The organism is Cupriavidus numazuensis, from assembly GCF_905397435.1.
GTDB lineage: Bacteria > Pseudomonadota > Gammaproteobacteria > Burkholderiales > Burkholderiaceae > Cupriavidus > Cupriavidus numazuensis.
This window is the reverse complement of the sequence record NZ_CAJPVI010000053.1, coordinates 1-57,243: the sequence shown is the minus strand read 5'-3', so window position 1 is coordinate 57,243 and position 57,243 is coordinate 1. Positions and strand designations below refer to the sequence as shown.

Annotated in this window: 48 protein-coding genes and 5 pseudogenes; 15 read left to right on the top strand and 38 right to left on the bottom strand. The window is 62.1% G+C overall.

Annotation, left to right across the window (positions count from 1 at the left end):
- Window positions 1–109: 109 nt before the first annotated feature.
- The 9 genes from KHO41_RS31915 to KHO41_RS31875 all read right to left on the bottom strand — a co-directional run bounded on the left by KHO41_RS31915 (window position 110) and on the right by KHO41_RS31875 (window position 11,355).
- Window positions 110–1,183, bottom strand: a complete 1,074-nt coding sequence (locus KHO41_RS31915) for a porin (protein ID WP_211957241.1) — start codon at window positions 1,181–1,183, stop codon at window positions 110–112.
- 206 nt (window positions 1,184–1,389) lie between these two features.
- On the bottom strand, window positions 1,390–2,325 hold the full coding sequence (locus KHO41_RS31910; RefSeq protein WP_244874131.1) for a Bug family tripartite tricarboxylate transporter substrate binding protein: 936 nt from the start codon (window positions 2,323–2,325) through the stop codon (window positions 1,390–1,392).
- A 155-nt stretch (window positions 2,326–2,480) separates the two neighbouring features.
- On the bottom strand, window positions 2,481–3,461 hold the full coding sequence (locus tag KHO41_RS31905; protein WP_211957239.1) for a Bug family tripartite tricarboxylate transporter substrate binding protein: 981 nt from the start codon (window positions 3,459–3,461) through the stop codon (window positions 2,481–2,483).
- Window positions 3,462–3,716: 255 nt separating this feature from the next.
- Window positions 3,717–4,520 (bottom strand): SDR family NAD(P)-dependent oxidoreductase, encoded by an 804-nt coding sequence (locus KHO41_RS31900; protein ID WP_211957238.1) that lies wholly within the window; start codon window positions 4,518–4,520, stop codon window positions 3,717–3,719.
- Between the two features lie 56 nt (window positions 4,521–4,576).
- Window positions 4,577–5,377, bottom strand: a complete 801-nt coding sequence (locus KHO41_RS31895; protein ID WP_244874130.1) for an enoyl-CoA hydratase/isomerase family protein — start codon at window positions 5,375–5,377, stop codon at window positions 4,577–4,579.
- Window positions 5,377–6,618 carry an acetyl-CoA acetyltransferase gene (locus KHO41_RS31890; RefSeq protein WP_211957236.1) on the bottom strand — a complete coding sequence of 414 codons (1,242 nt, stop codon included), beginning with the start codon at window positions 6,616–6,618 and terminating at the stop codon, window positions 5,377–5,379. The genes KHO41_RS31895 and KHO41_RS31890 overlap by 1 nt, the downstream gene beginning before the upstream one ends.
- 20 nt (window positions 6,619–6,638) lie before the next feature.
- Window positions 6,639–8,153 (bottom strand): carotenoid oxygenase family protein, encoded by a 1,515-nt coding sequence (locus KHO41_RS31885; RefSeq protein ID WP_244874129.1) that lies wholly within the window; start codon window positions 8,151–8,153, stop codon window positions 6,639–6,641.
- 7 nt (window positions 8,154–8,160) lie between these two features.
- The gene (locus KHO41_RS31880) at window positions 8,161–9,909 is read right to left on the bottom strand and encodes a class I adenylate-forming enzyme family protein (protein WP_211957235.1); all 1,749 of its coding nucleotides are present in this window, start codon (window positions 9,907–9,909) and stop codon (window positions 8,161–8,163) included.
- A 3-nt stretch (window positions 9,910–9,912) separates the two neighbouring features.
- Entirely contained in the window at window positions 9,913–11,355 is a 1,443-nt protein-coding gene (locus KHO41_RS31875; RefSeq protein ID WP_211957234.1) for a carotenoid oxygenase family protein, read from the bottom strand.
- A gap of 117 nt (window positions 11,356–11,472) precedes the next feature.
- Here KHO41_RS31875 and KHO41_RS31870 point away from each other — a divergent pair, with 117 nt between their 5' ends.
- Window positions 11,473–12,261, top strand: coding sequence for an IclR family transcriptional regulator (locus tag KHO41_RS31870; protein ID WP_211957233.1), 789 nt, complete (start codon window positions 11,473–11,475; stop codon window positions 12,259–12,261).
- A 39-nt stretch (window positions 12,262–12,300) separates the two neighbouring features.
- Here KHO41_RS31870 and KHO41_RS31865 read toward each other — a convergent pair whose 3' ends face one another.
- Complete coding sequence (locus tag KHO41_RS31865) at window positions 12,301–13,077, bottom strand: IclR family transcriptional regulator (RefSeq protein WP_211957232.1); 777 nt, start codon at window positions 13,075–13,077, stop codon at window positions 12,301–12,303.
- A 168-nt stretch (window positions 13,078–13,245) separates the two neighbouring features.
- On the opposite strand from KHO41_RS31865, the gene KHO41_RS31860 reads away from it, so the two are divergent.
- From KHO41_RS31860 to KHO41_RS31850, 3 genes are all read left to right on the top strand, one after another.
- A complete protein-coding gene (locus tag KHO41_RS31860) occupies window positions 13,246–13,941 on the top strand; it encodes an alpha/beta fold hydrolase (protein WP_211957231.1) in 696 nt (231 codons plus the stop codon).
- 223 nt (window positions 13,942–14,164) lie between these two features.
- Window positions 14,165–14,575, top strand: coding sequence for an SgcJ/EcaC family oxidoreductase (locus KHO41_RS31855; protein ID WP_211957230.1), 411 nt, complete (start codon window positions 14,165–14,167; stop codon window positions 14,573–14,575).
- A 56-nt stretch (window positions 14,576–14,631) separates the two neighbouring features.
- Window positions 14,632–15,627: an SDR family NAD(P)-dependent oxidoreductase gene (locus KHO41_RS31850; protein WP_211957229.1), complete on the top strand. Its 996-nt coding sequence runs from the start codon at window positions 14,632–14,634 to the stop codon at window positions 15,625–15,627.
- Between the two features lie 45 nt (window positions 15,628–15,672).
- On the opposite strand, the gene KHO41_RS31845 is transcribed toward KHO41_RS31850, so the two are convergent.
- The 4 genes from KHO41_RS31845 to KHO41_RS31830 form a co-directional block, all read right to left on the bottom strand.
- On the bottom strand, window positions 15,673–15,906 hold the full coding sequence (locus KHO41_RS31845; RefSeq protein WP_211957228.1) for a hypothetical protein: 234 nt from the start codon (window positions 15,904–15,906) through the stop codon (window positions 15,673–15,675).
- Window positions 15,907–16,165: 259 nt separating this feature from the next.
- Window positions 16,166–16,480, bottom strand: a complete 315-nt coding sequence (locus tag KHO41_RS31840) for a hypothetical protein (RefSeq protein WP_211957227.1) — start codon at window positions 16,478–16,480, stop codon at window positions 16,166–16,168.
- A gap of 25 nt (window positions 16,481–16,505) precedes the next feature.
- Window positions 16,506–16,742, bottom strand: a complete 237-nt coding sequence (locus KHO41_RS31835) for a hypothetical protein (protein ID WP_211957226.1) — start codon at window positions 16,740–16,742, stop codon at window positions 16,506–16,508.
- A gap of 195 nt (window positions 16,743–16,937) precedes the next feature.
- Entirely contained in the window at window positions 16,938–17,456 is a 519-nt protein-coding gene (locus KHO41_RS31830) for a hypothetical protein (protein ID WP_211957225.1), read from the bottom strand.
- Window positions 17,457–18,338: 882 nt separating this feature from the next.
- Here KHO41_RS31830 and KHO41_RS31825 point away from each other — a divergent pair.
- On the top strand, window positions 18,339–19,196 hold the full coding sequence (locus tag KHO41_RS31825) for a transglutaminase-like domain-containing protein (RefSeq protein ID WP_211957224.1): 858 nt from the start codon (window positions 18,339–18,341) through the stop codon (window positions 19,194–19,196).
- A gap of 324 nt (window positions 19,197–19,520) precedes the next feature.
- A pseudogene (locus tag KHO41_RS31820) lies at window positions 19,521–19,802 on the top strand (winged helix-turn-helix transcriptional regulator); the annotation flags it as partial.
- Between the two features lie 103 nt (window positions 19,803–19,905).
- Here KHO41_RS31820 and KHO41_RS31815 read toward each other — a convergent pair.
- The 4 genes and pseudogenes from KHO41_RS31815 to KHO41_RS31800 all read right to left on the bottom strand — a co-directional run bounded on the left by KHO41_RS31815 (window position 19,906) and on the right by KHO41_RS31800 (window position 21,511).
- On the bottom strand, window positions 19,906–20,745 hold the full coding sequence (locus tag KHO41_RS31815) for a universal stress protein (RefSeq protein ID WP_211957223.1): 840 nt from the start codon (window positions 20,743–20,745) through the stop codon (window positions 19,906–19,908).
- A 143-nt stretch (window positions 20,746–20,888) separates the two neighbouring features.
- Window positions 20,889–21,162: pseudogene (locus KHO41_RS31810) on the bottom strand (IS3 family transposase); the annotation flags it as partial.
- A pseudogene (locus KHO41_RS31805) lies at window positions 21,136–21,360 on the bottom strand (IS5/IS1182 family transposase); the annotation flags it as partial. The pseudogenes KHO41_RS31805 and KHO41_RS31810, both read right to left, overlap by 27 nt.
- A complete protein-coding gene (locus tag KHO41_RS31800; protein WP_211957222.1) occupies window positions 21,332–21,511 on the bottom strand; it encodes a hypothetical protein in 180 nt (59 codons plus the stop codon). The gene KHO41_RS31800 and the pseudogene KHO41_RS31805, both read right to left, overlap by 29 nt.
- Window positions 21,512–21,856: 345 nt before the next feature.
- On the opposite strand from KHO41_RS31800, the gene KHO41_RS31795 reads away from it, so the two are divergent.
- Window positions 21,857–24,637, top strand: coding sequence for a UPF0182 family membrane protein (locus KHO41_RS31795; RefSeq protein WP_211957221.1), 2,781 nt, complete (start codon window positions 21,857–21,859; stop codon window positions 24,635–24,637).
- Window positions 24,638–25,375: 738 nt separating this feature from the next.
- Here the strand turns inward: KHO41_RS31795 and KHO41_RS31790 are convergent.
- From KHO41_RS31790 to KHO41_RS31775, 4 genes and pseudogenes are all read right to left on the bottom strand, one after another.
- Window positions 25,376–25,873, bottom strand: a pseudogene (locus KHO41_RS31790) (TniB family NTP-binding protein); the annotation flags it as partial.
- Between the two features lie 361 nt (window positions 25,874–26,234).
- Window positions 26,235–27,059, bottom strand: a complete 825-nt coding sequence (locus tag KHO41_RS31785) for a YecA family protein (protein ID WP_211957220.1) — start codon at window positions 27,057–27,059, stop codon at window positions 26,235–26,237.
- 270 nt (window positions 27,060–27,329) lie between these two features.
- The gene (locus KHO41_RS31780; protein ID WP_211957219.1) at window positions 27,330–27,653 is read right to left on the bottom strand and encodes a helix-turn-helix domain-containing protein; all 324 of its coding nucleotides are present in this window, start codon (window positions 27,651–27,653) and stop codon (window positions 27,330–27,332) included.
- Window positions 27,654–27,849: 196 nt separating this feature from the next.
- Window positions 27,850–28,089 (bottom strand): hypothetical protein, encoded by a 240-nt coding sequence (locus KHO41_RS31775; RefSeq protein ID WP_211957218.1) that lies wholly within the window; start codon window positions 28,087–28,089, stop codon window positions 27,850–27,852.
- Between the two features lie 466 nt (window positions 28,090–28,555).
- Here KHO41_RS31775 and KHO41_RS31770 point away from each other — a divergent pair, with 466 nt between their 5' ends.
- The 3 genes from KHO41_RS31770 (at window position 28,556) to KHO41_RS31760 (ending at window position 31,891) form a co-directional block, all read left to right on the top strand.
- Window positions 28,556–29,809, top strand: coding sequence for a nitrate- and nitrite sensing domain-containing protein (locus tag KHO41_RS31770; RefSeq protein ID WP_244874127.1), 1,254 nt, complete (start codon window positions 28,556–28,558; stop codon window positions 29,807–29,809).
- 593 nt (window positions 29,810–30,402) lie between these two features.
- A complete protein-coding gene (locus KHO41_RS31765) occupies window positions 30,403–31,086 on the top strand; it encodes a type IV pili methyl-accepting chemotaxis transducer N-terminal domain-containing protein (RefSeq protein WP_211957246.1) in 684 nt (227 codons plus the stop codon).
- A gap of 10 nt (window positions 31,087–31,096) precedes the next feature.
- The gene (locus tag KHO41_RS31760; RefSeq protein WP_211957216.1) at window positions 31,097–31,891 is read left to right on the top strand and encodes a type IV pili methyl-accepting chemotaxis transducer N-terminal domain-containing protein; all 795 of its coding nucleotides are present in this window, start codon (window positions 31,097–31,099) and stop codon (window positions 31,889–31,891) included.
- Between the two features lie 302 nt (window positions 31,892–32,193).
- Here KHO41_RS31760 and KHO41_RS31755 read toward each other — a convergent pair whose 3' ends face one another.
- The 8 genes from KHO41_RS31755 to KHO41_RS31720 all read right to left on the bottom strand — a co-directional run bounded on the left by KHO41_RS31755 (window position 32,194) and on the right by KHO41_RS31720 (window position 43,698).
- The gene (locus KHO41_RS31755) at window positions 32,194–33,060 is read right to left on the bottom strand and encodes an amidohydrolase family protein (protein ID WP_211957215.1); all 867 of its coding nucleotides are present in this window, start codon (window positions 33,058–33,060) and stop codon (window positions 32,194–32,196) included.
- 49 nt (window positions 33,061–33,109) lie between these two features.
- Window positions 33,110–34,897, bottom strand: coding sequence for an acyl-CoA dehydrogenase family protein (locus KHO41_RS31750; protein ID WP_211957214.1), 1,788 nt, complete (start codon window positions 34,895–34,897; stop codon window positions 33,110–33,112).
- A gap of 153 nt (window positions 34,898–35,050) precedes the next feature.
- Entirely contained in the window at window positions 35,051–37,066 is a 2,016-nt protein-coding gene (locus KHO41_RS31745; protein WP_244874126.1) for a feruloyl-CoA synthase, read from the bottom strand.
- Complete coding sequence (locus KHO41_RS31740) at window positions 37,024–38,475, bottom strand: aldehyde dehydrogenase (protein WP_211957213.1); 1,452 nt, start codon at window positions 38,473–38,475, stop codon at window positions 37,024–37,026. Before KHO41_RS31740 ends, KHO41_RS31745 begins: the two co-directional genes overlap by 43 nt.
- A gap of 88 nt (window positions 38,476–38,563) precedes the next feature.
- Entirely contained in the window at window positions 38,564–39,397 is an 834-nt protein-coding gene (locus KHO41_RS31735; protein WP_211957212.1) for a p-hydroxycinnamoyl CoA hydratase/lyase, read from the bottom strand.
- A gap of 135 nt (window positions 39,398–39,532) precedes the next feature.
- Window positions 39,533–40,648, bottom strand: a complete 1,116-nt coding sequence (locus KHO41_RS31730) for a porin (protein ID WP_211957211.1) — start codon at window positions 40,646–40,648, stop codon at window positions 39,533–39,535.
- A 46-nt stretch (window positions 40,649–40,694) separates the two neighbouring features.
- Complete coding sequence (gene mhpT / locus KHO41_RS31725; RefSeq protein ID WP_211957210.1) at window positions 40,695–41,909, bottom strand: 3-(3-hydroxy-phenyl)propionate transporter MhpT; 1,215 nt, start codon at window positions 41,907–41,909, stop codon at window positions 40,695–40,697.
- A gap of 25 nt (window positions 41,910–41,934) precedes the next feature.
- Window positions 41,935–43,698, bottom strand: coding sequence for a tannase/feruloyl esterase family alpha/beta hydrolase (locus KHO41_RS31720; protein ID WP_211957209.1), 1,764 nt, complete (start codon window positions 43,696–43,698; stop codon window positions 41,935–41,937).
- 231 nt (window positions 43,699–43,929) lie between these two features.
- On the opposite strand from KHO41_RS31720, the gene KHO41_RS31715 reads away from it, so the two are divergent.
- Window positions 43,930–44,415: a MarR family winged helix-turn-helix transcriptional regulator gene (locus KHO41_RS31715; protein ID WP_211957208.1), complete on the top strand. Its 486-nt coding sequence runs from the start codon at window positions 43,930–43,932 to the stop codon at window positions 44,413–44,415.
- Between the two features lie 247 nt (window positions 44,416–44,662).
- Window positions 44,663–45,025, top strand: a complete 363-nt coding sequence (locus KHO41_RS31710; protein ID WP_211957207.1) for a DUF3307 domain-containing protein — start codon at window positions 44,663–44,665, stop codon at window positions 45,023–45,025.
- Window positions 45,026–45,179: 154 nt separating this feature from the next.
- Here KHO41_RS31710 and KHO41_RS41805 read toward each other — a convergent pair whose 3' ends face one another.
- From KHO41_RS41805 to KHO41_RS31685, 6 genes and pseudogenes are all read right to left on the bottom strand, one after another.
- Complete coding sequence (locus tag KHO41_RS41805; protein WP_342344488.1) at window positions 45,180–45,770, bottom strand: class I adenylate-forming enzyme family protein; 591 nt, start codon at window positions 45,768–45,770, stop codon at window positions 45,180–45,182.
- A pseudogene (locus KHO41_RS42005) lies at window positions 45,694–46,694 on the bottom strand (class I adenylate-forming enzyme family protein). The gene KHO41_RS41805 and the pseudogene KHO41_RS42005 overlap by 77 nt, the downstream one beginning before the upstream one ends.
- A gap of 212 nt (window positions 46,695–46,906) precedes the next feature.
- On the bottom strand, window positions 46,907–47,416 hold the full coding sequence (locus tag KHO41_RS31700) for an acetone carboxylase subunit gamma (RefSeq protein WP_211957206.1): 510 nt from the start codon (window positions 47,414–47,416) through the stop codon (window positions 46,907–46,909).
- Between the two features lie 23 nt (window positions 47,417–47,439).
- Window positions 47,440–49,764 carry a hydantoinase B/oxoprolinase family protein gene (locus tag KHO41_RS31695; RefSeq protein WP_211957205.1) on the bottom strand — a complete coding sequence of 775 codons (2,325 nt, stop codon included), beginning with the start codon at window positions 49,762–49,764 and terminating at the stop codon, window positions 47,440–47,442.
- 11 nt (window positions 49,765–49,775) lie between these two features.
- The gene (locus KHO41_RS31690; protein WP_211957204.1) at window positions 49,776–51,920 is read right to left on the bottom strand and encodes a hydantoinase/oxoprolinase family protein; all 2,145 of its coding nucleotides are present in this window, start codon (window positions 51,918–51,920) and stop codon (window positions 49,776–49,778) included.
- 401 nt (window positions 51,921–52,321) lie between these two features.
- Window positions 52,322–52,771 carry a lecithin retinol acyltransferase family protein gene (locus KHO41_RS31685; protein ID WP_211957244.1) on the bottom strand — a complete coding sequence of 150 codons (450 nt, stop codon included), beginning with the start codon at window positions 52,769–52,771 and terminating at the stop codon, window positions 52,322–52,324.
- A gap of 342 nt (window positions 52,772–53,113) precedes the next feature.
- On the opposite strand from KHO41_RS31685, the gene KHO41_RS31680 reads away from it, so the two are divergent.
- Window positions 53,114–55,102: a sigma-54-dependent Fis family transcriptional regulator gene (locus tag KHO41_RS31680; protein ID WP_211957203.1), complete on the top strand. Its 1,989-nt coding sequence runs from the start codon at window positions 53,114–53,116 to the stop codon at window positions 55,100–55,102.
- Between the two features lie 454 nt (window positions 55,103–55,556).
- Here KHO41_RS31680 and KHO41_RS31675 read toward each other — a convergent pair whose 3' ends face one another.
- Together KHO41_RS31675 and KHO41_RS31670 are read right to left on the bottom strand one after the other, a co-directional pair.
- A complete protein-coding gene (locus KHO41_RS31675; protein ID WP_211957202.1) occupies window positions 55,557–55,919 on the bottom strand; it encodes a type II toxin-antitoxin system PemK/MazF family toxin in 363 nt (120 codons plus the stop codon).
- Window positions 55,919–56,173: an AbrB/MazE/SpoVT family DNA-binding domain-containing protein gene (locus tag KHO41_RS31670; protein WP_211957201.1), complete on the bottom strand. Its 255-nt coding sequence runs from the start codon at window positions 56,171–56,173 to the stop codon at window positions 55,919–55,921. The genes KHO41_RS31675 and KHO41_RS31670 overlap by 1 nt, the downstream gene beginning before the upstream one ends.
- A 189-nt stretch (window positions 56,174–56,362) precedes the next feature.
- On the opposite strand from KHO41_RS31670, the gene KHO41_RS31665 reads away from it, so the two are divergent.
- Entirely contained in the window at window positions 56,363–56,521 is a 159-nt protein-coding gene (locus KHO41_RS31665; protein ID WP_211957200.1) for a hypothetical protein, read from the top strand.
- Between the two features lie 354 nt (window positions 56,522–56,875).
- Entirely contained in the window at window positions 56,876–57,169 is a 294-nt protein-coding gene (locus KHO41_RS31660; protein WP_244874124.1) for a DUF3307 domain-containing protein, read from the top strand.
- The last annotated feature ends 74 nt before the right edge of the window (window positions 57,170–57,243 follow it).

Genomic DNA, 57,243 nt, shown 5'->3' with positions numbered 1-57,243 from the left:
TACCTGCGATCGAGCCGCCATAGATTTGAAGGCATACGACCACTCGTGGGCCATATGCCTCCACACAAGAACTACACATCTTGCGTGCCGAGACCGGCGCCCTAATCACTCAGAACTTGTGCCGAATCCCCAGCGCAACCCCGGTTTGGTTAGTTTTCCCCGGTGCGAGCGTCTGCAGCGAAGCGAAGTTGAGAGCAGAGTTTTCTGCGTAGGCGGCCGCGCCATAGACCTCGGTGCGCTTGGATAACGAATAGATTCCCTGCAACACGTACTGTTGCGCATTGGCCGGTTTGGCGACGCCTGCCTTCGACTTGATGTCGTCGTAGTAGTAGGCGAGTGTCAGCTGGAATGCCGGGGCGATCTCGTAGCCAATGCCTGCCCAATACATATTGTCGCGCGATGAAGTAACGCCGTTTGCAGCGACATCCTTGCCCCAACGGTAGCCGGCCGAGAGCCGGATCGGTCCTTGCGCATAGGTGCCGGCCAGTGCTGCTTTGCGCGACTTGGCGATGCCGGCGGCGGTGTCGGGGCCATTGCCCTGGTCATAGATCGCCGATACCGCAAACGGACCTGACCCGTAGCTGACGCCGCCGCCCCAGGCTGCGCTGCCCTGGACCGAGCCGGGCTGTTCGCCGAAAGCGTAGTGAGCCTGCGCCGTCAGTGCGCCAAGTGCGAGGCGGTACTTGACGGCGTTATCAACGCGCAAGGGTCCAAGCAGCACCGAGAACGGTTCGTAGGTACCCGAGTAGTAGAGCGGTGTAAAGTTGGCCAGGATGTCAAAAAGTGTCGTGTATTGCCTGCCAAACGTTAGCCGTCCATAGCGCGATTCCATGCCGACAAAGGATTGCCGGTTAAACAATCGCGAGGTATCGCCCATCGTACCGGTGTCGATATTGAAGCCGCTCTCCAGCACGAACAGGGCCTTCATGCCGCCACCCAGATCTTCCACGCCGCGCAAGCCCCAACGCGGGCCGGACAAGCCGGCAGAGGTGAGCTTGACCGCCGACTTGGCGCTGTTATCTCCCGCAGTTGCGGAACGATTGTTGCTGCTGTACTCCAGATAGGTGTCAGCCACACCGTAGATCGTCACACTGGATTGTGCGAATACGGCCTGCGCCGACATTCCCGTTGCACTCACCGCCATAACCGATGCCAGAACCCGAACCCGTCCAAACTTGTTCAAAACACGCCTCCTTATCGATGTGATGCACAACCTGCGGAAATCCTCATCCCGCAGCGGCAGATTGTTTTTCCTGCAGTCCTGCTCATCAGAAGAATGCTTCTGAAGAGCAATTTATTTAGAGATATGAGATAACGCGCCGCCCCTCCTTACGCAGTATTGGCCCCCCTCCCGTATCGAGGTAACTAAAGAGGCCGCCCTACGAAGGCTCAGTCCAGCCGAATGCCGGCCGCCTTGATCAAGGCGGACCAGCGTGCCTGATCGGCGCGGACGTCGGCGGCGAATTCCGGCTGCGGTTTACCTCCGGGCTCGTAGCCCAGATCGGCAAATTTCTTGACGACGTCGGGATTGCGCGTCACCGCCGAAATCTCGGTCTGCAAGCGCTTGATGACCTCCGGGGGCGTTCCCGCAGGTGCGAAGAAGGCGCCCCAGCCGAGCGCTTCGAATCCGGGTAAGCCAAGTTCCGACAGCGTGGGAACTTCGGGCGTCAGGCGGCTTCGTTTGGCACCGGACGAGGCAATGATGCGCACCTTCCCGGATGCGACATAGGGACGCACCGACGGATAGTCGGTCCACATCGCGGCGACCTCCCCGTTCGCCAGCGCTTGCACGGCGGCACTGCCCCCTTTGTAGGGGACATGGAGCATGCCGGCACTTAGCGCCTGATTCAGTGCGTGGCCGTACAAGTGTGACGACGAGGCGTTGCCGAACGACGAGTATTCCCACTTCTTGGTGGTGGCTTTCGCCTCGTTAGTGAACCCTGCGAAATCGGTAGCCTTGACGCGGCTGGTGCTGACAGCCAGCCACAGCGGTGCGCTGACCAAGGTGGTCACGGGAACGAAATCGCGCAGCGGGTCATACGGAATCTTCGGCATCGCGCTGGCTGTCTGTAGCAGGATCGGAATCGTGAACAGGAGCGTATAGCCGTCAGGCTGGGCCTTGGCGACATAATCGCTGCCGATCACGCCGCTGGCACCGGGCCGGTTATCGACCACGATGGCTTGCTTCATACCGGTCTGCAGCGCCGCACCGGCGATACGTGCGACCACATCGGTACCGCCGCCGGCGGGGAACGGCAACACGACCCGCACTGGCTTATCGGGATACGATTGGGCCGCAACCGGGCCGCACAGCAGAACCAGCATCGCCATCAGGGCACGCCGGCGGGGGAATGCAATCCACGTCATTGGATCACCTCGACAAATTCGGAAGCAAAAAAGGGGGCCCTGCGCGTACGCGCAGTGGCAAATGTCACAGCATTGTTGCGACTGACCGGCCCCATCAGGCCGGCAGCGGCAGATCAGTCCGGTTGAATCCCGGCCTTGCCAATCAGCTCGGCCCAGCGCACCTTTTCGGCACCGATTCCCTTGGCAAACGATTCCTGGGACTGGCCGCCGGGCATGTAGCCAAGGCCGCCGAGGCGTGCTACGACATCGGGCTGATGGAGAACCTTCACTGTCGCCGCGTGCAGCTTGCGGACGATCTCTGGCGGCGTCTTGCTGGGGACGAACAGGCCGGCCCAGGTCGGCAGATCGAAGCCCGGATAGCCTTGCTCAGCCAGCGTCGGCACCTCGGGCGTCAACGGCGACCGCTTGCCGCCAGTGACCCCTAGGAGACGGATCTTGCCCGATGCCAGTTGCGGCTTCAGCGTGACGATATCCAGGATCGTGAGTGACACCTCGCCCGCGACCAGCGCCACGCTCGCGGGGGCAGAGCCTTTGTAGGGCACGTGGATCATGTCCAGCCCGGCCACAGCGTTGAACTGCGAGCCCAGCAGATGTGCCGAGGAGCCGTTGCCGAGCGAGGCGAAGCTATGCTTGCCCGGATGCGCCTTGACGTCCGCCACGAACTCTTTGACGGTGCGCGCCGAGGTCCTCGATGTACTGACCGCCACCCATAGCGGCGAAGTGACCACGTCAATGACCGGCGTCAAGTCTGCGATCGCGTCATAGGGCAGCTTCTTGAACAGCGATGGCGTCTGCACCAGCAGCGGCACCGTCAGCAGGATCGTATTGCCATCCGGCGCGGACTTGGCCACCACGTCGGTGGCAATCGTAGCGCTGCCTCCTGGCCGGTTCTCGACAATGATGGTCTGGCCCAGTTCGACGGAAAGCTTCTCCGCCAGCAGGCGCCCCAGCACATCGCCACCGCCGCCGGGCGCGAAGGGGACGACGATCCGCGTCACCGGCTTTGACTGGGCCCACACGGGGTTGCCGAGCGACGCGAGGCACGCGACTTGGGCAGCGAACGCGAGGAACGATCGGCGGGTTTTCGTGGACATGCTCTTGTCTCCTGTAGACGGCTGTCATGGCCGCCTTTCTTATGGTCTGGAATGGTGGGCCTGCAGCGCCAGCTTCCCTTCATTGCAGAATTAGAGCGCACAACGCAGGCGGTGGAAAATAGCTTCGAAAGAACAGCTCACATCGTGGGATTTTCCTCGTCGGCGTAGCAAGCAGCGGACCTCAAGGGCCTTCCGCGCCATCCCGCTGTGCTCGCGTTAGAATCGTGGCTTCGGCACGGGCCGGCAGATCGGCATTCATAGCGGACTCACCAGATGTCCGCCATCCACCGCCAGCGTCGTCCCGGTCATTGCCGCGCCAGCATCCGATGCCAGCAGCAGAAGCGGCCCGTCCAGGTCAGTCAGCTGGCAGAAGCGCCGACTGGGAATACGCAGTCGCAACTTCTCGCCGGCCTCGCTGCGCAGGAAATCTTCATTCATCTCGGTTTTCACGTAGCCAGGTAGTAGCGCATTGACCCGGATCCGGTGCCGCGCCAGTTCGAGCGCCAATGCCTTGGTCGCCTGGATTACGCCAGCCTTCGAGATGGCATACGGTGCAACGCCTGCCGTCACCCTGGCGCCAAGAATCGAGGCGATATTGACAATGCTGCCGCCGCCGGCGTTCGCCATGCGCCGGCCGGCTTCGCAGGCGACCAGCCAGGACCCTTTCAGATTGGTGTCAATCACCCCATTGAAGTCTGCCTTGGTCTGCTCTAGCGCCGGCCTCGTCTGCGCGACCCCGGCATTGTTGACAACCACCTGCGGCGTACCCCACGGTATCGCGTCGAAGCATGCCTGGATGCTTTTCGCGTCGGTCACATCAAGCGCGAATGCGCACGCAGTTCCGCCCGCTTGGGAGATCGCTTCGACGATCGGCTGCAGCTTGTCCACGCGACGCGCGGCGAGCGCGACACGCGCGCCGGCCTCCGCCAGCACAGAGGCAAAGTGCTTGCCGAGTCCGCTCGATGCGCCGGTGACGAGCACCACGCGCCCATCTAGCCGAAAGCGCTGCGATGGCGCGACGGCCGCACTACTGTGTGTGTCCTGCAATTCATTGTCCATGTTTTCGCCAGACTCTTTGAGCGAGCGGAGCCGCAGTCCGCTCGCTCCGATTGGTGTCATCCAAAGTGTGCCTGCCTCTTCTGCAGCATCGCAGTCACACCCTCAGCGAAGTCCGCGCTAGCTGCGCATAGCGCGAAGCTTTCGGCCTCGGCGCGTAGGTGGGCCATCAAATCGCGCTCGCTGGCATCGATCAGCAAGCGTCGCGTCAGCGCCAGGGCCAGCGGCGGGCCGGCCGCCAGGCGACGCGCGATCGCCTCGGCCTCCGCCATAAGCTCCGCCGGCGCCACCACGCGGTTGATCAGGCCGGCAGCGAATGCGTCTGGCGCGGAAAGCGGCTCGCACAACAGCGCAAGTTCCAGCGCTCGGCGCAGCCCCACGGCGCGCGGCAGGCGCCACGTCGTGCCGCACTCGGGACTCGCACCGACCAGCGCGGCGGCGACATTGAAACGCGTATCCTGCGCGGCGACGATCAGATCCGCGGCCAGCATCACGCCAATGGCCCCGCCCGCTACCGCGCCGTGCACGGCGGCCACCTTCGGGAATTCGAGACGCTCCAGCACGGCAAGCGCGCTGTGCATCTCGTCGACGATCTCGGCGGCGCTGTCAATCGCCGAGGTCATCGCCTGCAGATCGCCGCCGGACAGGAAAGCCCGGCCTTCACCGCTCAGGATCAGTGCGCGCACATCGGTGGCGACAGCGAGGTCTTCGCAGGCTACGCGGAAGGCCCGTGCCATCGCAAGGTCGACGGCGTTGCGCGCCCCCGGCCGGTTGAAGCGAATATGCGCCAAGCTTCCTTCCCGCCATGCCAGCACCGGCATGGCGTCGGTCGTATCGGCACGCAGATCAGCAAGCGGCATCACGCTTTCCCCTCCCGCTCGACCACAAAGCTGGCCACGGTGGCGCACGATCCGCCGATATTCAGCGTCTGGAGCCGTTTGGCGCCTTCGATTTGCGACTCACCCGCCGCGCCGGTCACTTGGCGCGCGGCATCCCACAACATGCGCGCGCCGGTGGCGCCCACCGGGTGCCCACATCCAATCAGGCCGCCGCTCATATTGACCGGGCACCGTCCGCCCGGTTCGATGCTGCCGTCTTCCACGGCTTGCCAGCTCTGCCCCGGCGGCGTAAGGCCGAGGTGGTCCAGCGCCACATACTCGGTGGTGGTGAAGCAATCATGGGTCTCTACCCCGTCGATCGCCTCAATACCCGTCACATTGGCCCGTCGCCAGGCATCCTCGATGGCGTGGCGCAGGTGCGGGAATACATAGGCCTGGTCACGGCTGCGCTCCAACTTGTCCTGCAAGCGCAGGCCCGCGGTGCGATGCCCCCAGCCGGCGATGCGCGGCAGCTGCTCGATCGACGTGCCGCGTCGGCGCGCATACTCCTGCGCGAAGCGCGGCGAGGCCAGCACGATGCCGCAGCCGCCGTCGGTCACCTGGCCGCAGTCCTGGCGGCGCGTGCCCGGCTCAATCAGCGGGTTGGCTTCGTCGTTGTCCGTGAAGCTGTCCGCATTGAACTGCCAGTTGCGGGTCTGCGCCAACGGATTGCGACGGGCATTGCTGTAGTTGATCTCGGCGATCCGGTTCAGGTATTTGCGATCCAGGCCGAAACGGCGCTCATATTCCTGCGCGATGCGCCCGAATGCCGCAGGCCACATGAAGGTGCAGTCGATATCTTCCCGGCCTTGCCACGCGGCGGAGTTCTGATTCTTCGAGGCCTCGTGGCCCGACATGTTCTTGAACTCCTCGACGCCCAGCACCAGCACGCAGTCATAGCGTCCGGCTTCGAGCTCCGCCATCGCCGTCAGCACTGCCAGCGACGACGACGCGCAGGCTCCCTCATGGCGCATGGCAGGTACGCCCCACAGTTCTGGCACGACTTGCGCCACCATCGCACCGAGGTGCGCCTGCTGACGTTGCAGCTCCCCGAACGCATTGCCGACGTGGATGCTCTCGATCTGCGCGACATCGAGCGCGCAGGCGTCGAGGGTGCCGAGCGTGGTTTCGCGGATGATGTCGGAGATGTCCTGTCCGTGGCGGGACCAGGCCTTGGCGAAGTCGGTTTGATAGCCGCCGAGGATGTATGCGGATTGGCTCATGTCAATGGCTCAGTTGGGGTTCACAGCAAGCCAGCCCAATCGGACTGGATGTCCTTCGCGTCGGCCCAGCACGCATGCGTGCCGCTGCTGATGCGATGTGGTAGGAAAATGCGTGCGACCGGGCCGGCAGTGAGATCACGGGCGTCCAGCACCACGCATTCGGAACGGTCGGTGTTCATGTCGGTGACAAAGGTAATCACATAGCCATCGTCCTCGCCCTGCGCGTCATGACACGGCGCCATCGGCGACTCGCTGCCAAAGCGGCCTTCGCCAAACAGGTACTGTTGCGATTCGCCGCTGGTATGGTCATAGCGGAGGATGCCGTCAAACAGGAAGGACCCGGGGTGCGCAATCATGTTGTACGAGTAGCGGTACGGCTTGCCCCAGTACTCCATGTTGACCATGCCGAACTCGAGATGACGCTCTTCCAGGCGGCGTTCTCGCGTAGCGCCTGTGCACAGGTTGAAGCGCCATTCATAGAGCGTTGGGCCATACCGGTCCGGGCCCATGGTGTTGCCGGTGTTGTCGTAGCCGGCCTTCGGCATTGGCGTCTTCTGGTGATAGCCGTGCAGCACCACCTCGTCGCCGTCTTCCCAAGCATTGAGCCAATGCAGCACGTAGGTCGGCCTTGCCTCGAACCATCGGATCTGCGCCGATGCGGCCCCGCGGCGCGGTACGATGGCAAAGCGCGACGGCTTGTCAGGGTAGTAGCTGAGCTTGTGCTTCCCTTCCGGAAGCAGATTCTCGTCCCAATGCAGCGGAAAGTCATTCAGGATGGCGAAATGTTCCGTGAACGCCATGTCGTGCGGAAGCCGTGGGCCCGGCAGCGGCACCGGCACGTAGTGCACCAGCCGGTTTTGCCGGTCGACTTCGCCGTAATGCATGTAAGGAGCGTCCTTGCTGTAGTTGAAGAAGAGCAGATCGCCGGTGCGCGGATCGACTTTGGCATGGGCGGAGAGGCCGCAGTCGCGCAGCACTTCGCCCCCCCAGGCATCGACCCCCTCGAATTCCAGTGTGCGTGCATCCAGCCGGTATGGTTCGCCGCATTGATAAAACATCGCGAGGGCTTTGCCCGCATGGACAATGACGTCGGTCGCGGCACTGTCGCGCAGCCCGCCGCGCGCGCCCCAGCCCGGCAGCTCCGACAAGCTCGGCTTGTCGATCAGGCCGGCATACAGCGCCCGCCCGGCTTGTTGCTCCTGCTCGAACGCCTCGGTGCGGACGAACCGGTTACGGTATTCGCAGCGACCGTTTTGAAAACTCATCAGGTGCAACATCCCGTCACCATCGAAAGGATGGAACTTTCCGAGCGGCTGGTGCACCGGATTCTGCGTGTTGCGTAGATAGACGCCATTGAGGCGTTCCGGGATTGTTCCCTCGACCTCAAGGTCAGTGGCATTGACCTCGCGATAGTTAGGCGTGAACGGCCCGGAAGTATAGGGGTGCCCTTCAAGCGCTAGCGTAGGGTGGACCTCTCCGACGATTTCGACGTGCATGGGTTGACTCGCTGTATGAATGGGATCGATGCGGGGCAAATTAGCGCTACATCTGCACTGTCGCACTCATGTTCTGACTTACGCCCGCCAGCAACTGGCGCAACTCCCGCTTGAGAACCTTGCCGACCGGGTTGCGTGGAAGCTCGGCCGTGATCAGCAGTTGCTCTGGCAGTTTGAAGGCTGCGACACCTTCCGCGCGCAAATGCGCCACCAGGGAAGGTAACGTGACGGTAGCCCCCGGTTGCTGCACCACTACCGCGCAGACCCGTTCGCCCAGTGTCGGATCGGGGGTGCCGATTACCGCCACCTCCCTGACATCTGGATGGCCGAGCAGCAGGTTCTCCACTTCCTCCGACGAAATATTCATGCCACCGCGGATCACGATGTCCTTGTGGCGCCCCGCGAAGCGATAGAACTGATTACCATCCCCAGCGATTTCGAACAGGTCTCCGGTGCGGTAAAAGCCTTGCTCGTCGAAGGCGCGCGCCGACAGCTCCGGCGCATTGAAATAGCCGCTAAAGATCGCCGGTCCCTGGAAGCGGAGTTCGCCTATGTGACCTGGCTCATTGACCTCCGCGCCGGTATCGGGATCGACGAGGCGCGTGCGGATTCGCTTGGCATTGGAATGCGACCAGGTGTAACCGGGCACTCCCATCCGCGGAAAGTACAATGCGCGCTGGCTGCGATCGGGGATGTCCTCCGGAGTCGACGACAGTGCCGCGCCTTCGTTCGAACCAAAATAATTGACGATCTCGATATTGAAGCGCTGTGCGAACTGTGCGACCAGCCAGTCCGCCAGCGGGCCGCCGCCCGAACCAATGCGTTTCAGGCGCTGCAGGTCGACTTCCCTGAGCCGCTCCGGCTCCTTGAGCAGTCGGCTCAGCACGGCCGGCGCCGCCACCGTATAGTCAATTGGGCTGGTTCGCAACTGCGCGAGGAATACCTCGATGTCGAACGGGTGATGATGATGCAAGCCGCCGCCGATCAGCAGCCACGCCACGAGGCTGGTCGAGACTCCCGCCATGTTGACGAAGGGAAAAGGAATCAGCAGTTGGTTGCCGGGCTGGAGGCGGCCGGCCTCCACTACCGACTGACCGACTACCAACCACTCATTGTGGTTGCGCGGCACGCCCTTGGAGCTTGCTTCGGTGCCAGAGGTCCAGCAGATGGTGAAGACGTCATGCGCCGTCAGGCCAATCGCCTCCATGTGCGCGCAGAGCGCGGCCGCGTTCCATCCAGTGGTGGCCGTTAGCGCGGCGTCAAGGTCGCCGATGGCGGGCGGCAAGGCGTCGCCCGACCCGTCCCGATAGGACCAGACCTGCTCCAGCGCGACGCATTGCGTCATGTAGGCGGCCCACTGCTCGGCCGCTTGGAAGGACCCGACGCGCTGCGTCGTGATGGCGACCTTGGCGCTGGTGGTGCTCAACACATGGGACAACTCATGCTGGCGGTACTGCATCGGCACAGGCGACACGATGACGCCCGAGATGGCACAAGCCATGTATAGCGCGTGCAGCTCAACGGAATTCGGCAGCTGCAGCACAATGATGTCGTCCTTGCGCAACCCTTGCCGGTGCAGCCACACGGTGTAGCGGCCGACTTGCTCGAGCAGTTCGCCCCACGTCCACCGTTGCGCCGCGTTGCCCCACAGCTCAGACCGGTTAGGTGGGTCGGCGACTGCGAAGGCGGTAGGCTGCCGCACCGCGGTCTCGACGAAGATTGCGCCAAGCGTCCGCTCGCCCCACCAACCGCGCGCGACATAGTCTTCGATTTTGTCCCTGGGTACCAAGATCATGATTTACTTCCAACGATTGAGCGTTGCTTGACTGACAAAGGTGGCGTGAAAACCGTTGGGTACGCGGCGGGGCAACAGCACGCGCGCAACTGGTCCTTGAGCGAGGCTCGCTCCCCTGCAATCAAACACCTGAATTTCGGAGCGGGCATCAACGGGGTTCCAGACAAAGCAGACCAAGTAGCCGTCGTCTTCGGCCACGCTGTCGTCGCGCGGCGCGAACCCGGGCTCGTTGTAGAAATGGCGCGGTCCGGCGCTGTAGGCAACGTAGCCTCCAGTCTCGAGGTCATACTTGACCAGCCCCGGGAAACGTGGCTCTTCGTGTCCGCCATGCGGAAACACCACGTTGTAGGACCAGCGGTTCTTGCGCCCCTGATACAGGCTATTGATGACGGGGAATTCCGTGTTGAGCACGTCATCGATCGGCCCTTCTTGCGTCTCGCCTGTCTGCAGATTGAAGCGCCACTGATAGAGCAGGAAGTCGCGCTGCCGCAAATGGATGGTTCGCTCCAACCTGCTCGCGTCCGGCTGACCATCGGGGCCTGCGTGGATGCGGTACGGCGTGCCGATCATCACGATCTCGTCGCCTTCTTCCCATGCATTGACAACGTGCAGCATGTACGTTGGCTTGGCACTGAACCAGCGGATCTCGTCTGCGCGGCCATAGCGCGGGATCACTGCAAAGCGCGACGGCTGGCTGACATCGAAGCGAAGCTTGTAGCGTCCCGCGCGCAGCGCCTCGGCATCTGGCCGCAACGGGAAGTCGTGCAGAATACTGTAGTGCTCAGTGATCGCCATGTCGTGCGGAAGAGCAGGCGCATCAAGCGGGATCTCTGTGCGATGGACGACCTTGCGATCCGGTCCGATCACGCCGTATTCCATGAACGGCCGCGTCAAGCCATAGTCGAAGAACAGCAACTCGCCGGTGTGCTCGTCCGGTTTGGAATGCGCCGAGATCCGTGAAATGGCGCCTCCGAAATCGGCTTGGCCAATGGTCTCCAGACTGTCGGGATCCACCGCGTATGGCATACCGGAGCGGTACCACATGGTGATTAGCCGGCCCGCGTGGTACTTCACATCGGTGTTGGAGGTGTTCTTGAGCGGCTCGTCGGGCCGGTCCGCGCGCAGCGGTTCTTTCAGTCCCTTCCACAGCGCGCGCCCCTCGGCCTTTTCTTCCTGCAGCGCGATGGTGGCGATCCATCGGTTACGGTAGCTCACCTTGCCGTTACGGAAGCGCACCGCATGCAGCATGCCGTCGCCGTCGTAGGCATGGTAGCGCCAGTCAGGTGGAAAGAAGTTGTTTGGTCCGTTGCGCACATACAGGCCATTCAGATCCACCGGCACGCTGCCGATTACTGGCAACTCCTCAAAAGAGTCTTCGCACTGAATGCCCGCGTTGTTGCCGCTTAGTGCGGGATTGTCGAGGATGGGCATATCGCCGCCTTGCATACTGAGTGCCTCCGTTGCGCGATCAAGATCGATGGCGCCAGTCTAGGGAGGGACGGCGAGTAAAGCCCAAGCATTTTTGATATATTGATCGTTATTTCGATATGTCATAATTGGCCTATGTCCATCACGCGCCGCGTACCACTCGACCAGCTCGAATACGAGGGAGACCGCCAGTTCGCCACGACCTTGGCGCGGGGGATCGCGCTTATGCGGTCCTTTACACCGGAAGAGCCGGTCCTGGGTAACAAGGAGCTCTCGCGCCGATTGGAGTTGCCGGTGGCAACCATCTCGCGCTTGACCTATACGCTGGTGGCAATGGGCTATCTGGCCCAAGATGAGCCACACGGCAAATACCGGCTTGGAAGTGCTGTGCTCGCTCTGAGCTATCCATTGCTGGAATTGTTCACGGTCCGCAGGCGCGCACGCCCCTACCTGCTCGAGCTTGCCGAAAGCACGGGAGGCTCGGTGTCAATCGGTATCCGGGACCGCCTTAGCGTCGTCTATATCGAGGCAATCCGCTCGCATCACCACAACGTCTATCCGTTGGATGTAGGCACACGGCAGTCGCTCGCCGGGACCGCGATTGGGCGAGCCTACCTGATGTCCTGCACGCCATCGGAGCGCGAAGCCTTGATGAATCAGTTGCGGGTCCGCGCGCCGGAGGAGTGGGAGCGACACAAGACGGAGTTACGCCGCAACATGGCCGAATATTCGCGCTGGGGTGCTTGCGTGTCGGTTGGCGAAATCTTTCCCGATGTACAGGCAGTGGCCGTGCCCCTCGGCAGAATTGATCGCGGAGAGCCAGCGGCGCTTAACTGCGCATTCCAGGGACGTCCACTGAACCGGTCTTGGCTGCTGGAAGAGATTGGACCTAAGTTGCAAGCCTTAGCCCGACAGTTGATGTGATTTGGGCGGGTCCAACCCAGATTTACCGTCTGAAGACTATTATCCTTCGCCGCCCCATACGAACGGGCTAACTTCTCGTACCAGCAACTCGCCCAGTTCCGCGCGCCGCTTTGCCGACATTCTTGAATTGATCGCCGCGATACTGATCCCTGCGTAGCTGTTGCGGGTCAGCGCAAACGCGCATCCGACACCACTCATTTCGACATCTGGATCCGCCGACTCCGAGTAGCCGAGCTTTCGTGCGCGAGCAATCAGCTGGTGCAGCCGGCTTGCGCTGATTCCGAGCCGGCTGTACTCCTTGCCATTTCTTGCACGCATTTGCGCAAGCTCTTCATCGGGCAGCATTGCCATGATTGATACACCGACTGCGCTGGTGGCGAGTAGTCGTCGCACGCCGACCTGCACGATGAAGGCCTTGACCGGATAATCGCCTTCCTCTCGGCACAGGCACACGGCGAAATCGCCGCTGCGCACGAGCAGGAATACCGTGTCACCTGTTTGGCGTGCCAGCCGCTGCATCACCGGACGAAAACGATCGCTTACGCTGGACAGCCCGGCGGACGAGAAACCCCATTGCAAAGCTTCAATTCCGAGCCGGTAGAACTTAGTAGAGCCGATGCGCTCGACGAAGCCCTCTTCGATCAAACACGTCAGCAGCCGATGTGTGGTGGAGCGATCGAGCCCCGACACCGCGATCAGATCGCGAAGCCGGATGCCGGAACCATGATTAGCGCCAACATGCCGCAGCAGCGACAGGGCTCTGGCGGCGCTCTGCGTGCCGGCCACCGGGGCCAAAGTAGTCTTTTTCTCATCCATTGAGCAAATATAGCAATTCCGCTTGTAAGCCGAAAGTCCGTCCCGTTTAATCGCGACAAACGGGGGCGCTGGCACGTACCATCACGATGAAGGTGATTCGCTGACCGCGTTGTCATGGCAATTAGGTAACACCGTGCCACGCCCCACTCTAGTCAAACGGAGACGGCATTGAATCGCATCAGACTATGGTTGCTGCCGGGCATGATGAACACCGCTAGCGTGTGGAACCCGGTCGCGGCCCAGCTCACCGACGTGGCGGATATCAGTATCGCGGATCTGAGCTGGCAGACCAGCATAGCCGAGATGGCCAAGAGCGTGCTGGCGCAGCAGCAAGGGCGCTTCGCGCTTGCCGGCTTTTCGATGGGAGGCTACGTGGCTCAGGAAATCGTGGCGCAAGCGCCGTCGCGCGTGTCCCACCTGGCGCTGCTTGGTACGTCAATGCGGCCCGAGAGCCCTGAACAAGCGGGCGGCCGCAAGACACTGCTCGACGCAGTCCATACGGATTTCTCAGCGCTGACAGACAAACTACTGATGCTTAATCTCCATCCGGCGCGGGCCGGGGACAGCGTCCCGGCCCAAGCGATGCGCACGATGTTCGAAGCGCTTGGGCCCGACGTCTTCGCTCGCCAGATCCGGGCCATCATGTCCCGGCGCGATACACGTGCTGGCTTGCTTGCCGCGCAGATGCCAGTCGCCGTCATCTGCGGACGCGAAGATCGCGTCGTACCACCTGCGTTGTCTGCGGAAATCGCCGCGCAGGTACCGAATGCCAGCCTGACCTGGATAGAGCAGGCAGGACATATGATGCCGCTCGAACAACCCTCATCAGTTGCCAGTGCTTTACGGGAGTTGCTTCGGGAATGAGACGCCGTGTAGTGGTGCCGATTTCTCGACATACGAGAAATTCACCCGATTGCTCTGGATAGAAAGCACAGCAAGCACTGTAATTCAACCGAAGCGATTCTGGGCCCTCGGGGCTCGCCGTATTCGATAGCAGCACAGTACGGTGGCACGAGACCATGCAGAACAAGCGGCCAGTCAGGGACGACAGCCGACAGTTCAACCGATAACGAAAAGAGGAATCCAGATGATCGCATCCAAACTTTCGAGCGAACAAAAGAAGAAGGTCTTTAGGGAAATGGCCCAAGCCTGGGAAGCAAGGGATTGGCAAAGGTGCGCCAGCCTGTTCGCCCCGGACGGCGTGCTGCATTCGGTGATGCTGGACCCTTGCGTGGGGCGGCAAGCATTCCTTGAGCGCATCGAGAAAGCGGCAAAACCTAACAAGCATGTCAAGCTGCATATCCAGCGCATGGGTACGGCCGACGAGGCGCTCATCGTGGAGCGAATCGACGAAATCATCATTGATGGCGTTGGTCGTTCGGTTCCGACGGTCGGCATCCTCGAGTTCGACGGCGAGCTGATTTCGCTGTGGAGGGAATACTACGACCGTCCTACGTTGCTGAAGGCGCTCGGCCTGAGCGCGGATCCTCACGCGTAAGGCTGATCCGCCCGCGCCGCACATCGCATCCCAGCTCACCTATTAGTTCCAGCATCATGGCCAAGACCCCACTCAAGAAAATCATCGCGTTCTACTGCCGCTTCACGCCGAGCTACAGTGCGATCGGCTATCACGCCCGCAGATTGTTCTGGCGCCGGATCGATCCGGATTTCCGCGGGCAAACCTGGCTGGTCACTGGTGGCTCGGAAGGGATTGGCGCTTCCGCGGCCCGACAAGCCGTAGCGGCGGGCGCTACTGTCATTTGCGTTGCGCGAAATGCCGCCAAGCTGAAGGCGTTCGCCGCCTCTGTGACGCGGCCGGAAGCGGTACAAACCGAGACAGCCGACTTCTCACTGCAGGCTGACGTCTGGGCGCTGGTTGCCCGCCTAGAGCAGCAAGGCGTGCGCATCGATGTGGTGGTCAACAACGTGGGCATTCAGAAGCGGGACCAGATCATCACCCAGGAGGGCATAGAGACCTCGTTTGCGACCAACGTCCTCAGCCACTATCTGTTGTTGCGTGAACTGCTGGGACGCAACATGCTGCGCGACAACGCCACCGTCATCGAGGTAGCTTCGGGGGGTATGTACAACCACGCGATGGTGGTCGACGATCTTAATATCACCGGCCCGGGCTATCTTGGCGTGCGCGCCTACGGCCTTGCCAAGCGGGCGCAGATGATGCTGATGGCGCATTGGCGTGCGGTCTTCGCCGGCACACAAAAGTCCTTCTATGCGATGCACCCCGGATGGGTTGATACCGCCAGTGTCAACCGCTCGATGCCTCGCTTCGTCGCCATCCTCAAATCCGTGCTGCGCGATCATCAAAAGGGCGCCGACACCATTGTGTGGTTGGCCAGCCGCCGGCCCGTACAGGTACGCCCCGAGGCGATCTGGTTCGATCGCAAGGAGCGGCGTCCGCATATCTACGCACACACACCAAAATCCACTGCAACACCGCCGGATGTTGTCGCCAAGCTTGAATCGCTGGTGCCTGCTCGCGGCCGGTCTGAAATTGCCGACTTGGCGTCTGAAAACTCAATAAAAGTCTAGTAATGTGTGCGTTCTCGAACGCGTTAGCTGCCTGGCGCTAGCAGGCTAAGATGTCAGACTGGCGTCTGCTCGATCGTGGCCGCTCCACGTCAGGCGCCACGCCATACCAGGGGTTTTTTCCACCAGTCCATGGTCCTGCAGGAGCAGGAGATGATGGGCCAACTTGGAAGGATCGACATTGCCAATGGCTTTGCCAAGCTGAAGATCGGTCATCGATGCCTGGATCTCGGCCCGCAGCGCCAAGAGGATTCTATCCAACAAAGACTTGTCTCGCTGCATCTTGCACCTCGGATCTTATTGGCTTACGCCGTGTATTGCTGCTTGCTTCGTGGATTGGAATGCTACGTGGATCCGAAATTATATTCTCGTCCGGATCTGGACGAAGATGGCCTATTCCAAGATAGCGTCAACAGTGATCGCTGTTTCGGGGAACGCGGAAACGCCGCATTCCCTTAAATCTTGTGATAGTTGATGCATGCACTTCCCCGATGTTGCCGCTTTCTTCGCTGTCGCAAGGCTCCATCGGACCGGAGCTCTATTACGACAAGGACCGAGCATAGGCGGATATGCCGGGATGTGTCCGATTTACTTTTGGCGACAATGTAGCAATGTCATCGCGAGCCTTTGCCTCTCCATAGTCAAGCGCCGCATCGACGCTGCGAAAGTAGTCGGTGCCGTCGATGAGATCGTAGGAATGTACGCTGGGAAGATCGCCTCTGATGGGCTGGCAATCCGTACGAGCAAGCGAGTAGCGCACTACGTAGCCAACCGCTCCGGCCAACTGGGTGGGACCGTGGTGTTGCTCCGCTTCGATCAACACTTCATATTCACCAATCGTGGCGCGTCTTTGCATATCTGACCTCCGCTCTCGGCTCCGCTCATTCATCCGGCCCAAGAATAACGTCCACGGCGGCCCGTCCTGCCAGCTCCGCCACCAGGTAAGCCCAACGTCTGGAGTACGGCCCGCCAAAGACTTTGATTCGCTTGCCAATCGCTGCAACGCCTGGCGGACTCATGGGTCCCTCAACCTGGAACCAGACGTCGAACATGTCCCTGGATGCCAGATTGAGATCGACATGGATATCGAACCCACGGTACTCCGTCACGCGATCCATAGCCATCTTCAACCTTCCAGGAGTGAGTTTTTCAACGTAATACCACGACCAGTAGGGATTGAAGTTGATGTGAGTCCGGAGCAGTAGGATCCAACCATCGGTACCTGGGGATTCGGCCGCCAGACTTCCTTCTCGCTCAGGCTGCGCAACATACGTTTCCGGGGCCGCATCGGCACGGCCGATCCGAAGCGGCAATCATAGCCATCTGAAATTCGGCATCAGGTCACTATGCTCGTCGACCCCGACGCCTCCCAGTTCATTGATGAGCTGTTTCAGGGCTTCCTTCGATCGCGAGTCGCAGCTGACGATCATCAGCAATTGGCTCGATGTGAGATGCGCATTCTGCCGCCACAGTGCAAGGCGACCGATCTTGCCGCCGACCAATCCGCAGAGCCACCATCCGATCATCGCCCCAAGCATGACGGCACCAACATACGCAACAGCCGTGGCGCCGGCGCCGGCGGAAACGCCGTATCTGAAGATGACAAGCGCGCCGACGATCGCGCCGACGAACATTCCTGTGATCGCAGCCTCTTCGCGGTACGTTGTCTGACTGACGTCGATCGTCGGCAATCCGTCGACGGGTTGATTGTCGCGCTGGACAAACCACGGCCCTGCGACGAGTGCCGGGGTGCCGGCCAAATCGCCCAATCGCGCTTGTGCCAGTCGCGCGGTGGCGGTGTCTCTCAGACTGAAATACAGCAACGTACGCATGGAGCTACCTCACGAAATTTCAGTCTTCATTTCAGGCTAGCCGGCGGATGCTTGCCTGATGACCGCGGCCAATGCTCCTGATGGCCCGGGCTCGGGTGCAGAACGGTGACCGCAGGTCTGGCCAGCCTTCGTTGACAGCACGATCCCAGTCAATCAGCAGCGTGATTGACTGACGCCAGCGGGGCGCCGCCAATCGCATGACTCCGAATCGCTGGGTGTTTCCCTTCGGCGGCCTCCCGGCCTGGCGGTCGCTGAGAAGGCGCGTGACATGTATGGCCCGGTAAGTGGTCTCTGCAGATTCTTTCGGCACGATATCTTCCTTCATCGCTTGCCAGGCTGGCGTAGTGACGGCAGGGTTGAAAAATTGTCGCCATTGTGCGCACCGAGCTTCCATTGGTAGCGGGTGATCATTCCCACCCATATCGCATTCCTCAGGATCGTTACGTTATCGTCATCACGATGAGAGCACGGCTGCGCCCGCCTGAAAGATGCCTGGCGAGGACGAGGACTGGCTTGCTTGGCTACTGGGGGACTGGGCGAACGGCGGTCGCCGCGTGGCATCTTGCATGAACGTTCCAGGGATCCCCGTGAGTGACTTCAGGAGTCACCAGTCCTAAGACGTCATCGAGGGGGGAAGGCCCGGAAACGAGTGATAGCCGGAACAGAAGCATAGCTTCTGAAACGCTGCAACTACCAGTATAGGGGGGCGATGCACCCCATCCTACCCCGCTTACAAATTGGTCAGGCAGGCGGTACACCACGCATCTGCGGTGCCCGCTAGCACGGACCGCTCGCCCGCTTCTGGCGCTAAACTGAATCGGATGGCCAGAGCCGTTCTCGCGGCCGACACCGTCTCCGCCTCCGTGTCGCACAAGGTCAGAAATGAACCGCCTTCGGTACTCGGTGAACCTGTCTTATGAGATCCTGGATCCCACAGGAGACTTTCTGTTGATTGTCGAAGCAGCGAAGACCGCAAGACAGTCTGTTGTCTCCGAGCGTCTGGCACTCACGCCATCGGTTCCCGCCGCTCGTTACACGGATCCACTCTGCAACCGCCTGCTCAGGATACGTGCGTACAAGGGCCCCTTGGCCATCCGCTATGAAGCTGTAGTGGACATCGATCATCGTCTGGACGATGGCATGTCGCTAACGGAGGTACCGGTCGCCGAACTCCCCTTCGATGTACTGTCGTACTTGGCGCCGAGCCGGTATTGCGAATCCGATCGCATGATGGAGTTCGCGATGCGCGAGTTTGGCGGCATGCATCCCGGCTATTCGCGGGTGTACGCAATTCGAGAGTGGGTACGCAACCATGTGCGCTTTCTTTCGCGATCCACCAATGAGCGCACCTCGGCGATCGATACGATTGTCGAGCGCACCGGCGTATGCCGGGATTTTTCCCACCTGATGATCGCGATCTGCCGCGCCCTGAGTATTCCCGCCCGTATGTCCAGCAGCGTGGACTATGGCGCGGATCCCGGCTTGGGCGCGCCGGACTTTCACGCGGTGGTCGAGGTGTTCCTGTCAGGCGGGTGGTACCTCCTCGATCCTTCGGGGGTGTCCATTCCCACTGGCCTGCTGCGCATTGGCACCGGTCGGGATGCTGCCGACATTCCGTTTGCCGCCATATTCGGCAAGGTCGAGTCGAAGCGGCCCTTTATCGAAATCCACCCAATATCCGACCCGGCTGCCGGGATCGACCTGCCGCTCGCAACGACAAGCGCCATCTCCACCTGGTAACCGGCATTAGCGCGCTTCGCCTTTCATCCCCTCGATTTCCATGGCGGCATTCCAATGCCTCGTATGCCGCAATCGGTTCCATGGCGTCGTCGACAAACGATGCCGCACGTTCCGCGGCAGCCGACGGCCCCAGAAGAACATCTTCCCTGCCACCGTCCTCGGTCTTCGGAGGCAGCAACATGTCTTCGAGCATCCTGCGTAGTTCCGGGGTATCCTATGCAGTTGATTTGCACCGAATCCTGACCAACCCACGGCAGGTTTTTGCATCGAATGTTGACCCACGTATAGAACACTTGCCCGCTTGGGAACGAGCGGGAGTTCGGAGTGATCGACGTGGCCATACTGAGCATCATTCGACGCTGGCATCTTCGCGACCAGATCCCGCTGCGCGAGATCGGCAGACGCCTGGGCATCTCCAGGAATACGGTCAGGCGCTATCTGCGCACTGACGTCACCGCCCCCACCTATCCCGCACGGCAGAGCCCGAGCAAGCTCGACGGCCATGCCGCCAAGCTCGCCGCCTAGCTCAAGACCGAGGCGAACAAGCCGCGCAAGCAACGGCGCACGCTCAAGCAGATCCACGCCGAACTGTGTGCACTGGGTTTCAGAGCCGCGAAGGCGACGACCTTACAGCCAAGCCCGACCTGGATCCGAAAGCGGGACGAAATCATAGTGGAGGGGGCGAACACCTGGGGATCCCGCTGCGTGGTCAGTGCGACATCAGCACCGGAACCGTCATTGATTCCAGGAGCGTACGCGTCACGCCGCCCAGGACAAATTCCCAAGTCCTGGTATGACCGTAGGCACCCATCACGATGAGGTCGGTATTCCTGTCAGCGGCAAGTGACAACAATAACTCCCCGACATCGTCGCCACTGCCGATGACCGGCTCCTTCAGATTTGCCTGCACGCCGTGACCGGCCAGCCAGGTAGCCGCAAACTGCACCGGTGAAAGCCACGGATCGCGCATGAGATCAGGCCGCACGAATGAGACGATATCGACCGAATCAGCGCGCAGCAGTACTGGCAGGGCGTCGCGCATGGCACGGGCCGCCTCGCGGCTGCCATTCCAAGCCACCATTACGTTCTTGCCGACACCCGGAAAGCGGCCTGCATAGGGCACAACGAGAACAGGCCGTCCGCATCGCAGGACCACCGACTCGACGAAATTGTCTTCGGAGAACGCGTCGCTATCAGACGGATCAAGCTGTCCAACGACTAGCAGATCTGCAAGGTGTGCTTCGGCCTGTACCGTCTGGGCCGTGGCCCAGTCAGGCGCACGCCACTCCGTCCTGATCGCCAATTCACGTGTTTCCCCTTCGAATGCCTGGCGTGCTGCCTCGCCCACCCGACGCTGCCATTCGTTGTAGGATGCCAGGTAACGATCGCCATCCACCAGGTAGCGAATCGCTCTGGGGTCCGGCTTGCCGACAGCAAGCAGGCCCACAAGCCTTGCCTGGTACGCCAGCGCCAGTTGCGCCGCAAGGTGCAGTCGCTGGTGCATGTGCCGGCTAGCATCCAGGTGAACCATGATCGTCGCGTAGTCCATGATGGGCACCCTTCCACCAAAAGTCAGCAACGATTTCAATCTAGGTTGCGACCTTGGGCGGTACTTGTCATGGATCAAGGAAGTGGGCGAGCGAGCCAGGAAACTGAGCTTCCCTCTGTTTTTCGCCTTCCAGAGGTCGCTGGTTATGCAGCCGCATCCTTGGTCTGCTGAGCCTTGATCCCGTCCTGCAAGAACTGAACCGGTGATACGAAGGCGAGCGACGAATGACGATGACTGCGGTTATAGAACACTCGATGTAGTCAACCGGTCGGCCGTGGCGTCCTGGTGCGTCCGGAAGCGCTTGGCGTGTACCCGCCCATTCTTCAGGCTGCTGAAGAAGCCCTCCGTGGGCGCGTCCCAGCAATTGCCATTGCGGCTCATCGAGCAACGCATGCCATATTCCGCCAACCACTGTTGCAAACAGTACAACCGCAACGTCCTCTCCACGCCAATCGGCTGGCGCCCAACACGGCCGCTCGTCGGATACAGCGGCTCAATCAACGCGGTCCAACGTGCCCACGGCACGATCCGATCCATCTCCCCGAGAAACTTCTCGCGCCGAGTCACGCGCTTCTTCTTCGCAAACTCAACTTCGGCAAAGCTCGTTTGTTTCATCCTTGTCTTTGTCTTCCATGCCTTCACCTTCAACGCGCCACGCTTTCCGCCAGATAACCCGTGGCTGGGGGCTCTTGCCCCTTGCATCAACGGCTGCACCAGCCGATGCGGCCAGCACTGAAACCATGGAGGCCGACATGAAGAGTTCCATGCGCCACTCGACGGCACCGACAAAGTCCTCCACCCCGGCACGCCTATGAGGCAAGCAGCAGCGTCACGCACCCAGTCGGCAACTGCCAAGACGAGCGGCGGCGTCCCGAGAGGAGCCGTCGCAGCCAAGGCTCAAAGAGCAGCCGCTACTCGAGGCCGTTAGTCCACTGCATTTCCTTCCTGCTATTCCTCTTTCGACCTCGAGGAACCGCCGGTCAAATCTCCCGGCCGCGGGCGCTTGCCGATATCACATGACGGGGGCCCGGGTTCGGGTTGACCTGCTCGCCAGCTGTCCTATAACCCAAGTGCTGAGAGAGAGACGCTGTAGCAAGGCGAAGGAGAGGCGATGCGGTCGCAAGGGAGGTCAGGGGTGCGCCTGAGACGCTATGCAAGCGCCATTGCAGTCGTCATCGTCGGCCTCATCGTTATCGGATTCATCGCAGACGCCCTGGTCGACTGGCTGTGGTTTTCCACGATCGGCTACGTTGACGTCTTCTGGGTGGTCCTTTCCGCCCAGACGCTCTTATTTTTTGCCGTATTCGCGGTCTCTGCGGGTGCCATCTGGTTGTCGGGCTTCGTGGCGCACCGCTACGCGCGCAGCCCGTTCATCCTGCCGGCGGGGCGTGCCTCTGGCTCTTCGTCAGAAGGGTCGGGGAGACCGCAATTCATTGCCGAGCTTGCCGACATCGCACCGCGCATTCCCTGGCTCGTCAGCATTGCCGGCGCTGCCGTCGTTATCGGGCTGATTATCGCTGCCAGTGAAATCCCGAGCTGGGACATCGCGCTTCGCTTCCTGCATCAGGTGCCCGTTGGCGAGCGGGACCCGATCTTCGGCAAGGATATCGGCTTCTACCTCTTCTCGCTGCCGGTCTACGTAGCGCTCAAGAACTGGCTGCTGCGGCTGCTGTTCTGCAGCGCGGCCGTTGCAGGCGTGATCTACGGGGTGCGCGGCGATATCGCGCTCGGGCCATCGGCCCCGGGACTTTCTCCCGCCGCTGCTGCGCATGGTTCGGCACTGCTCGCCCTGTTCTTCTTGCTAAAGACCTGGTCCTATGGTCTCGACCGCTTTCTGCTGCTTTACGGCGATAACGGCGTCGTGGTTGGCGCGGGCTATACCGACGTCCACGTCGAGTTGCCGGCCCTGTGGCTGCTCATGGGGCTCTCGGTGATCGCGTCCATCGGCTCGTGGGCCAATATGCGCTGGCGTGGCTATCGAATTCCTGCCGTCGCGACCCTGCTGGTGTTCGGCAGTTCGTTCGTGTTTGCCCTGATCTTCCCGGCGCTGTTCCAGCGCTTCTATGTCAAGCCGAACGAACTGCAGTTGGAAGCGCCCTTTATCCAGCACACTATCGCGCTGACCCGGCATGCCTACGGCCTTGAGCAAATCGCGGTAAAGCCGTTCGCGGCCGAGCAGAGGCTAAGTCTTGCCGCGATCCAGGCCAATCACGCGACCATCGACAATATCCGCCTGTGGGACGTGCAGCCACTGATGGATACCTACGCGCAATTGCAGGAGATCAGGACTTACTACAAGTTCCTCGCCGTGGACATCGACCGCTACGGGCTCGACACCGGCTATCGACAGGTCATGCTGTCCGCGCGTGAACTGGAGCCAGCGATGCTTCCGGCGAATGCCCAGACCTGGGTGAACCTGCACCTCCTGTTTACCCACGGCAGCGGCATCGTGATGTCGCCGGTCACCGAAAAATCAACGGAAGGCTTACCTTCCCTTTATCTGCAGGATATTCCACCAGTCGCCAGTGGCGGTCCGAGCATCCGTGAACCGCGCCTCTACTTCGGTGAAGGTCATCTGGAGTACGTGATCGTGAAAGGCAGCGTGCCCGAGTTCGACTACCCCAAGGGAAAGGACAACGCCTACACGACCTACAGCGGGCGCGACGGTATCGCCATCGGCGGCATCGCGCTGCGCACGCTCTTCGCCTGGCAGTTTGATGATCCCAACATCCTGCTTACCGGCTACGTCACGGATGAAAGCCGGATCCTGCTCCACCGCAATATTCAGGACCGGGTGCGAACGATCGCCCCATTTCTTAGCCTCGATCAGGATCCCTATATCGTCGCGAGCGGCGGACGTCTTTTTTGGATGCAGGACGCTTATACCGTCAGTCGCTGGTTCCCCTATTCTCAGCCGGGCTTCGGCGACGGCTCCAACTACATCCGCAACGCGGTCAAGGTGGTCATCGATGCCTACGATGGTACCGTCGGCTTCTACGTCAGCGATCCGTCCGACCCGATCGTGCGAACATACGAGCGCATCTTCCCGACGCTGTTCAAGCCGCTGGCGGCAATGCCGCAGGACCTGCAACGGCATATCCGCTACCCCGAAGACCTGTTCCGGATTCAGGCGCAGCTCTATCGCGTCTACCATATGGAAGCGCCGGAAGTCTTCTACAACCGTGAGGACCTCTGGCAATTCCCTCGGGGATTGGCCGGCATCGACGGTGGAAATGCTCCCGACACGCCTGCGGCACCCATGGCGCCGTACTACATGATCATGCGGCTCCCCGGGGAACCCCGCACCGAGTATGTCCTCATGCTGCCGATGGTGCCCAGCCGGCGCGACAATATGATCGCCTGGCTGGCGGCGCGCTGTGATCCACCCGAGTACGGCAAGCTCATCGTCTACGCCTTCCCCAAGGAAAAACTGGTCTACGGACCCTTCCAGATCGAGGCACGTATCCAGCAGAACACCGATATCTCGCAGCAGATCTCGCTGTGGAACCAGATGGGATCGCGCGTCATCCGGGGCCATCTTCTGGTGGTGCCGATCGAGAACTCGATCCTGTACATCTCTCCACTCTACCTGCGCGCGGCGTCCGGCCAGCTGCCGGAGTTAAAGCGGGTAATCGCCGCCTACGGTGACCGTGTCGTCATGGAAGAGACATTGGGCGGAGCGCTCGCTGCACTCTTCAAGGATACCGGCCCCGAAGCGCCGCCGGTATCCCGGGGCACTGCAGATACGCGCGCGCGCGACGCACTCGCCCACTATGACCGCGCCATCGAGCGTTTGAAGGCGGGAGACTGGAGCGGCTTCGGCTCGGAACTCGATGCGATGAGACCGCTGCTTGAAGGGCTTGGAGCCAGCGCGCCCGAAGATCGACGGTGAGCGACTTTTGCGACGCAACTTGAAGACAGTTCTGTTCATCGACAAGATTCGCTACGCAACCAAGCCCAGCCCGGCGCGCCAAGGCACAGCGTCATTGCGCTCGACCACGGCAACCGCGGCGTCGCTGCAAGGTAGGGCAAGACGTGCCGCTGCTGTTGCAGATCGCCGTTGATGTGAGCCAAGCTCATCATTGATACGAGCATTGCATCTTTCCGCTCATCATTCATGCGACTGTGGCCTTTCCATGCGAAACAATGTCCCGGTGGGGCGTTGCGTGCGCTCTTCGGAGCAGCTGATTAAAGTTGTCGAGCTGATGGTAGCGCCAGTGCCAGGTCGTCGTTTCGAGCCTGCCGGGATGTTGCGCACACGTTAAAAAGCTCGGATCCAGCCACTCGTGTTTCCAGAATGGCGAGCAGACATCGGCACGATTCAGGATCAAACACGGATAGCAATACCGTAAGCGAGGTCGTTCATAGACTCAACCGATTGGAGTCTGCATGGTTATCAGGCGATCCACGCTTACGTGGGTTAGTCTGTGAGAGACGCTCCAAGGTCTCGAGCGGCACTGGCGGAAACAGTAGCCATTCCCACCGGCTTAGGGCTGGCATCGGACCGATGTCGGCGTGCATCCAAAGCTGCTCCACCGTCATGGAATACTTGCCAGCGAGTCGTCCGAGCCAGTCTCCGAATGCCTCTCCGTCAAACGGTCGTCGGGCAACGGGCCACGGCCTCGTCTGATTAAAGCACGCTGTTGCGGGCGTGTTCGATGTGAGAGACATCGATCATCTCCCGGCCATCGCGGATCGCAAGCTCGGTGGCAGAATTCAATAGCGGCGAGACTTCGCCGGTCAGACCTCCACTCGCCGCCAAGATCGCCGTGACAGCTTCTCGCCGCGACAGGTTTGACGGCCGTCGCAAAGGAAGAACGCGTTCGAATGCCGCCAGGAGCCCCCGGAAGGCTTCCGACTCCTGCCATCGCGGCATTTCGAAGCGCGCAAAGCGACTGCTCATTTGAGAATCGGTCTGAAGTGCAATCTCAGCATCGTGCGTCCCTACAAGGACAATCGTCATCTGGAGATCGTTCGCCAGAAACTTGAGCAGGTTCAGTGAGGCCCGCTGCTCGCGATAATTTCCCGACAAGAGGTGGTGAACTTCATCGACAACCAGCATGCGCGGTGAAACTTTCCGCAGCAACTCGTGACTCAGATGCTCGAGCACGCTTAGCCTTGCGGATGCGTTGAACGGCGCGCCATCGCTGGCGCGTGAGTTCGTGCGGCCAGGACGAGGTTGGCGGACTAAGTGAAATGGTGGTAATGGGGCGGGAAAGACGACGGCAAGGTCCTACACGCGAATTCGCCGTCGTCACACAGATTGCGGAAGACCCACTCTTACTACTCTTCACGGCAAGGTTAGCCGTAGCACGTGACGATCGGCAATCCCACCGCAGGTGGTGGCAGTGTATGGGGATAACGGGATAACGTTGGACGCAAGCCGCGCGCGACCCATGGCACATCAAAAATGCGGCCGCGGTGCTCCATCACCTCGACCGCCGGGTCTTAATGAAGCTTCCCAACGCCGGGGGCATCCTGACTCCCGGTCACACCTCGAGGCAGCATTTCTTGTACTTCTTCCCGCTTCCGCACGGGCAGGGGTCATTTCTTCCGGTCTTTGGCCCAGCGGTACGGGGGCGCGTCGCCTCCTGAAGCTGGGACAGCTCGAGCAGCCGCTGAAAGAGCTTTCCTCTCTTGGGTGCCGTATCGCGTTCGGTGCGCAAGCCAAGTGCGATTTCGACGTCTTCCACATCGCCAACACAGTCGAGATCGACACAATCCTTGGCATAGGCCTCGCGGATCAGGTCGATGGACTCCACCGCATGCAAATCGAGGAGCACGGACACAATCTCCGTGTTGAGCGTCTGCTCGTTGTCCTCGAAGGACCGGAGAAGGGTCATCAGTATCTGCAGGCAACGCCCACGCTGATCGGGATGGGCGGTCGCGACCTCCCCCATTGCCCGGCATGCACCACCTCTGGCATAACTCCCGTTATGACGGTCCGCTGCGAATGGCGCGAGCACATCCACTGACTTGCCGCCCATCTGGCCGAAGACGCACGGCAATTCGGTGGAGATCCAATCGTCCCAGTCATCGTCAATACGGCGCAACAGCGAAGCCAAGGCAGGCAAGGCTTCGGTCGCTTTGAGTGCCGCGAGTATTCTCCAGGCATGCACGGGGGCGAATGGCACAAGCCCGTATCCGGTGTGTAGCGCTTCGTCAGCGACGACCGCAATCAACTCGGGGATGTGGCGGTGGTCAATGCCGAGCTTTGCATACCCCTTCCACGTTTCAGGTCTCCCGTCGACCTCCTCGAACGATTGGCCTAGGGTAAGAAGCTGGCTGACAGGGTGTGAATAGGAGTTGTTCATTGGCGTAGGATCAGTCGGCGGAACTGGGTGCGGCTGCCGCAGTCAAGATGCGGTGGCGCAGGACAAGGCAGCCTGGTGGTTCAGTTTGGCTTCAATACACCAACACATGGTGGCCGAGGTTTCTGGCTGGAGAGCAGGCGGGTTGCTTTGCGTTGCCATCTCGCCCACGTCGCAGACGATGTGAACCGTGGCGCGAGAACGTTGGCCGTGCCCCCATGGCCAACCTCCATGTCTGTCGACATCGCGACGGGGCGCGGCGCTGCGCTCGCCCTATGCATGAGGTTCCCACGAAGCCTCCTCGCCCATTTTGGCCGCATGGGCCGCTGCCTGTTCGAGCCAAGGCGCACGCGTTTTCGGGACCACCAGCATCACTAAATCGAGTCCGTCCAACGCCCGCAGGGCATGCTCGAGATTGACGCCCTTGCCGTTCTCCAATTTGGACAGCATGCCCACCGAGACCGAACAATGCCTGGCCGCCTGGTCAATGGGCATTGCCGCCTCGGCGCGGGTCGCGCGAATGCGATCGCCCAGTTGCTGAATCGTGCGAATGGTGGCCCGGGAAGGCGGCGTCGGATCAGGGAGGGATCGCGGCATGTGCGTGGGTTGCGATGAAGCGGGGCAGCGGGACAGCCCGTCTTTATCGAAACTTCATGATCGTGAAATCATACGTTTTTGCACGACAACCGCAAGTGCCTGGCACGGGCCCGCACCGGCCCATCCCAGTCCATCACGCCGTGGGAGGCCTGGCGGCAGCGCGCACACGATGCGGCCATTTCCCATGCCCCATCCGTTACGACAGGTCGTCCAGCAGCGCGTTGGCGTGACGCAGGTCCGCGGTATCCGCCCCTTCCGACATTGCGCCCGCGATCTCGCCCAGCATGTCCTTGGCCGCGCCGTCCTGGCCTTGGCGGTGCCAAAGCCGTGCGAGGCAGAGGGCGCTTTGCCAGGCAAGCGAGGGGGCCGCTTGCTCACGGGCGAGGCCGATCGCTTTGTCGAAACGCCTGCGCTGCTGCTTCCATGGCCGATGCATGGGCAGGCTCACCTGCCCCCCCCAACGTCAATGCGCCCTGCATGCCTGCGGGGTTCTCCGCCCGGCAATGGGTGCAGCGCATTGCGGCCCCTGCCCCGTAAGTCGCCACGCCCTCATGACAGGCGTGAACTGTAGTAATCGCGAGTTTTCCGTCGTCACACAAATTGCGGAAGACCCAACATTACTACTCGCAGAATCGTCGCAATGTTAGTACGCGTGTCCGGACGTGAAGGTCTAACCTATTGATTTTATTACCTGTGTGCGCAACTCGTCACGTACTACTCTTACTACACTTCACGATCGTGCACCCGCGGGGGTCACCCCCGTTGCCGCGACCACGGTCAATTGATGGCATGCTTCCTGCTTATTCGGCGCCTTTACCGTTGTTCTCTCTTTGCCAATGCCTCTAACCGCCTCACAACTTGTCCTTCAGGCGAAGCAGCTTGAGATCGAGGCCGTTCAGCTAATGGCGAGCCGTGTGGAGCTGGCGGACCTGATTGGCCAGCTGATCCATGCGCTGCAACGTGAACGGGGCGCGAGCAGCATCTTTCTGGCCTCGGGCGGACAGCGCCTGGCTGCGGAGCGCGAGGCCGCCAAGGGGGAAGCCCTTTCCCTTGAAGTACGGCTTGACGAGCGCTTTGCCGGCCAGCTCGGATCCGGACACAAGGGAAGTGCCCCGATGGTGTCGTTGATGGCATGGGTGCAACTCGATCTGGCAACGCTTCCTGCGTTGCGCGTGAGCATTGATCAATGCCAGGTGACGGCTCTTGAAGCCGTGGCGGCATTCAGCCGGCTGGTCGCGGCGCTGCTCGAACTCATCTTCCATCTGGCCGACGTTGCCATGTATCCGGGAATCTCCCGGCCGCTGGTGGCCTTTGTGTACCTGGTGCAAGGCAAGGAGTCTGCTGGCCAGGAGCGCGCGGTGGGGGCCCAGATGTTTGCATCGGGCACCTGCACCGAGATCCAGCAACAGCGCGTGCTGCATCTGATCGCGGCACAGCAGCGCAGCTTCCAGGTGCTGGAGAAGTTCGCCGATCCCGCGTTGCTTGCTGCGTGGCGGCGCCAGCAGATCAGTTCGGCGATAGCTGGCCTGGAACAGATGCGCGGCACGCTCTTGACCACACCGCCCGGCGCACCGCTCGACAGCGATGCCAGTGAAAAGTGGTTCGAAGTCTGCAGCGAGGTAATTGCCGGCATGTGGACGCTTGAGGTGCAGGTGGTGCACGGCCTGCGGGCAGCGTGCCAGGCGCAGATCCGGTCGTCGCAGGCCGACCTGCAGGATTCTGCGGGCCTGTTGCGCCGACTCCTCGACAATCCGCCCCCGCACACACATGCCGTCGAACGCTTCTTCGATGCGGAGGCGCCGTATTCGGAGAGCGCACCGCTACTACCGGGAATGCCCGACGCCTCGCGGACCCCGGCCAGCGTGGACGCCGCTACCGTGGCATCGCTCAAAAGCCTGCTGGAGAAGCAGTCGACACGCCTGGCCCAGACTGAGATTGAGCTTGATGCCGCACGGCGCGCCCTGCAAGAGCGCAAGCTGATCGAGCGCGCCAAGAGCGCGCTGATGGCCCGCATGGGGTTCAGCGAGGACGAGGCATTCCGCGCCTTGCAAAAGGCTTCGATGGACAACAATCGCCGCCTAGTCGACATTGCCGAAGCCACGCTTTCACTGACCGACCTCGCCCTGCTGGCCCAGGACTCTCCGCACGACGAATGAACTGCCATGGCTGCCCGCACCAGAATCGGGCAACAAATGCACCACCAAATGTCGCGGGCGCATGGAAGCAATTTCGTGGCACATCAAGGAACGGCGCGAGAAAGAGCGGCAAATCGCTTATGTTGGTCTCGCCAAGGGGCCAGTGTCCGGCTACCTACGGCTTGCGAAAGAGTCGACGTTCTCGATAAAGCACCCCACACTCTCGGCCGCCAAATGACGTTCGACATAGTTTCACGATCACCAAACTACAGTCACTACACCGCCTGGTCACCGCCTGAAGTGAGCGCGCCAATTGCTGCAGGGAGAAAGCATTGAGAACGGTCTCGGCCACTGGCGCAGAGTGCCAACCGCCATCCCGTGCAATCAGTGCAGCGATCCAGCCCATCTTCTAATATTGCCCGCCCTGCGGCTCGCCGCGACTGACGTGAGGTATGGCACACATATTGCAAGAAGGAACACAGGCCAACGTTGGCCTTTAGACCGGGGCAATGGCGCTTCGAAGCAAGGTGACAGCGAACCAGGAACACGGTTTGCGGGCCTCTTGCTTCGGGGCGCTTTTTTATTGCCCATCCACACGCGCCCCCATGTCACAAATGCATGCCCCCACGACTCAGTCACCTCCGGCCGAAGTGTCGGCTGAGACCATCGGTGCGTTGATCAACCTTTCCGGACGTCAGCGCATGTTGTCGCAACGGATCGTACTTCAGATGTTGCTCGCCTCGCGAGGCGATCCAACTGCCCGCGAAAGCGCTCGCCAGTGCCTGTCGACGTTCGAATCCGCGCATTCGGATCTCGTGACTGGCAATGCGCGTATGCCGGGCGCATTCTCCGTAGCCTTGCAACAACTCTACTTTGGCCATTCGCGTGCCGATGCACGGATCCGTGAGTTCATCGCCCAGGCCCGGACCGCAATCGACGCGCCACCCGCCGACACTGCCCGACGAGCCTCATCTCTCGATGCGCTCGTGACGCAGGCCACGCCGATCCTGGAACTGCTGCAGGCCGTCACACATGCCTACCAGGAGGAAATGCATAGCTGCGAGATGGCCGTGCGCAAACGCCAGGCCGACCTCGTCGATCGCCTCAGCAGTATTTCAATGCAGGCAAACCTCGTTGCCATGAATGCGCGCGTCTCCGCGGCACGGGCGGGAGAGTACGGCCGGGAGTTCTCCGTGATCACGCAGGTGCTGGCAGACATCATCAAGGAGATGGATCAACTGGTCCGCCATCTCGTCGGCTCAAGCAACGCCTCCAACGGCTCACCCCGACACGGATAGGGAGACGACCTTGAAACGTTACCTCTGCTCCTTCTGCTTGATGCTCTGCTGCGTCCTGGGGCTGGCTTCGTCCGGGACCGCGTGCGCCGAAACGTTGACCATCCACTCCGCGATCAACAAGGCGGGTCGCCAGCGGATGCTGTCTCAGCGCATGGCCAAGGCCTATTGCCAGGCCGGGCTTGGCGTCGAGGTCGAACGTTCGAAGAGGATCCTCGACGAATCCGTGGCCCTCTTCGACAGGCAACTCGTCGACCTGAAGGCGTTTGCGCCCACGCCAGAAATCAAGGACACCTATGACAGGCTTGGGCAGACGTGGATCGTCTATAAGCAGTTGCTAACCGGCAGCGAGCCGAATCCTGAGAGCGCGAAGAAGATCGCAATGGTCAGCGAAGATGTACTGAAGCTTGCGCAGCAAGGAACCGTACAACTCGAAAAGCATTCCGGCACCGCGGCGGGCAAACTGATCAACGTTGCCGGCCGACAGCGCATGCTTTCGCAGAGAATCGCCAAGGCCAGCATGTTCCGCGCCTGGGGTATTACATCCCCGCAGATGGCACAAGAACTGGACAGTGCTGCCAGGGAGTTCGCGGCCGCGCAGGAACTTCTCACCGCAGCGCCGCAGAACACGCCGGCCATCCGTGGCGAATTGCAGCTTGCCGGCTCTCAGTGGCTATTCTTTCAAGAGGCGCTCCAACAGACCGGAGGCAGTCGAGTGGAGCAGTTGCGAAACATCGCCACGACAAGCGAGCGGATTCTCCAGGTAATGGATGGTGTCACCAGCATGTACGAGGGAATGGCCAGATAGCATGACCCGCCAACGCCCGCGCCGGGAGTCCCCAGCATGCCCATCGCTCGCCGTATGTTTTCACGATCGTAAAGCTTGGGCCGGCAAGGAATCAATCTCAATCGCCAAAAGGGATGCACTGTGAGTTCGGTAGCAACCAGAATTCCCCGAACTGGAAGCCCCTCCTCTGCCGGCGTGGACTGCGGGGGGGGGGCAGTCAGTCTTGGCGATGAATTGCATTCTCCACCGGAGTTTCTGCCTGGCGAACCGCAGGACCAGTCTGCCACGTTTGACGCTGCCAGTATGCACTTGCAATGGCGCAATCACTCAGCGAGGCCAAGCAGCCTGACTGCATTACCCTTCAAGATCCCTGGCATGACTTCAGGCTTGAAGCCCGCCTGCTCGAAATCCCGCATCCACCGCTCAGGGGTAATCAGCGGATAGTCGCTTCCGAACAGGACCCGATCCCTCAGCAAGGTGTTGGCGTATTGCACGAGTTGCTTCGGGAAGTATTTCGGGCTCCAGCCGCTCAGGTCGATCCAAACGTTCGGCTTGTGCGTGGCCACGCTCAGTGCCTCGTCCTGCCACGGAAAGCTGGGATGCGCCATGACGATCTGCATGTCGGGGAAGTCGATGGCAACATCATCCAGGTGCATCGGATTCGAATACGCGAGCCTCAGCCCCCCGCCGCATCGCATGCCCGACCCTATCCCGCTGTGCCCGGTGTGGAAGATCGCCGGCAGCTTGTAATCGTTGATGACCTCATAGATCGGCCAGGCCATCCTGTCGTATGGATGATAGCCCTGCACGGTTGGATGGAACTTGAAGCCCCTGACACCCTCCTCGCGGATCAGGCGCTCCGCCTCCCCGGCCCCCATCTTTCCCTTGTGTGGATCGACGCTGGCAAAGGCGACCATCATGTCGCTGTTCTCACGTGCGGCCTGCGCGATTTCCTCGTTCGGAATGCGCCGACGCCCCTGTTGCGCCTCGCAATCCACCGTGAACATCACCAATCCGATGTTTCGTTCGCGATAGTAGGCGACCGTCTCGGCGATGGTCGGCCGCCGGTCGCTGCCGAAGTACTTGTCAGCGGCACGGTCATACTCCTCGCCATAGTTGTCGAACGGATTCCGGCAACTGACCTCGGCGTGGGTGTGGAAGTCGATCGCCACCAGGCTGTCATGGTTCATTGGTTTGCCTCTTAAGGGATGGCCTGCAGCATGCGTTGTCCGCCTCGGTTCAGGCAGGATTCACATGCGGCAGGACGTTGGCGCGGCCGCGCTCGACCAGGCTGCGCCGGTAATCGAAATCGCCAAGGCGGTATGCGAAGAAATACCGGGCGGTCTCGCACTTGCGCGCATAAAAGGGCGAGTCCGCGAGGGGCCGGGCGATACGGAACGCTCTGGCCCAAGCGAAGGTGTGGAGCAGGATGTCGACCATTGCGAGAAAATCGCCCGCCACGCGATAGGACAATTCCGGATCAGGCTCGCTTTCCGCAATCAAGGCCGCGGCAGCCGCGGCCGTCTGGTCGCAAAGCCGCAAAAGCTGCTGCGCCACGCGGCGGGTTTCGTCGCACGTGGCGGCTTCCGCTTCCTTGCGCACGACATCGAGCAGGCGGTTCAGTCCTTTCCCGCTGTCTGCGATCGTCTTGCGCACGACGAAATCGACCGCCTGGACCTCGTTGGTCCCTTCGTAGATCATCGAAACCCGGCTGTCGCGCAAGGTCTGCTCGACGCCGAACTCGTGCATATAGCCATAGCCGCCCAGGACCTGCATCGCCTTCGAAGCAGATTGGAAACCCGCCTCGGTGAAGCTGGCCTTGGCGACGGGCGTCAGCAGAGAGGCTAGCAATGCGGCCTCTTCGCGCCTTCCCGATTCCGGCGCAGCCGCAGCCAGGTCAAGGCAATGCGCAAGCCAGTAACCGACCATCCGGGCCCCTTCTGCTACGCAATGCAAATCCAGCAGTGCGCGACGAATCGCCGGCAGCAGGATGATCGCGTCCGCGCGGCTCGGCTGGCCGGCATGCGCCGCGGAGCCGACCGCTCGCGACTGTCGGCGGTCGGCCGCGTAGGCGATCGCGCATTGCGTGGCCGACTCGGCATGCCCGAGCCCTTGCATGGCCACTTGCAGGCGAGCGGCGTTCATCATGACGAACATCGCTTGCAGACCGCGATGGGGTTGTCCCACCATCCAGCCGAGGGCGCCGTCAAACTGCATGGTGCAGGTGGGACTCGCCTTCGGTCCCATCTTCTTTTCGATGCCCTGGCAGGTCACGGCGTTCATCTCGGGCTGCGCTGCGGATTCCCGGCGTTTGGGTACCAGGAACAGGGACAGGCCCCGCGATCCGGCGGGCGCGTCGGGCAGGCGTGCGAGCACGAGGTGAACGATATTGGGCGTGAGATCGTGGTCACCGCCGGTAATGAAGATCTTGGTACCGGTGATTCGATACGCGGGCTCGGCCTCTTGCCTGGTGTCCGCCGGCACCGCCTTGGCCGCGATCAGACCCAGGTCGCTGCCGGCCTGTGCTTCCGTCAGGCACATGGAACTCAGGCACTCGCCGCTGACGAGCTTGTCCAGGTACTGCGCCTTGAGCCAGGGCGATCCGTGTTCGCGCAGGCATTCGGCAGCACCATGCGAAAGGCCTGGCGACATCAGCCACGCATGATTGGCTGCCGCCAGCATCTCGATCCATGCCACGTTGAGGAGTTGCGGCAGGCCCTGCCCGCCCTCCTCCGGTTCAGCCGCCAACCCGGGCCAGCCGCCCGCCGCATAGTCCCGATATGCCGCGGCGAAGCCTTCGGGCATGCGTACCGCGCCGTCGCTGAATCGTGCGCCCTCCAGATCGCCGCTCGCGTTCAGCGGTGCAAGCCGCCCCCTGGCAAAGCGTGCGGCTTCCTCCAGCACTTGCGCCGCGGTGCCGGCATCCAGTTCGGAGAATTTCGGCATCGATGCCCAATCGGATGGCGCGCCCAGCCATTCGTCGATAACAAACGACATGTCGCGCAGTGGGGCGGTGTAAGTTCGCATGAGCTGGGGAATGACTTCAGGAAGGGTCAACGGCGCAAGCCAGTCGCCGCGCAGGCATGAACGGTTAGCGCATGCCTCGCGGGGTCTCTGCAAGGTCAGGGGAAAGACGTGCCGCCGCGGTGACTGTCCCGGGCGGCGCAAACAGCACTGAGGCTAGGACCGGATGACACCGGCAGGCGACTCGCGCTGGTACAGGGCCTCTACGAGCGCCTCGCGGTTGGAGAGTACGGCCCGCTGGTTCAGCGTGCCCTTGTCGGTGATCTCGCCGCGATCGATCGAGGGTGGCTCCGCCACAGGCAGCAGGCTTGCCACGCGGGTCGCGCTGCCGGTGGCCGACTGATTCAGCGTGTGCAGCAGCGCCGCAAATGCGGCACGCACTGGCGGCGAGGCCAGTACCTCGCTTGGCGCCGCGCCGGCTGGCAGGCCTGCCAGCCGGCGGCAGTCGTCCATGCGCGGAAATAGCAGCAGCCCAATGGCGTCACGATTCGACCCGGCGACGACCACGTCCTGCACATAAGGCGCCCCGGCAGCGATCACGCGCGCCCGCAATGGCCCGACACTGACGAAGGTGCCCGAGCTGAGCTTGAAGTCCTCCGCGATCCGTCCGTCGAACATGAGGCCCAGTTCCGGCCGCTCGGGGTCGTAGAAGCGCAGCGCGTCGCCGCTGCAGTAGTAGCCGTCCTCGTCGAACGCGGCCCGCACGCCGGCGTCCGGGTGACGCCAGTAGCCCGCCATGACGTGCGGCCCGCGAAAGCGCGCCTCCAGCTTGCCGTCCACCGGCACCAGCTTGAGTTCGCAGCCCGGCGCCGGCGTGCCCACGTAGCCAGCGCGTGTGATGGGTGCCGTGGTGAACAGGCAGCATGGCGATGTTTCGGTCATGCCCAGGCCCGCCATGATGCGGATGCGCTCGCCGCAGTGCGCTTCGGTGACGCGCTCCAGCCGGTCCCATGCTTCCTGCGACAAGCCGGCGCCGCCGAAGAAGTAGATGTTGACGCGCGAGAAGAATTTCTCCCGCAAGGCCGCATCGCGCTCCAGCGCGAGACCCAGCTCCTCCCAGCCCTTGGGAACAGTCAGGTAAGCGGTCGGCGCGATCTCGCGCAGGTTGCGCAGCGTTTCCTCGAACCGCCCGGCTACGGGCTTGCCGTGGTCGATATACATCGTGCCGCCGTTGTATAGCACGATGCCGAAATTGTGGCTGCTGCCGAAGGTATGGTTCCAGGGCAGCCAGTCAACCAGCACCGGCGGGGTGCTGGCGAACTCCGGGATGGTCTGGCGCAGCATCTGCTGGTTGCTGCACAGCATCCGCTGCGTCGTCGGCACTGCCTTCGGCTGGCGGGTGGAGCCGGACGTGAACATGAATTTAGCGATCGTGTCCGGCCCGGTCGCGGCGTGGGCCGCATCCACGCTTGCCGGCGTCGTACGCAACAACACATCGAACGCCGTGGCCGTGCGGCCCGGAAGCCGGCCATCGCGGGTGACCACCTCGACATCGGCCGGCACCACCGCCGCAATGGCGCGCGCAAACGCGTCCCCGTCCGCCGCATACACGAGCCCAGGCGTCAGTACCGAAAACACATGGCGCAGCTTGCCGAAATCCGTCGAGACCAGCGAGTAAGGGGCAGACACCGACGAAAAGGGAACGCCAGCCCACATGGCGCCGAGCGAAAGCTGCAGATGCTCGAGGTCATTGTCCGAAAGAATGGCAAGTGGCCGCTCTGTGGAAAGCCCGCGGTCCAGCAGCGCCTGACCAATCGCCCGTGCGCGCTCCAGCATCTGCCCGAAGGTGATGGTCATCCAGCCACCATCCAGCCCCCGCTCGGCCACCAGCACGCGGTCGGGGTGACGCTCCGCGCCCCGCACGAGACAGTCCGTCATGCGCTGCGGATATGGCTGCAGCGCCTCGCTGGACCGGATGTGCCAGATATCGCCGTCTCGGCTGACCAGCGCAGCGGCGTCGGCCACATGGACGGCCCGATATCGCGGAACGGGCGAGGCGGCGGCATCAATGGGGATGCCGGTGGATGGGGCTGCTCTTGTCTCGACGTCGCTCACGTCATGTCTCCTGCCATGCTTGTATCCCTGGCCGTGCGCGGCCGGGTGTAACCGCCGGTCGCGCTGCCGGCTATTCAGATCGGATAATGCCGCGGCCCACTCTGGATCGTAATCCATCGCAACTCCGTGAAGGCATCGACCGACGCCTTGCTGCCGAAGCGGCCATAGCCGCTGCCTTTCACCCCGCCGAACGGCATCTGCGCTTCGTCATGGACCGTCGGTCCGTTGATGTGGCAGATGCCGGATTCGATCCGCTTTGCCATGGCCAAGGCACGCGGCACATCCCGGCTGAATACGGCGGCCGACAAGCCGAACTCGCTGTCGTTGGCCATCTGGATCGCCTCCTCATCGCTGTCGACGCGCGCCACCGTCACGACCGGTCCGAACGACTCCTCGCGGTACAGCGCCATCTCCGGCGTAACGCCGTCGACAATCGCCGGTTGCAGGATGGCGCCGTCGCCATGCAGGCCCACCGGCAGCCGGGCGCCATTTGCGCGCGCATCGTCCACGAGCGCGCGGATGCGCTGCGCCGCTTGCGGGCTGACCAGTGCGCCCAGCACCGAAGACGGATCGGACGGATCGCCGGCCCGGAGGGTGCGCGCCTTGGCCGCGAGCTTCTCGACAAAGAGGTCGGCCACGGCGCGCTGGGCGATCACGCGCTCGGTGGACATGCAGATCTGCCCCTGGTTGAAGAACGCACCGAATGCCACGGCCTCGACCGCGGCGTCGAGGTCGGCATCGTCCAGCACGATAACGGGCGCCTTGCCGCCGAGTTCCAGCAATGCCGGCTTCAGGTGCCTGGCCGCATGCTGCGCGATGATGCGTCCGACATGGGTTGAGCCGGTGAAATTCACCCGCCGTACAGCCGGATGCGCGATCAGCGTTTCGACAATGGCCGCCGCGTCCTCCGGCGCGTTGGTCACCACGTTCACCACGCCGCTGCCGAGGCCGGCTTCCTCCAGCACGGTACCGATCATCCGGTGCAGGGCCGGGCAGGCCTCCGATGCCTTGAGCACGACCGTATTGCCGCAGGCAAGCGGCATCGCGATGGCGCGTGTGGCGAGAATCACCGGTGCGTTCCACGGCGCGATGCCGAGCACAACGCCGCACGGCTGGCGCACCGCGAGCGCCAGGCTGCCCGGGACGTCCGACGGAATGACGCTGCCGTCGATCTGCGTGGTCATCGCGGCGGCCTCGCGCAGCATGTTTGCCGCCAGCATCACATTGAAGCCGATCCAGTTTGGCATGGCACCGGTTTCGGCGGCTCCGGCGGAGATGAATTCGTCGGTGCGGCGGTCCATCATGTCGGCCGCCCTGAGCAGGCGTTTGCGGCGCTCACCCGGTCCGAGGGCCGCCCATGCCGGAAAGGCGGCTGCTGCCGCTTCGACCGCGGCGATGGCGTCCCCCGGTGTCGCGGCGGGCGCCCGGGAAACCACCGCGTCGGTGACGGGGTTGCGGCGCTCGAAAGTGGCACCATTGGCGGCGGGCCGGTCCTGGCCGCCTATCAGCATGGTCAACGCGTTCATGAAGTGAAGTCTCCAGGCGGGCCCGCACGCGGCGAAGCCCGCTCCCTGTCGGGATGCTTGTCGGGGGCGCTCTACGGCGCTCGCGGCCTCAGGCGCGCTTATAGGCTTGCAGGCCCGGCTTGATCGACTTGTCGTCGAGGAACTGCTTGAGGCCCTGCTCGCGCCCGTGCTCGGGGTCGCGCAGTTGCGCCTGGTCGAGCTTGGCGTACAGGTAGTCCTCGTTCTGCTCCCAGGTCAGTTCGCGGCTGCGCTTGAATCCGTGCTTGGCGGCGCGCAGCACGACGGGGTTCTTCTCGAGCAGCTTGCCGGCCAGTTCCAGCACGTGCTCGCGCAGTTGCGAGCGCGGCACGCTCTTGTTGACCAGACCCATCGCGGCCGCCTGCTGGCCCGTGAAGGTGTCGCCGGTCATGATGTAGTGCAGCGCCTGGCGATGTCCGACCGTATCGGCCATCGCCTTGCTGACCAGGTTGCCCGGAGGGATGCCCCAGTTGATTTCCGACAGGCCGAACACGGCCTCATCGGCGGCAATCGCGAGGTCGCACGCCACCAGCGGCGAGAAGCCACCGCCGAAGCACCAGCCGTTGACCATCGCGATGGTCGGCTTGGCGTACATGCGCAGCAGCTTCCACTGCCACTGGCAGGCGTCGCGGCGAATTTTCTCCTGCAGGATCTCGGGGCCGGCGTCGACTTCGCGGAAGTACTCCTTGAGATCCATGCCGGCGGTCCACGCGTCGCCGGCGCCGGTCAGCACCAGCACCCTGGCATCGGCGTCAAGTTCGAGCGCTTCGAGTACCTGGATCATCTCGCTGTTCAGCGTCGGGCTCATCGCGTTGCGCTTTTCGGGGCGGTTGAACATCACCCATGCGATGCCCTCTTCCACGCTGACCTCCACGGTCTTCCAGCGTCCTTCGTAATTGGCCATGTTCGTCTCCTTAATGACTGGTCGGCGGTTCGTCGTGGAATCAATTTAATATCAGGCTACCTGATATTGCAAGCGAAATCCGGCCGACCACGTGAAAACCCTTAGTACTGATACTCGATCAACGTGCCAGCACGTCTAGAAGACGTGCTTCACGCCCGCCATGACGCCGAATTGCGACCCGCCTGCCGTAGGATTGCCACCTGCTGCACCGCTGCTCACGGACAACGCGAGCTGATCATCGTTGTTGATATAGCCCACCGTGCTGTAGACCGAAGTCCGCTTCGACAACGCATATGTCCCGCGCAAGGCGTAGAGCAGCGCCTTGTTGTCGCTGTGGCGGTACTTCAGGTAGTTGACCTGGCCCGCGATCGTGAAGGCCGGCGTCACGTCGTACGCTGCGCCGGCGTAATACAGTTCGCTGCGCGCGGTCGGACTTCCTTCATTGTTGCGGCTGAGCACGCCGACACCGATCTTCGTGCGATCGAACAAGGCGTAGCCGCTGACGGAGAGGCGGTCATCCTTCAGTCCGCTGCTGGTCAGTCCCGCGAACGCGCCCGGCCCGCCGCGCAGCGAATCGTATGCCGCCGACACGCCCCACGATGCGGTTGCATACTGGATCAGCGCAGACCATTCGCGGCAGGCGGACTTGTCCGCCGGATTCTCGCCCGCGCAGTTCGTGCCGACCGGGCTGGGGCCCGCGTTGACGGTGTCGCGTCCGAAGCTGTAGGTGGCACCAAGTGTCAGGCCGCCGAAGGTGCCCTTGTACGAAATCGCGTTGTCGGCCCGCGCATTCGGGATGTAGCTGTCCAGTGAGCCCGTGCCATACACCTGCGGCCCGAGGATATCCGCGTCAAGCATGGCCCAGAACAGCATCGTGTATTGGCGACCCAGCGCGACCTGCCCCCAGTTGCCGGACAAGCCGACCAGTGCCTGCCGGCCGAACAGCCGACCGCCCTGCCCCGATGTGCCGGAGTCCGGAGCAAACCCCGATTCCAGCACGAACAGGCTCTTCAGGCCGCCGCCCAGATCCTCCGTGCCACGCAGCCCCCAGCGCGAAGGCACGGTACCCGTCACGTTCGGCACGCGCACCACGCTGTCCTTGTTCGCGCCGATCGAACTCACGTACTCGACACCGGTGTCCACGACGCCGTACAGCGTCACGGATTGCGCGTTTGCGCCCCCTGGCAACGACGTCAGCGCCGCCAGGGCCAGCAGCCCTTGCCGGACACGGTGAATGTTCTTGCGTTCCATTGTCTCGCTTGCTCCTTCCTTCTGTTGTGATCTCTTGTTGTCGTGCTCAGTCTTTTGCCGCGGGCCGCTGCAACAGCAGCAATGCGGCAATAGCGGAGATGATGGTGATCGGAATACTCGCGCCGATGATCGTGCTCGCGTTCTTGCCCATGGCCAGCAGTTGCCCCGCCAGCATCGGTCCGGCGATGGAGCCGAGGCGCCCCACCGCGACGGCGGTGCCCACGCCGGTGCCGCGCACGGCCATCGGGTAATACGCGGCTGCCAGCGCATAGAGCACCGACTGCGCACCGATGACGAACAGGCCCGCCAGGAAGGCGCCGAATGCCATCCACGTCATGCCCGAAGCGGCCGCCAGCGTGGCGAGCGCGACGATGATCCCGGCATACATGCCCGACACCACCGCGCGCGGGCGACCCCTGTCCATCAGCATGCCGATGCCCAGCGCGCCGGCACCGCCACCGATGTTGAACACGATCTGCACCACGCCCGCCTGCGCCGGGCTCAGGCCATTCGCCACCATCAGCGACGGCAGCCAGTTCAGCAGGAAATACAGCACGATCAGCGTGAAGAAGTAGCTGATCCAGATACAGGCGGTGGCCACCGCGCGACGCTCCCCAAAGAGTGCCCAGGCCACCGGTGGTGGCTTCACCGACTCACCGTGCCGCTGGTCGAAACGCCGCGAGTCCTGGAGCATCAGCAACAACGGCACGACGAGCAGCGGCCCAAATCCGCCCACATAGAAGATGTGGCGCCATCCGGTATCTCCGGCAGAGAGAATTCCGATCACCGCCGCCACGGCACCGCCGAACGGGATGCCGCAGTACATGATGCTGACAGCGGTATTGCGCAGCCTGGCCGGCACCGATTCCGAGCAGATCGCAATCAGGTTCGGCATGGCACCGCCCAGACCCATGCCCGTGGCGACACGGATGGCCAGCAGGCTCCAGAAGTCGACCGTGTGCGCCGTCGCGATGGAAAAGATGCCAAACAGCGCGGTGGCCACGATCAACACACGCTTGCGTCCGATGCGGTCGGCCAACCGTCCGCCCAGCATGGCGCCAGGCAGCAGGCCGAACGTTCCGGCGCTGAACGCCAGTCCCATCTCGCTGACCGACAGTCCGAACTCCCGCGCCATGCGGGGCGCGGCGACGCCAATCGACTGCAAATCGAGCCCTTCCAGCAGCGCGACGACAAAGCAGAGGCCGAGCGTCAGCGCCGCGCCCGAGGTTGCCTCGGCGCGTACTACGGTTGAAGTTTGCATGGTGGTTCCTTGCGTGGTGCAGAGGTCAGAGACAGCGGAAGTTCGCCGCATCGTTGATGTCGCCGGAGCCGGCGTAGCGGGCCGTCTTCGGATACGCGCACAGCGGCCGCGTGCGGTCAGTGCTTCCCGTGTTCCAGGCGGTCGATACTTCGGCATTCGGCACCGCGTTGCCCGCGCCGCGCGCCGTGGCCACGACACTGTCGGGCACCTTGCCCTGCTCCACCCATGCCACCAGCGGGGTGATCATGTCGAACTGGTCCGCGGTCGGCCCGCCCGAGCAGTGGTTCATTCCCGCGATCGGGAAGAACCGCGCGAAGTTGCTGGCATCGCCCCCGTTCGCTGCCGTGAGGCGCTCGTACCAGTCCGTGGTGTCGTTGGAGGAAAACACCGGATCGCTGGTGCCGTGATACACGATCAGCTTCGCGCCACGGCTTTTCAGCACCGACAGATTGGTTTCGTCGGGTGGCGTCATGAACGACCAGGGCGATTCGGCATAGATGCCGTTGGTTGCAAAGATCTTCGGCGCATCGACGTCCATGCTGAAGTTGAACGCATAAGCCTTCAAGGCACTATTGGTGGATGCCGGTGCGGGGGGCACGGTGAAGACGAAGGCCAGCGCCGCCGGATCGCGCGTGACCGACATCGTCTGCTTCCATTGCGCCCAGTTGGCCCCGCTGATCCCCGCGTCGAACGGGAAGCTGGCATAGAGCGATTGCCCGGCACTGTTGCGTGCCCCAGTGAAAATATTGCCAAGGGCGGTCTTCTGCGCGTCCGTGAGGCACGTGCCATCGCGCGCGCCGGAGCAGCTGCGCACATCGTTGGCCAGGCTGAACTGCGCCTGGCACGCCTTGAGGTCGTGGACCATGCCGTCCGTGGCACCGTCAAGCGCGTCGCACTTTGCGAGCACGCGAGTTGCGATCAATGATGCCTCCGTCGGCGTCAGCGCCGTCGAAATGTCCGGCAGGCCATCAGTGCCCAGACTGGAGACCGTGGCGAGCTGCTGCGCGCCATACACTTGCGCAACGGCCGCCTTGGGCAAGTGGAAACCGGGGTCGCCCGCGAGGATGCCGTCGTACTGCGAAGCCAGCCGCGCTGCCGCCACCATCGCGTGGCGTCCGCCGTTAGAGCAGCCGCCGAAGTAGCTGCGATCGGGCCCTTTGCCGTAGGCCTGCCCGATCAACGCCTTGGCCATTGGCGTCAGGGTCGCCGCGGCGTTGTAGCCATAGTCGATGCGCGCTTGCGGATCAAAACCGAACAGCGGGTTCTGGCTGCCGCTGTGGCCCGCGTCCGAGCTGATGACAGCAAAGCCCATGGCCAACGCCCCAGTCACCGGGCCGCCGCCGAACGTGCCGAACGCAGTGGCGACGCTTCCATCCAGTCCTCCGTTGGCCTGGTAGAAGAACCGGCCATTCCAGGATTTCGGCATGCGGATCTCGAAGCCGATGGCGTAGGTGTTGCCATCCACCTGGCTCACGCGCGTGTTCATGTTGCCCGTGATCAGGCAATGCTCGGCGACGTCTCTGCCGCCGATCTTGACGGCGCCGGCCGCCACCGTGCTGACCGCCGTGACCGATGTGTTCTGGAACGCCAGGCGACCGGCAAGGCTTTCGCACGTGGCGCCCATCGTAGTGCCGGTCGCTGGCGAGACTGAAGGCAACGCGGTGGAGGAAGCCGGAGTGGACGCCCCGGCTGTGGTGTTGCCGGTATCGTCCCCACTACCGCATCCCGTCAACGAGACGAGCGCCATCGCGGCGGCCGCCAAGGCGCCGCCGGCAAGGATTTGCTGCATGGATGTCTCCCTTATTGTCAGATCGTGGCCGGTGGTGCGGCAATGATCACTGCCGCCCCCGGGTGCTCGGAGGTCAAATGCCGTATCGCGTGGTGCGCGGGTGCCTCTACGGCACGTCAACGCCGTATCAATATAATATCAGGCTTCCTGATACATCAAGTAGATTATCATCGTTGCGAGTAAACCCCTAACGACTCTCAAGACGCGACACAGAAAGCACCGCATACCACCATGGCAACGTCAAGAACGAAAAAGACAACGAAGGACGTCGATCAGGCCGCCACGCCGGAAGTAGTGAATTCCGCGCCGATCCGTATTCCCTACCTCATCGGTCGCACCGATCGCATCGTCAAGCGCCGGCTGACCGAGGCACTCGCGCCGCATGGCATTACGCTGCCGTTCTTCACGGCCATGTCCGTATTGCAGGCGAGAGGCAGCCTGTCCAATGCGCAGCTGGCCGAACGGTCGTTCATGTCACCGCAGTCGGCCAACGAAATCGTCAAGATGATGGAGACCAAGGGCTGGATCGTGCGTGAGGCAGATCCGACGCACGGACGCGTCGTCAAGCTGAGCCTGACAGAGAATGCACGGGCGCTGCTGGCGCGTTGCGACGAGACCGTGAAGAAGCTCGAAGCGGAAATGCTGGAAGGCATCGATCCGCAACACGTGGATTTGCTTCGTCAATGGCTGACGCAATGTGCGCGCAATCTGCGCTGAGGATGATGAGATGTTGTTGCCTGGTCATCGGTCGGGACCGGGCCTTGTGCGAGACACGCTCGCACGATATCGACACGCTGACCAGCAAGCGCATCAGGCGGTCTCGCACCAACGCCAGGGCTGACTATGCGACGAAGCGGCGACCGTCTTCGCCTACGATGGAGGAATACCGGAGGCGGCTGCCTTCACTGCGAAGGGCGGAAGGGGGCAGCCTTACAGCACAGCATAGACTTGGGGAGGGTTGATCATGGCGTTGCTGCTGCTGCTCGCGCTGGTGACCAAGCATCTCGTATGTGACTACCTGTGGCAGCCGAGCTGGATGCTCGCCGGCAAGGACGATTTCCGGAAGCTAGGTGGCTACGCCCACGCGGGTCTGCATGGCCTGTGCACGGCTGCCCTGCTCGGGGGATTCGGTGTCACCTACTGGCTTTGGCTGGGCATCTCTGACACTGTCATCCACTACATGATCGATCGCTGGAAGGTGCGCCTCGGCCGACGCGCCAAGTTGACACCGAATCAGCCGCAGTTCTGGTGGGCATTTGGCCTGGACCAGTACGCGCACGTGCTGACCTACCTTGCCATTGTCTGGCTAGCTGGGATGCCGAACTGATTTGTGAGTTTTAGGCGAGCGCGCCGGCCGGTCGAGATTGCAGCCCTTGCCGCTCTCGAAGCGTGAACGGCATGCCGACAGAGACACCACGGATCTTCGCCGCCTGACTATGACAACGGGTTGCGCCTCTCACGGGACCACGCAGTCGTTCCTGCTATGCAAGCTTCCAGCGCCAGGTTCTGGCATTCGACTCCTCGCCACGTTTGGCCACCAAGTCACGCAGCGCAGCCTTGAGCACCTTGCCGTTGGCGTTCCTCGGCAACGCTTCCACGAACAGATACGCCTTGGGCCGCTTGAATCGGGCAATCCGGCGCAAACACCATTGGTCCAACTCGGACATGGTCACCTGCGTCCGGGCCTTGCGAACGACAACGGCCACCACTTCCTCTCCCCAGTCGGCGTGGCTGCGCCCGAGCACGGAGACTTCCGCCACGGCAGGATGCGTGAGCAGCGCATCCTCCACCTCGCGCGGGTAGACGTTAGAACCACCGCTGATGATCGTCTCCTTGCTGCGGTCCTTCAGGATAAGCCGGCCGTGTTGGTCCATGCAGCCGACATCGCCGGTATGCAACCAACCATTGCGCAACGTCCCCGCACTGGCCTCCGGATTATTCCAATAGCCTTGCATCACGGCAGCGCCGCGCACCAGCACTTCACCAATTTCACCCTCAGGGAGAGGGTCGTCGTGGGTATCGGCGATGCGAATCTCCACGCCTGGAAAGGCACGGCCAACGGAAGCCAGCACGTCGCGGTCGCCTGCAGCATGGCTCCGCTGACGTCTGGGCGGTAATCGTCATCGGACTTTCGCCCTGGCCATAGATCTGCGCAATTTTCGCGCCCAGACAGTCAAGCGCGGCGACTTCATCCTCCAGATAGAGGGGGGCGCCGCCGCAAACGATGACCTTGAGATTCGAGAGATCGGCACAGCTTCGGCGCACGTACTCGACCAGGCGGTTGAGCATGGTCGGCGCCGCAAACAGACTTGTTCGCGGGTACGCCGCAACGAGTTCGACCAGCTCGGCGGCATTGAAACCGCCCGAGGATGGAATGACTTGACTGGCACCTTCGGCGATGTGCGGGACGATGTAAAGCCCCGAGCCGTGGGACATTGGCGCAGCGTGAATGAGACGTCGCCTGGGACGATGCGCGTGACAGCGCCGCAATACGCTCCGGACATCGCGCTCAGATTCCCGTGCGAGAGCATGACGCCCTTTGGCTTGCCCGTCGTTCCGCTGGTGTAGAACAGCCAGGCAAGGGTATCCCCGACGACATCGGCAACCGGTACACCGGGCGCCGCAAAGAGGGCGTGATAGTCGGTGGAGTCGACAACGATGGTCCTTGCGTTTGTCACTGCATTCACATCGCTGACAAAGCAAACGGACGCACCACTGTCTCGTACGATGTCGTCGATCTCGCGCGGATGCAACTTGGCGTTGATTGGTACCGCACACAGTCCTGCATGCCAGATTGCGTATAACAACTCGACATACTGAGGACAGTTCTTCATGATGAGCACCACTCGGTCACCGGCATGCAGACCGAGCCAGTCGCGCAATCCCCCAGCGCACCGAGCGACGCGGTCGGCAAGCTGAGCAAAGGTCGAGAGCTGCTCAGTGCCGAGAAAAAGCGCGGCCTGAGCGGGGTATGCGCGGGCTGTGCGGACCAGCATATGCGCGAGGTTCGTGTTCATGCTGCCTTCCGTTGCCGTCGTTAGTGATTCGATTTCGGACTGGTTGGTGAGCCGGGGAAGCAAGCACGGCGATACAGCTCGCCTTTGCTCGCGCTGCCTCATAGGGCGCCCACTTCTTCATACGCCTTACTGAGTCCCAGCTCGCCCGTTCTCGGAGGGCAGGCTCGCCTGCCCTCCGATTCAGGCGACGCTTAATCCGACGCGCGCTCCGGCACCGGGAGATTCACCCACTCCTTGTAGAAGGCCTCGATGTCGGGCTCGAAGTCGTGGATCACGGGATACCACGGAGTAGGCGCCTCGACGTCGTGCATGGTGCCGCACGATGGGCAGTAGTATTCGCGATACACCTGCCACTGCGTGTCGGGGGCCATCAGCTTCGGATACACCTCGGTCATCGCCTCCTCCGTGTCCCGCACGTAGATCGAAGCATGGAGCTTCCAGTTCTCGCGGTAATCGCAGAATTCGTGACCGCAGTCGCACTTGACTACCCACTTTTTGCTCTTGGCCGACTGCACGATAAACATGTGCGGGCTGAGCGGTAGCACGATACGGTCAGGAAAGTTCACCTTGGCCTGCAGGGCCGCCAGGTACTGCGCGAACCGGCTATCGTCCTTGGGCATCGAGAGCATGCGGAAGGTGGTTTCCCAGTCAAGGGAGCCTTCGACGAGGTGGGCGACCTGTTCATTGGTGTAGGTTGACATGTTTCAGCTCCTGGATGCGGTGATTACTCTTCGACCTGGACGACAGTGGTGACGTCGGGCAGCAGGGAGAGGTCCATGCGGTGCTTGGCGCCGTAGGATGGCACGCCCAGCTCTTCTTCACGCACCTGCCAGTCGGCGGGCAGGTTCCAGAATTCCTTGAACTCCCGCGTGAACTTCTCAGACAGGGCAAAGCTGGTGGCGAACATGTGCTGCACCTGGACGGACCCGTGCTTGTTGAGAATGCGTTCGCGCTCTTCCTTCATCCATTCGCGCGTCGGCAACGCCCGGGCCAAGCGTTCCTTGCGAACTTCTGCACGGCGTGCTTGGGTCTTGGCAGCATTCACGGTAAAGACGCCCTTGTCGTCCTGGGTGAAGACAGCCCCATATACCTTCTGCGCGTAGGCCGGCAGCAGGAACTTCTGGTTGAGGTCCGCTTCGATGGCTTCCGGGTCCCGATCGAGGGGGTCGCCAAAGCCCGGCCCACCGCGCAGGTAGTTCAGGTACAGGTCATGGTTGGCGTAGCAGTCCTCCGTCGTGATGCACTGCTTGTCGCGCTTGACCTCGGCGGTGGCATCGATGTGGCGCTCGAAGTCGGGGTTGCCCGGGTCGATGTCGCCGCCGAGCGGCAGGGAATCGCCGATGGCGATGCGCTGGTCCAGGCCGGTCTTGTGCGCCTCAAAGCGATAGCCGGTCGCGGACGGGTAGCCGCCCATCATGCCCCAGTCGCTGTTCATGAAGCCGTTGCCCATGAAGAACATGGTCCAGTCCTGGGCGTTCCACACCATGCGCAGCGTCTCGAACCCGCAACCGCCTCGGTACTTGCCGTATCCGCCGGAATTGGCCTTGACGTTGCGCCCTAGGTAGAGCAATGGCTCCGCCATCTCCCAGATCTCGATGTCGCCCATGTCGCCTTCGGGGTTCCAGATCGCGGCGGCGTGGTTGAGGCCATCCTTGACGGCACAGGCGCCGGTGCCGCAGGAGCTGGCCTCGAAGCTGTTAACCGCGTGGATCTCGCCGTCCTGGTTGATGCCGCCGCCCTGCAGCCAGTTGGAAGTGTTGGCGTTGCCGGCGTTGACCTCTTCCAGATAGCCGCGGCTGAAGTAGGACTGCGACAGGCCGCGCCACAGCGCCGCCCAGCCCGAGACCAGGAAGTGCCAGGCATAGGCGTGGCCGGTGCGGCGGTCATCCGGGTTGCACCACGTGCCCTTGGGCAAGCGGAATTCGGTGGCGAAGTAGGCACCGTCGTTGATGCGCTGGGTGGGTACAAGGGTCTGGCACATCATCACCCAGATTCCGGAAGTGAATGCCACCTGGTGCGCGTTGAAGGTATGCCAGCCCCAGCGGCTCGCGCCTTCGAAGTCGAGGCGCCACTTGCCGTCCGGCTTGATGGTCATCTCCACCGGCGAGTGCATGATGGAGTCGAGCTTGGCGAAGGCGTTTGAGACCTGCACGTCGTCATGCTTGTAGGGCACGTCGACAAAGGAGACCTTGCGGTACTTGCCAGGCAGGGTCATCGCCTTGATGCGGCTCTGCAGTCCGCGGCGGCCTTCTTCGATGACCTCGTAGGCGAACTTCTCGTAGGCCTCGAGGCCGTCGGCACGGATCACTTCTTCGACCAGTTCGCGGATCATGTGGCAGCCGGCGATCCGGGTTTTCTCGTCGAGGATCCAGTATTTCGGCGTACGCACCGAGCGCTGCGACTCGTGCAGCCAGTCGCGCAGCGGCTCGTCGTTCACGCCGGTCTTGCGGCAAGTGATCATGTAGCCGTCGCCGAAGCGCTGGGTCTGCCCGGTGGACATCGAGCCCGGCGTCACCGAGCCGGTGTCGATGACGTGGGTCACGCCGCCCACCCAGCCGATCAGCTTGCCCTCCCAGAAGATCGGCACGATGGTGGCGATGTCGCAGGGGTGCACGTTGCCGATGGAGCAGTCGTTGTTGGTGAACATGTCACCTGGATTGATTCCGGGGTTGGCCTCCCAGTTATTCTCGATCATGTACTTGATCGCCGCGCCCATGGTGCCAACGTGGATGATGATGCCGGTCGAGGTCAGCACGCAGTCACCCACAGCGTTGTAGAGCGTGAAGCAGAGTTCGCCTTCCTGCTCGACAATGGGACTGGCGGCAATCTTCTTCGCGGTTTCGCGGGCATGCACCAGGCCGCCGCGCAGCTTGGAGAACAGCTTCTCATAGCCGATCGGGTCGCTGTCGCGGAACTCCAGCTTGTCGAGGCCGTTATAGTGGCCGGTGGCCTGAGTGCGGGCAATGATCGCGTCGCGGCACTCCTTGAGGGTCTTGCCGTCCTGCAGCAGATTGCCCAGGCCCACTTCCTTGTTGCTCATCATGTTCATGGCGTGTCTCCTTACTTCACTTCCTTGAGGTGGAACAGGCGGTGCTTGTCGACCGTCGTCTCGAAGCCATCCGGTACAACAAAGGTTGTGGCGTCCGATTCGATGATGGCGGGGCCCACGATGTGGTTGCCGGCCTTGAGCGCTTCCATCTTCCAGAGTGCGGCATCCACCCACTTCTTGTGGCGATAGAAGGGGCGGGGGCCGAGATAGGCTTCCCTGGGCGGCGTTGGGCCCGCATCCGGGTCTTCCGGCAGCACTGGCTTCTGGGTCACGACGGTGCCGCGCAGGATCGCGCCGGTGATCGAGAAGCCCAGTTCTGGCGAGCGCGCGGAACTGGCGTACACACGGCCATAGGTGGTCTCGAAGGCCTCGACGATCTTGTCCCAGTCGGCAGCGGTGGCAGCACTGGTGACCGGCGATACGATTTCGAGGTCGTTCAGTTGGCCCATGTACTGCATCTTGTAGCCGGGGATCAGCAGCACGTCTTCGGGCTTGTAGCCGTTGAGGACGAACTCGTCGATAACCTTGATGGCCAATTCGGACCAGGCTTCCTGCAAGGTCTTGCAGGCGGCAGCCTTGTCGCCGTCCGGTGCGAGTTGTGCGACACCGACGTCCACCGACTTGTCGTAGCGATATTCGAAGTCGGCGCAGGCGCAGCCGAACGCCGAAAAGCCGGCCGCCCAGGCGGGAACGACGACATCCTTGAAGCCGACGCCTTCGGTGTAGCCGTAGGTGTGCACCGGACCCGCGCCGCCGTAGGAGAAGCAGGTGAACTCCGCCGGGTTGTAGCCCTTCGCGCTTATGTTGGCGCGCAGGTACTCGGACAGGGTGAGGTCGAGCAACTCGATCACGCCGGCGGCAGCATCTTCCACCGACAGGCCGAGCGGATCGGCAATCTGCGCCTTGATATGCTGGCGGGCGCGTTCCACATCGAGCTTGATGGCACCGCCGAGAAAGTTGTCCGGATTCAGGTAGCCCAGCACCACGTGGCAGTCGGAAACTGAAACAGTGTCGAGGCCGCTTTCCGGCCAGCAGGTGCCGACGCGATAGCCTGCTGAGTCCGGGCCGAGCTTGATCGACTTGCTGTAGGGGTCCAGGCGCACGAAGCTGCCGGCACCGGCGCCGACCGAGTCCATGGCGACCAGCGGTAGAGAGAGCACGAGGCGAGCCATGTCCGGATCAGACTTGATGGCGAAGTTGCCCTTGGTGATCAAGGCCACGTCGAAGCTGGTGCCGCCGATATCGGAGCAGGCGATGTTCTCGTCGCCCAGTGCCTCACCGAGCAGCTTGGAGCCGATCACGCCGCCAATCGGGCCGGAGACGATCGTTCGTGCGAGTTCCTTGGCCTTCCAGCTGATGGTGCCACCGTGCGTGGCCATGACGCGCAGATCGAACTTGGCCCCGTGCTTGCGGAAACGGTCGCTGACCTTCTTCAGGGTCTGGCGCGACGGCTCCGCGCCGTAGGCCTCCAGGATGGTGGTGTTCATCCGGTGGCTCTCCTTGCGCGACGGGTAATAGTCCACCGAGGCGAAGACCGGGATATCGGCTTTCAGTTTCTTCAGCTCTTCGCGCACGATGTCGCGGGCGCGTTGCTCGCTGGATTCGTTCTTGTGGGATTGCAACAGGCAAATGACGATGGCCTGCGAGCCAGCCTCCACCAGCTCCCGGGTGGCCTGGCGGACTTCCTCTTCGCGCAGCGGGATCACCACCTGTCCTTGTACGTCGGTACGCTCTGTGACGCCACGGGTGCGCGAGACAGGTACCAGCGGTTCGTCATAGCGGTGCGTGTTCAGGTGGATGCGATCTTCCAGCGCATAACCCAAGTAGCTCTGCAGCGCGCGCCCCATCGAATGGATCTGCTCGAAGCCTCGATTGCAAATCAGGCCAACATCAAGGCCCTTGCGCATGAGGATGCGATTGAGCATGGCCGTACCGGAATAGACGCAGGTCACCAGTTCCGGATAAACGTCATCCACTGTCCGGTCCCAGTGTGCGAGCGCATCTTCGGACGAGTTATAGATGGCAAGGGATTCATCGCCGGGATTGCTTTGCGCCTTGCCGACCACGAAACGGCCATCCGAGCGCACGAAGAATGTGTCGGTCATCGTGCCACCAGCATCGATGCCCATCACCTGTACGGTGGACTGCGGTTGCATATTGCCTCCTGTCATTGGTGTCGTCGTAGTGGGATCTCCCCACGCCCAATGCATGGCAAGGCTCATGCCAAGGTGGCCCAGATCCAGCCAGAAAGGCTGGCTATGTGAAGAAAATCAATGAGTTGAAAGCACTGTTCGGTTGCGCCGCTAGTCGCATGGTGTCCGGACTCGGTGTCCGGATATTCGACGACTGCGCACGCGGGTGTCTGGGAATCGGACGCCTACTGGCGGGCTTGCGCTATCGATGCGGTATTGGTGGGCTGGCGAAGAACGCGTCGATGCCCGAGCGGTGCTCCGCGACCACGCCAAGGCTCTGGCCTTAGCTGTCAACGACGTGATCCGGCAATCCGTAGGGCATGCCGTTCACAATCGCCTTTCACTACGAGGCGAACGAACGGTGGTCACCGTAGGTGAAACTGGTGTTGGGAAATTTTTCGCCTGATGGATGGTCCCATCAAAGGCGTGACCATAAGCCACCTGATGGCTTTGACCGCGGCGCCGACTACATCAATCAGGAACTTCCAACCATCGATCTGATCGCTGCGGCTTTCGCCATACAGGCACCACATACAGAAGTGCTCGCAATTATTGGAGACCAACTGGTATCGGTCCTCGCCCAGGCGCGAGTAGGCGCGGCGAACAGCTTCGGGGCCATCGAACCTGGCGTCCGGGCTTTTCCTGACCCAGACGGCGTGCCCATGTGCAAACTCGGCGAGCGTGACCTCCTGCACTGGGCCTCGATGCAGCAACCGCGACAGCCCTGCGTAATGCACTACCCTCCCGTCTCCCGCATAAACACCGTGATGCGTATAGCCAAATCGCTCGGTAACGAGATGGCTACCGATCGTCATGCTCACTTTCGCGACTGATTCGCCAACCTGGCGCCCTGACCTCGTTGAATCTTTCATGGCCATCACCACGTTCCGCGGTCCCTCGTACAGCTGGACCGCATACGGCGTGCCACCAGCTCAAGCGAGAGGCATCCCCCAAGGACTGCGCCTTCTTTGATCCTGCACGGCCGACACCCGCGGTTTGCCTGTCCGGATTCCGGTCAGTCAAACTAGGGTGTCCGGTTTCCGGACACCCCAGCCCGCCTTTGCTGCAGAGCACAAATTATTGATTTAAAAGAGATTTGTTGACTTGGCTGTGGCATGGGGCTACGGTTACTCGAGCCAATTAACCCTGACCATCCCATGCCGTTTTCTCGTTGCGGCACCTTGATTCCCCGCATCGGCGATGAACCTCTCGTCGCCTCGGCCTGGGAGCGTTTTGTGCAAGACCCGTCTCTAGATGTGGCGGGCGTGCGCAGCGTCGTCCTGGCGTCGTGGCAGCGGAGTCGTTCTGAGGCCGTCGACCCTGCCAGGCACTCCGCACCGGGGGCGGCGTCCGATCGCATTGGCCAGCTGCAGCGTCAGAATCGGGACTTTTGCGATGCCGCGCGTCCGGCTCTCGAGGGCCTGCGCGATGTCCTGCAGGAATGCGGGACTCTGATCATGCTTTGTGACGCAGGCGGTACCATTCTCCGCATTGACGGAGGGAGCGGAGTCCGCAACGCAGGTGAAGGGATCAACCTGGCCGCTGGTGGCTGCTGGAATGAGGAAGTCATCGGCACCAATGCCATAGGCACCGCGATCGCGACCCGAACTCCGGTTCAGATCCATGCCAACGAGCATTTCTGCATGGACGTTAAGCGCTGGACCTGCGCAGCGGCCCCCATCATTGATCCTCTCAGTGGCGCCTTGCTGGGCGTTGTGGACGTCTCTGGTGTCAAGGAAACGCTTCATGGCCACACGCTGGGTCTGGTGCTGGCAGCGGCCAAGCAGATAGAGGGGGAACTGGCTCGCCGCGACGGTGCTCTGCATGAGCGCCTGCTAACGAAAGCCATCGACAGTTTTATCCGTTACGCCAACGACTACGTTGTGCTCGTCGATGCCCGGGGACGGGTTATTCGCGCCAACGGGAATGCGCCTCTCGCGCTCGAGATGCATGGCGTGAACTTGCCGCAGGGAATCGGCACTCAGCTACCAGGCCTCAATCTGGCACTCCCGGATATCGATCGGTCCTGCCAACGCCCACAGTGGCTATGCCCCGCATGGCTACATCCAGTAAAGGATCATGAAAGTACGCTGGGTACAATGCTTGTGATCCCGCTCGCGGCACGCCAGAACCGACCCACCATATCCTTGCCGCCGGCTCGGACACCACCGGCTGAGAGCGATGCGTTCGGCGAGATCATTGGTCAAAGTGAGATATTGGAAGCCACCAAGGCCCGCGCTCGCCGCCTCGCGCCGCTCGATCTGCCTGTGCTGCTTCTGGGCGAGACCGGTGCCGGTAAGGAACTCTTCGCCCGAGCGCTACATCAGGCCAGTCACCGCAGTCGGGGGCCATTTGTTGCCGTCAATTGCGGCGCCCTGAGCCGCGAACTCCTGGCCAGCGAACTTTTTGGGTATGTCGATGGCGCCTTTACTGGGGCGCGTCGTGGCGGCCTTCCCGGCAAGTTCGAGCAAGCGGAAGGCGGCACACTGTTTCTGGATGAAATTGGCGAGATGCCATTAGATATGCAGCCGCACTTGCTACGCGTGTTGCAGGATGGCATTGTGGTGCGCCTTGGCGATACCCGCGAGCGGCGCGTCTCGGTGCGTGTCATTGCGGCCACCAACCGTGATATGCAGGGCGAAATCACAGCCAGACGTTTCCGCGAAGACCTGTACCACCGCCTCTGTGCGGTCACGTTGGAACTGCCCGCGCTGCGCGACCGGCCTGGCGACATCGATGCGATCGTCGAGCATCTCAACAACAAGCTTGCGCAAAAGTATGGCTGTGGACCCAAGCAGCTGAATTCGGCTGTGCATCAGGCTCTTTTGAGCTATCGTTGGCCGGGGAACATTCGCGAACTCCAGAATACCTTCGAAGTTATGTTTGCGCTCTGTGAAGGCGACACGATCGACATTTCGCAACTGCCCCCGGCCATCGCATCGATGGCGAAGAACCCTCTTTCCATCCCGCCCTCGTCGATGGCCTCCTCGGCCGGGAGGCTTGAGGAACTGGAACGACAAGCAATTCTTAGCGCGATCGCGGATTCCCACGGAAATATATCCATGGCTGCTCGGACGCTGGGAATTTCGAGGAGCACGCTTTACGTCAAGCTAGCCGGGATGCGCGACCGGCCAGGCAATTCTTAAAGCCGCGCGGCGAGCTTGGACCGCGCGGTCGCTTACGACAACTGGTCCAGCAGCGCTGTGCTTGCCTTGGCGGAGCCAAAGCGCGGTTGAAGTGAAGTAGGGTCTTCCGCAATTTGCGTGACGACGGCAAACTCGCGTGGAGACCTTGTCGTCGTTTTTCCCGCCCCACTACCAACCATTCCTCTTTTTGATTAACGTAGGCAAGCCCGCCAGCCTCTTCCTGGACGCACGAACTCACGGCCTGCGATGGCGACTGGATTAGCGGGTGCAGCAGTACGAGCAGGCCGGCCATTTAGTTCGGCTTCAACACGCGCAGCCGCAGAAATTCGATATTCGCGCGGACATACATTTGGCGCTTGAGATCCTATGAGACATGGGACCGTCGACAAGCGCCGATGCTTAAAATCAGCGTGTCGTGCTTGGCTCACAGGAGCTTGTACCGTCAGGCACGCCCTTACTCTGCAATGGCGATGATCTGGTTCAGTTGCTCACAAGCAGCGGCAAAGACGTCCAAGGGAGCCTGCTTCCAAGGGTGGGCCTTGGCATGGCGGGCTCGCCAGTCGAACGACTTCGGTTGGTGAGCCAACACGTAGCTGTTCTTTCCCTTCGGCCCCTGAAACTTGATGGCAAATGGATTGGTCTCGTTATAGGCTGCCGTTGTCATCGGCAAGCCAATGACGATACTGGTCCGCTCATTAAACGGACGCGGTGAGAGCACCAGCATCGGATGCATGTCCTTCATCTCCCGGCCAGCTTGCGGATTGCAGTCGATCCAAATAATGTCACGTCGCTCAGGCACCCACAGCTTACCCGCCATTACATGGCCTCCGCACCGACACGCTGCGTGACCATGGCTTCCCCACCGTGCTGATTCGGGTCGAATAGCGCCAGCTTCTCCGCGAGCGTGAGAGCACGGCGGCCGACAGGCCTGACTGTGACACCGATCTCGTCGGCCGATACCTCGACTTGCTGTCCTTCAGCAAAGTGCGCGGAACGAGCCACCGCAGTGGGGATGCGGACGGCGAGGCTGTTGCCCCACTTTTGAATCGTCAGGGTTGCACTTTTGCGCATGATGGGTACTCCTAGCCATGTTGATACAAGTTTAAACGTTTCCATCAATTGTTTCAACAAGTAGATACGTGACTTCATTATGTCTTGTCGGCTCCACCCAGTATGATGTGGCTCCTACGTCGCCGCGTGACGCGCACCTTCCTCGCCGTGCAGGTACGCACTCGTGGTTGCAATCGAGCATGGCCAAAGTTGTCGCGCACTGTCGAGGAGGCGGAGGTGCGCGAGATCTTGCGGCGCGCGCTCAGCCAGCCGCCGGCTCGCGGCGGCGGCGTGATGCTGGCCGATCCTTGGCGGGATGAATACGGGCGGCTGAAGGCATCGGCAAGCGCGACCAGCCCCGCCGCTTGATCGCACCGGCGAACGATCGCCAAACTGGCCCGCTGCCGCGCGCGCCCGGGCTGCGGCCACGGCAGCGAGGGAGATCGACCGGTGGTCCTGCGCCGGTCGTCGACCAGGAATAGACCTTGTCCGGCGGGCCCGGCATGGGTTCATCCAGGAAATAGTCGGGCATGGTGGGAGCCCATGGCCGCTCGCACACAAGCGACCGCCAGGTGGACCTCGGCCATGGGCGTGCAAAACTAGTTGACAGCCATTCGCCATTGCGGCGGAGTAAGGGCCAGCTGGCGTCCGTCGCCCACACTCTGTGTGGAGCACAGTCGTTGAGGCGCACGGTCCGGCATGACTTGGGGCGGAGGGCTGGCCATGGCGTTGCCGCTGCTGTTCGCGCTGTTCACCAAGCATCTGATCTGCGACTACCTGTGGCAGCCGAGCTGGATACTGGCCGGCAAGGGCGATTTCCGCAGCCCAGGTGGTTATGCCCACGCGGGCTTGCATGGCCTGTGTACCGCGGTGCTGCTCGTCGGCTTCGGTATGACCCACTGGCTCTGGCTAGGAATCTTCGACGCGGTCGTTCACTACCTGATCGATCGCTGGAAGGTGCGCCTCGGCCGACGCACGAAGTTACTGACCGGCGCACTAAATAGTGCGTACGTTTGATCAGGCTGCGTAGCGAACATGCTTTTCCTGAAACAGGTTGCGAATGACGTGAGGCTGCTTCTGCCGGCGATGCA

What these genes read in the sequence shown, in the direction of transcription:
- KHO41_RS31910 (WP_244874131.1), bottom strand. Translation starts at nt 2,325, where the DNA reads ATGCTGGTTCTGCTGTGCGGCCCGGTTGCGGCCCAATCGTATCCCGAT.
- KHO41_RS31905 (WP_211957239.1), bottom strand. Translation starts at nt 3,461, where the DNA reads ATGTCCACGAAAACCCGCCGATCGTTCCTCGCGTTCGCTGCCCAAGTC.
- KHO41_RS31900 (WP_211957238.1), bottom strand. Translation starts at nt 4,520, where the DNA reads ATGGACAATGAATTGCAGGACACACACAGTAGTGCGGCCGTCGCGCCA.
- KHO41_RS31895 (WP_244874130.1), bottom strand. Translation starts at nt 5,377, where the DNA reads ATGCCGCTTGCTGATCTGCGTGCCGATACGACCGACGCCATGCCGGTG.
- KHO41_RS31890 (WP_211957236.1), bottom strand. Translation starts at nt 6,618, where the DNA reads ATGAGCCAATCCGCATACATCCTCGGCGGCTATCAAACCGACTTCGCC.
- KHO41_RS31880 (WP_211957235.1), bottom strand. Translation starts at nt 9,909, where the DNA reads ATGATCTTGGTACCCAGGGACAAAATCGAAGACTATGTCGCGCGCGGT.
- KHO41_RS31875 (WP_211957234.1), bottom strand. Translation starts at nt 11,355, where the DNA reads ATGCAAGGCGGCGATATGCCCATCCTCGACAATCCCGCACTAAGCGGC.
- KHO41_RS31870 (WP_211957233.1), top strand. Translation starts at nt 11,473, where the DNA reads ATGTCCATCACGCGCCGCGTACCACTCGACCAGCTCGAATACGAGGGA.
- KHO41_RS31865 (WP_211957232.1), bottom strand. Translation starts at nt 13,077, where the DNA reads ATGGATGAGAAAAAGACTACTTTGGCCCCGGTGGCCGGCACGCAGAGC.
- KHO41_RS31855 (WP_211957230.1), top strand. Translation starts at nt 14,165, where the DNA reads ATGATCGCATCCAAACTTTCGAGCGAACAAAAGAAGAAGGTCTTTAGG.
- KHO41_RS31850 (WP_211957229.1), top strand. Translation starts at nt 14,632, where the DNA reads ATGGCCAAGACCCCACTCAAGAAAATCATCGCGTTCTACTGCCGCTTC.
- KHO41_RS31845 (WP_211957228.1), bottom strand. Translation starts at nt 15,906, where the DNA reads ATGCAGCGAGACAAGTCTTTGTTGGATAGAATCCTCTTGGCGCTGCGG.
- KHO41_RS31840 (WP_211957227.1), bottom strand. Translation starts at nt 16,480, where the DNA reads ATGCAAAGACGCGCCACGATTGGTGAATATGAAGTGTTGATCGAAGCG.
- KHO41_RS31835 (WP_211957226.1), bottom strand. Translation starts at nt 16,742, where the DNA reads ATGGATCGCGTGACGGAGTACCGTGGGTTCGATATCCATGTCGATCTC.
- KHO41_RS31830 (WP_211957225.1), bottom strand. Translation starts at nt 17,456, where the DNA reads ATGCGTACGTTGCTGTATTTCAGTCTGAGAGACACCGCCACCGCGCGA.
- KHO41_RS31825 (WP_211957224.1), top strand. Translation starts at nt 18,339, where the DNA reads ATGAACCGCCTTCGGTACTCGGTGAACCTGTCTTATGAGATCCTGGAT.
- KHO41_RS31815 (WP_211957223.1), bottom strand. Translation starts at nt 20,745, where the DNA reads ATGGACTACGCGACGATCATGGTTCACCTGGATGCTAGCCGGCACATG.
- KHO41_RS31800 (WP_211957222.1), bottom strand. Translation starts at nt 21,511, where the DNA reads ATGGAACTCTTCATGTCGGCCTCCATGGTTTCAGTGCTGGCCGCATCG.
- KHO41_RS31795 (WP_211957221.1), top strand. Translation starts at nt 21,857, where the DNA reads ATGCGGTCGCAAGGGAGGTCAGGGGTGCGCCTGAGACGCTATGCAAGC.
- KHO41_RS31785 (WP_211957220.1), bottom strand. Translation starts at nt 27,059, where the DNA reads ATGAACAACTCCTATTCACACCCTGTCAGCCAGCTTCTTACCCTAGGC.
- KHO41_RS31780 (WP_211957219.1), bottom strand. Translation starts at nt 27,653, where the DNA reads ATGCCGCGATCCCTCCCTGATCCGACGCCGCCTTCCCGGGCCACCATT.
- KHO41_RS31775 (WP_211957218.1), bottom strand. Translation starts at nt 28,089, where the DNA reads ATGCATCGGCCATGGAAGCAGCAGCGCAGGCGTTTCGACAAAGCGATC.
- KHO41_RS31770 (WP_244874127.1), top strand. Translation starts at nt 28,556, where the DNA reads ATGGCGAGCCGTGTGGAGCTGGCGGACCTGATTGGCCAGCTGATCCAT.
- KHO41_RS31765 (WP_211957246.1), top strand. Translation starts at nt 30,403, where the DNA reads ATGCATGCCCCCACGACTCAGTCACCTCCGGCCGAAGTGTCGGCTGAG.
- KHO41_RS31755 (WP_211957215.1), bottom strand. Translation starts at nt 33,060, where the DNA reads ATGAACCATGACAGCCTGGTGGCGATCGACTTCCACACCCACGCCGAG.
- KHO41_RS31750 (WP_211957214.1), bottom strand. Translation starts at nt 34,897, where the DNA reads ATGCGAACTTACACCGCCCCACTGCGCGACATGTCGTTTGTTATCGAC.
- KHO41_RS31745 (WP_244874126.1), bottom strand. Translation starts at nt 37,066, where the DNA reads ATGGATTACGATCCAGAGTGGGCCGCGGCATTATCCGATCTGAATAGC.
- KHO41_RS31740 (WP_211957213.1), bottom strand. Translation starts at nt 38,475, where the DNA reads ATGAACGCGTTGACCATGCTGATAGGCGGCCAGGACCGGCCCGCCGCC.
- KHO41_RS31735 (WP_211957212.1), bottom strand. Translation starts at nt 39,397, where the DNA reads ATGGCCAATTACGAAGGACGCTGGAAGACCGTGGAGGTCAGCGTGGAA.
- KHO41_RS31730 (WP_211957211.1), bottom strand. Translation starts at nt 40,648, where the DNA reads ATGGAACGCAAGAACATTCACCGTGTCCGGCAAGGGCTGCTGGCCCTG.
- mhpT (WP_211957210.1), bottom strand. Translation starts at nt 41,909, where the DNA reads ATGCAAACTTCAACCGTAGTACGCGCCGAGGCAACCTCGGGCGCGGCG.
- KHO41_RS31720 (WP_211957209.1), bottom strand. Translation starts at nt 43,698, where the DNA reads ATGCAGCAAATCCTTGCCGGCGGCGCCTTGGCGGCCGCCGCGATGGCG.
- KHO41_RS31715 (WP_211957208.1), top strand. Translation starts at nt 43,930, where the DNA reads ATGGCAACGTCAAGAACGAAAAAGACAACGAAGGACGTCGATCAGGCC.
- KHO41_RS31710 (WP_211957207.1), top strand. Translation starts at nt 44,663, where the DNA reads ATGGCGTTGCTGCTGCTGCTCGCGCTGGTGACCAAGCATCTCGTATGT.
- KHO41_RS31700 (WP_211957206.1), bottom strand. Translation starts at nt 47,416, where the DNA reads ATGTCAACCTACACCAATGAACAGGTCGCCCACCTCGTCGAAGGCTCC.
- KHO41_RS31695 (WP_211957205.1), bottom strand. Translation starts at nt 49,764, where the DNA reads ATGAACATGATGAGCAACAAGGAAGTGGGCCTGGGCAATCTGCTGCAG.
- KHO41_RS31690 (WP_211957204.1), bottom strand. Translation starts at nt 51,920, where the DNA reads ATGCAACCGCAGTCCACCGTACAGGTGATGGGCATCGATGCTGGTGGC.
- KHO41_RS31685 (WP_211957244.1), bottom strand. Translation starts at nt 52,771, where the DNA reads ATGACGATCGGTAGCCATCTCGTTACCGAGCGATTTGGCTATACGCAT.
- KHO41_RS31680 (WP_211957203.1), top strand. Translation starts at nt 53,114, where the DNA reads ATGCCGTTTTCTCGTTGCGGCACCTTGATTCCCCGCATCGGCGATGAA.
- KHO41_RS31675 (WP_211957202.1), bottom strand. Translation starts at nt 55,919, where the DNA reads ATGGCGGGTAAGCTGTGGGTGCCTGAGCGACGTGACATTATTTGGATC.
- KHO41_RS31670 (WP_211957201.1), bottom strand. Translation starts at nt 56,173, where the DNA reads ATGCGCAAAAGTGCAACCCTGACGATTCAAAAGTGGGGCAACAGCCTC.
- KHO41_RS31660 (WP_244874124.1), top strand. Translation starts at nt 56,876, where the DNA reads ATGGCGTTGCCGCTGCTGTTCGCGCTGTTCACCAAGCATCTGATCTGC.